This window comes from Massilia sp. HP4 (assembly GCF_005222695.1).
Taxonomy (GTDB): domain Bacteria; phylum Pseudomonadota; class Gammaproteobacteria; order Burkholderiales; family Burkholderiaceae_D; genus Telluria.
Map to the genome: position 1 here is coordinate 56,443 of NZ_STGG01000010.1, position 56,499 is coordinate 112,941.

The window sequence follows — 56,499 nt, forward strand, 5'->3', positions numbered from 1 at the left end:
TATTCGCTGCCATCGAACCTGCTCAACGGCGCCGTCAGCCAATTGCCGCTATTCCTGATCGGCATGCGCCACGGCGCCCTGGCCGCCGGCCTGTATGCGCTGACCCAGCGCGTGCTGTCGGCGCCGGTCTCGCTGCTGGCGGCCTCGGTGCTCGAAGTCTTCAAGCGCGAATCCGTGCTCGAGTTCCGCGAGCACGGCAATTGCAGCCGCACCTACCGCCACACCTTCAAGGCGCTGCTGGTGATGGGCATCGGCCCGGCGCTGCTCCTGATGGCGTTCGCGCCAACCCTGTTCGCGACCGTGTTCGGCGCCTCATGGCGCGAGGCCGGCGAGCTGGCCCAGCTGATGGCGCCGCTATTCCTGCTGAACTTCGTCGCCAGCCCGCTCAGCTATGTGTTCTTCGTCGCCGGCCGCCAGAAAGCCGACCTGCTGTGGCAAGTGACATTGTTCGCGACCACGCTCGGGGCCTTTTTATTGCCGGGCAGCGTGCACGAGAACGTGCTGTGGTACGTGATCGGTTATTCCTGCCTCTACCTGGTCTACCTGCACATGTCCTGGAACTGCTCGCGCAACGGGCTGGCGACCGCATGACGACCCTGTCCACGCCACCGCCGGAACGGCCGCCCGCGCCGTCTTCGGCGCCCATGTCCGCTCCTATGTCAACCCCCGGGCCCGACGCCTGGGCCCTGGCGCAGGCCAATCCCGGCCGCCCCCATGGCGCGGCGCGCGCCCGGCGCGAGCAATGGCTGATGATCGCCTGCTTCTTCATGCTGTTCCCGGGCTTTTTCTTCTATCACACGCTGCTCGGCACCGGCACCACGGGCGCCTTCCTGGGCGGCTACTTCGCGCCGGTGGCGCTGGCCTTCGCAGGCCCGATGTGCCTGGTCTATCTCGGGCGCATGCGGCGTGACGCTCGCCGCATGACCCTGGTCGACGTCCATTACGGCGTCTTCTTCGCCTATTTCGTCGGCGTGGTCGTGGTCAATGCCGCGGCCGGCGCCAACCGCGCCATCGTGGTCTACCACCTGCTCGCCATCCTGTTCATGGTGCTGGTCTACATCCAGTTCTGCTTCATCGACTTCGACAGCCGGCGCTTCCGTGCCGTCGGGCTGCTCAGCCTGGCCGGGATGTCGACCATCGTGTTTTCATACTCGGTCGACGGCGTGTTCTACCTCGGCGCGCTCGGCATCGCCAAGGATGCCAATGCGCTCGCCACCTACCAGGGCTTTTCGCGCTCCTACCTGTTTACCTACCTTGCGGTGGCGGCCTTCACGCGCAGCCTGCCGCTGCGCCTGGGGCTGCATGCGCTGGGCGCGGCCACCCTGTTCGTCAATACCGCGCGCAGCGAGTTCGTGGCCCTGCTGTTCGCCATTCCCCTGATCGAGTTCTATTACTCGCGCCATAAGCTGTACTTCGTGCTGGCCGGCGTCTGCATCGCCACCACCCTCGGCCTGTACCTCGACCAGATCCTGGCCTCCCTGCCCTCGAACCGCATCCTCGAGCTGTTCGACCTGTCGCACTCGACCTCGGCCAACAAGCGCCAGCAACTGACCGTGCACGCGATGCAATCGATCGCCGCCCATCCCATCCTGGGCGACTATGGCAGCTACAAGCCCGGCCACTACTCGCACAATGTCTTGTCGGCCTGGGTCGACCTGGGCCTGTTCGGCATGGCCTACGTGGCGGCGCTCGCCATCGTCCCGATCACGCCGATGTTCTTCCACGAATATTTTGCTGCACGCCAGCGTCCGCTCTTTTTGCTGGCCTTCGCCTTCGCCTGCGTCACCGTGTTGTTGCTGCTGTCTTCACATTACTTCACCGACATGCTGCTCAGCGCCACCCTCGGCGCCTGCAGCCGCTATGCCCATGAGAGGAAACATGCCGCGTATCGTCCACCTGACCTCGGCGCATCCGCGCTACGACACCAGGATCTTCGTCAAGCAGTGCCGCACCCTGGCCAGCCACGGTCATGAGGTATTCCTGGTGGTAGCCGACGGCCTCGGCGACGAACTGCGCGACGGCGTCCGGATCATTGACGCCAGTCCGCGCGGCGAACGCAAGCCCGGCGTCTTGCCCGGGCGGCTCGGGCGCATGCTGTGGACCACGCGCCGCGTCGCCGCGCAGGCGCTGTCGCTGGACGCCGACGCCTACCAGCTGCACGACCCCGAGCTGCTGCCCGCCGGCCTGCGCCTGCGGCGGGCCGGCATGCGGGTGGTATTCGATGCCCACGAAGACGTGCCGACCCAGCTGCTCGACAAGCCCTACCTGGCGCCGCGCGCCGCGCGCCTGCTGGCGCAGCTGTACGCGCGCTACGAGCGTCATGCATGTGCCCGCCTCGACGGCCTGCTGGCCGCCACCGCCCACATCCGCGAGCGGCTCGCGCACTGCAATCCGCGCGCGGTCGATGTCGCCAACTTTCCGCTGCCCGAGGAATTCTCGCCCGACAGCAGCTGGGCGGCACGCACCGAGGTGTGCTACGTGGGCAGCATCTCGGCGATCCGCGGCATCCGCGAGATGGTGCAAGCCTGCGCCCTGCTGCGCAGCCGGGCCGGGCTGGCCCTGGCCGGGGGCTTCGCCGACCCGGCGCTCGAACGCGAGGTAGCGCAGTTGGCGGGCTGGCCCCGCATCCGCGCGCTCGGCCACCTCGACCGGGCCGGCGTGAGCCGCGTGATGGGGAGTGCCTTTGCCGGCCTGGTTACCCTGCTGCCGACCGCGAGCTACCGCGATGCCTTGCCGGTCAAGATGTTCGAATACATGGCGGCCGGCATCCCCGTGATCGCCTCGGATTTTCCGCGCTGGCGCGCCATCGTCGAGGCCAGCGACTGTGGCCTGTGCGTCGACCCGCAAGACCCGGCGGCCATCGCCGCCGCCATCGACCGCCTGGCCCAGGACGCCGCGCTCGCGCAGCGCATGGGCGCCAATGGCCGGCGCGCGATCGAGCAGACCTATAACTGGAACAACGAAGCGCAAAAACTGCTGCGGTTTTATGCCGACATTACCCGTCATCCATTGGCGCACCGGCTGGCACTGACCTAGCAAATGAAAACAAATCAAATTGCAAAAATGAATTCACGCACCGAGTGCGCACATCATTTAACCGAGTTCAAGGAATCGCATGCCGATCCACTCTATCGTGGTTCGCAGACTGACAGGTGAGAATATGCTCTTACAACACTACAATACATTTATTCAAGCCATTAATTTGCCGGTAGCAAAACTCTGCTTTCACGAGTATATCGATCCGGACGATATCCGCACCACGTATCGCGCCTTCACCCGCCCCCATCCGCGTTTTCGCTTCATTCGCGCCAAGACGGTCGGCGCGGCGCTGATCGACCTGTCGCGCTACGCCGACCGCCAGGCCTATCTCGAGCAGATCAAGGCCAAAAACCACGGCGGCCACCATGCGAAACGGGCGCGCAATCGCGGCTACCGATTCATCGATATCGACCGTAACGATTATATCGACGACATCCACGCAATTAATATCTCGCTGGATATGCGGCAAGGTCGCCCGATGGACCGGAAATATACCGAGAAATGCGAGGCATTCGACACCTTGCCGCATTTTCGCCACCACGGCATTCTCGACCCACAAGGGAAACTGGTCGCCTATGCAAGCCTCGCGATTTACGGCAATTTCGCCGCTTTCTCGCAAATGCTGGGCATCCGCAATAACGACGGCATCATGCACCTGCTGCTGGTGGAAGCCATCAGCCGCCTGATCGACGAAAAGCAGGTGCAATACGTCATGTACGACACCTTCTTCGGCGCCCAGGCCGGCCTGAAGACCTTCAAGACCATCCTGGGCTTCCAGCCCTACCGAGCGCAGTATTCTCTGCAATAAGTCCCTGCAATGAACACGTTCTTCAACCGGGTCTATGCCGATTACCTGATGCCCAGCCGCCTCGGCGAGTACGAGGACTTGCTGCGGGCCGCGAACGACGCCGGTTATGCGCAAGTCTCGGTGCGCAGCTTCTTCCGCGACCTGAATCGCCAGGCGCCGCCGCGCAAGACGCTGGTGCACCGTCACGATATCGACAGCGACCTGCGCACGGCAAGGAAGATGTTCGCGCTCGAAGCCCGCCACGGCGTGCGGGCCAGCTATTACTTCCGCCTGTGCACGCTCGACTATGGCTTCATGCGCGAGATCGAGGCGGCCGGCAGCGAAGCCAGCTACCACTACGAAGAAGTGGCCGATTTCGCCAAGCGCCACCGCATCCGCAAGGGCGACGAGCTGCGCCTGCGCTTCCCCGAGATCCGCGAACTGTTCGCACGCAATATCGACCAGATCGCCGCGCGCCTGGGCGCCCCGCTCGCCACCGTGGCCAGCCACGGCGACTTCGCCAACCGGCGCCTGAACGTGATCAACCACGAGCTGCTGCGCGACCGCGCGCTGCGCACCCGCTGCGGCATCGAATGCGAGTCCTACGACGCCGAACTGCTGCGCGGCTTCGACCTCTACATCAGCGACCGCAAGTATCCGGTCTACTACCTGCCGATATCGCCCTTCGCCGCCCTCGGCCACTACGAGTGCATCTGCATGCTGACCCACCCGGTGCAATGGGAAACCAACTGGATCGAAAGCACCCGCTGCAATTGGCGGCGCCTGGTCGAAGAGATGGTGTGGCGGATATGAACATCCTCTTGATCAATCATTACGCCGGCTCGGTCCACCACGGCATGGAATACCGCCCCTATTACCTCGCGCGCGAATGGGTGCGCGCCGGGCACCGGGTACACATCGTGGCTGCCTCGCACGCGCACCTGCGGCGCCAGGCGCCCGCCATCGCCGGCCACGACCGCCTCGACGAAGACATCGACGGCATCCACTATACCTGGCTGCGCACCCCCGCCTATGCCGGCAATGGCGCCGGCCGGGTGCGCAATATGCTGGCCTTCGTGGCACGCCTGTGGCGCGAGGGGCCGCGCCTGGCGCGCGATTTCGCCCCGCAGTCGGTGATCGCTTCCAGCACCTACCCGCTCGATATCTGGCCGGCGCACCGCATCGCGCGCCTGGCCCGGGCGCGCCTGCTGCACGAGGTGCACGACCTGTGGCCGCTGTCGCCGATGGAGCTGGGCGGCCACTCGCGCCACCACCCCTTCATCATGCTGCTGCAGGCGGCCGAGAACCACGCCTGCCGCCACGCCGACGCCATCGTCTCGATCCTGCCCCGGGTGCGTGAACACCTGGAGGCGCGCGGCATGGCGCCGCACAAGCTGCACCTGATCCCGAACGGCGTCGACCCGGACGAATGGCCCGACACCGCCAGCCGCGGGCAGTGCGCAGATACGCCGGCGCGGGGCGCACAAGCACTGCCGCCCGCCCTTGCCGCCATGTTGTCGGGCCTGCGCGCCGAAGGGCGCACGATCGTCGGCTATGCCGGCAGCCACGGCCTGGCCAATGCGCTCGATACCCTGCTCGACGCTGCCCACCTGCTGCGCCAGCGACCGATTGCCTTCGTGCTGGTCGGCGCCGGCCCCGAGAAAGAATCGCTGCGCCGGCAGGCGCATGCGCTGGGGCTCGACCACGTCCATTTTGTCGATCCCGTCCCCAAGCGCGCCATCCCGGCCCTGCTGGCGCGCTTCGACGTCGCCTTCCTCGGCTGGCGGCGCCAGCCGCTGTACCGCTTCGGCATCGCCCCCAACAAGCTGCTCGACTACATGATGGCGGCCTGTCCGGTGCTGCATGCAGTGGAGGCCGGCAACGACCCGGTGGCGGAAACCGGTTGCGGCGTCAGCGTCGCGCCGGACGATCCATCCGCCCTGGCCAAAGGCCTGGCGCGCCTGCTGGCGCTCGATCCGCGCACGCGCCAGGCGCTGGGCGAGCGTGGCCGGCGCCATGTGCTGGACCACCTGAGCTACCCGGTCCTGGCGCGCCGCTTCCTGACCGTACTCGCACCGGAGACCCACCATGCCTGACGCCGACACCTTCCTGCCGTTCGCCCTGCCCGACATCGGCGAAGAAGAAATCCGCGCCGTCGAAGCCTGCCTGCGCTCCGGCTGGGTCACGACCGGCCCCGTCACGCGGCGCTTCGAAGCCGCCTTCCGCGACTATCTCGGCGCCGAGGTCGAGGCGATCGCGGTCAACTCCGCCACCGCCGGCCTGCACCTGGCGCTGGAGGCGGCCGGGATCGAGCCCGACGACGAAGTGATCGTGCCGACCCTGACCTTCACCGCCAGCGCCGAAGTCGTGCGCTACCTGGGCGCCAGGCCGGTATTCGTCGATAGCGACCCGCACACCCTCAACCTCGACCCGGCCGCGGTGGCCGCCGCGATCACGGCGCGCACGCGCGCCATCGTCCCGGTCCACTTCGGCGGCATGGCGGCCGACATGGACACCATCGTCCGGCTTGCGCGGCGCCACGGCCTGCGCGTGATCGAGGACGCGGCGCACGCTTTTCCCACCCGCCACCATGGCCGGCTGGTGGGCACGCTCGACAGCGACGTGACGGTATTCAGCTTCTATGCCAACAAGACCATGACCACCGGCGAAGGCGGCATGGTCGTCACGCGCGACCCGCGCCTGGCCGAGCGCATCCGCTGCATGCGCCTGCACGGCATCAGCCGCGACGCCTTCGACCGCTACGTCTCGCGCACCCCGTCCTGGTACTACGAAGTGGTTGCCGCCGGCTTCAAGTACAACCTGACCGATATCGCGTCCGCGATCGGCATCGAGCAGCTGCGCAAGATCGACCGCTTCCAGCAGCGCCGCGCAGAACTGGCTCGCCGCTACGACGACGCCCTGGCCGACCTGCCCCTGGTGCTGCCGGCCCGCCCGGCGCCTGGTTCCGGCTCGACCCACGCCTGGCACCTGTACGTGGTGCGCCTGGACCGCGCGGCGCGCGGCCCCGGTGGCGCGCGCCGCACGGGCGTCGACCGCATCGGCCGCGATGCCCTGATCGCGCGGCTGGCCGAACGCGGCATCGGCACCAGCGTGCACTTCATTCCGCTGCACCGCCAGCCCTACTGGCGCGACAGCTGCGGCTTGCACGCCGCCGACTTCCCGGTCGCCGAGGCTGCCTTCGAGGCGATGCTCACGCTCCCCCTGTACACCCGCATGACCGACGCCGACCAGGAGCGGGTGATCGCGGCATTGCACGAGCTGCTGCCATGAGCAAGCGCGTGTTCGACCTGGTGACGGCGTTGGCCGGCGTGCTGCTGCTGTCGCCGCTGCTGCTCACGATCGCGCTGTGGATCAAGTGGGATTCGGCGGGCACGGTGCTGTACCGCCAGCAGCGGGTCGGGCGCGGCGGCGCGCTGTTTACAATCTATAAATTCCGCACCATGCATCAGCGGCAAGACAGCGGGCCCGAACTCACGGTCGGCGCCGATCCGCGCGTGACGCATGCCGGCGCCCTGCTGCGCCGCTACAAGCTGGATGAGCTGCCGCAGCTGTTCAACGTCATCAACGGGAGCATGAGCCTGGTAGGGCCGCGGCCCGAAGTGCCGCGCTACGTGGCCCTCTATCCGGAACCATTGCGCCGCATCGTGCTGTCGGTGGCGCCCGGCATCACCGACTGGGCCTCGATCATGTACAAGGACGAGAACGCGGTACTGGCGCGCGCCGGCGACCCGGAACGCGCCTATATCGATACCGTGCTGCCGGCCAAGCTCCATTACTACGTGCGCTACGTGCGCGAGCGGACGTTCTGGATCGACGTGAAGATCATCGTGCGCACGCTGGCCGCGATCGTCCGCTAAGCAATGGGCGGCCGGACGATGCTGCGCGTGCTGCACCTGGGCGACCTCGAAGTCGCGCTGCCGCTGGGCGCGGCCTTGTGCGCCTGGCTGATGGCCGCCGGCGCATGGCGCACGGCGCTGCGCTGGGGCGCCTGCTTCGGCGCCGCGGTGGTGCTGGTGGGCGGCAGCAAGATCGCGCACCTGGGCTGGGGCACCGATGTCGGCCAGCTCGAGTTCAAGGCGCTCAGCGGCCACGCGACCCTGGTCGCCGCCCTCTATCCCTTCGCGGCCTGGGTCTTGCTGGCCGGCCAGGGCCAGGCGGCGAGGCGGGTAGGCCTGGCGCTGGGCCTGCTGCTGGGCGTGGCCGTCGCCATGCTGCTGGTGGCGACGGGCGAGCACACCGGCGCCGAGGCGTCCAGCGGCTGGCTGCTGGGCACGGGCGCCAGCCTGCTCGGGGTCGCCTGGTCGGGCGACCTGGAGCGGGCACGGCTGCTGCCGGCCATCTGGTGGTCGCTGCCGGTGTTCGCGATCGGCGCCTGGCTGATGGAATTCGCGCACGTCGGCTACTGGATGATCCGCCTGGCCCTGGCGCTGTCGGGCAACAGCCATCCCTATCCCTGGGATGCCTGCTAATGCTTTCATGCAGAAAGGAGTTTCACCATGCCTTCCCTCTCCCTTCCCACGATCCGCTGTCGGGCCCAATCGAACCTGCACGACCACCCCATGCAGTCGCTGGCGCTGTCGCTGCTGCGCGGCATCGCCGCACTCGAAGTCGCCGCCGGCCACCTGCGCTCCGAAATCTATCCCGGCCTGCGCTCGCTGCAAGATCCAACCTTGGCTTACCAGGTGTTCGCCTTCGTGACCGGCTTCGCCCACCAGGCGGTGGTGGTGTTCTTCCTGATCAGCGGCTGGCTGGTCGGCGGCAGCCTGATGAACCGCCTGCACCAGCCGCGCGCCCTCGCCAACTACGCGATCGACCGCGTCACGCGGCTGTGGACGGTCCTGGTGCCGACCCTGGTGCTGATCCTCCTGGTCGGGCTGGCCATGGGGGTGGCGCAACCCGGGGCGGTCGACCTGTCGCCGACCAACGATTATTCGGCGCTGAGCTTCGCCGGCAACCTGCTCGGCCTGCAGACCTTCCTGGTTCCCAATTTCGGCGGCAACTATGCCTTGTGGAGCCTGACCTATGAAACCTGGTACTACGTCCAGTTTCCCTTGCTGGCCCTGGTACTGTTCGGCCATGGCCGCTTCAAGCGCGCCGCCTGCGCAGCCGCCTTCGTGGTACTGGTGATCGTGCTGCCGAAGATGATCTCGATGTACTTCATGCTGTGGCTGCTGGGGGCGGCGTTCTCGCGCATCGAGCTGCACTGCGGGAACGGCCTGCGCCTGGTGCTGGGCCTGCTGACGATGGGACTGTTCAGCTATTACCGCCTGACCGGCAGCAATAATGAACTGGTGCCCGAATCCTTCGTGCAAGACATGATCTGCAGCGTGCCCCTGCTGCTGTTGCTGTCGTCGCTGCACCAGCCGGTCGATCCGTCGTCGCCGCGCTTCCTGCGCATCAATGACGTTGCGACTTTCTTCTCGGAATTCTCGTTCACCCTGTACGTCACCCACTTGCCATTGATCTTTTTGGCGATCCACATCGGCGGCAAGACCGTCGGACGCGAACAGCTCAATCCCTTCGTCGCAGCAGACTACATCTGGTACGGCGCGATCCTGCTGGCGCTGATCGGTTTCGCCTATGTGTTCTACCTGGCGTTCGAGCGCAATACCTTCCGCCTGCGCCGGGCCGTGAAAGACTGGCTGCTTGCGCCACGCGCAGAACGCCCGGCCGTCACCGCCCTGTCGCCGGATTGAATGGATGTCGCTGGCCGGTTGCGATGCCGGCCAGCCTGCGATTCAGGCCTCCGGTCCGGTGTCGGCAATGCCGCGCCGAAGCTGGATGTCTTCATTCTCGGCCCGATGTTTATCACGGCCAGCCGTGCATGCGCCATAGTCGTCTTGTACGGCGTCCGACAAGCATATTCGCCGCCCGGGTACAGGCCGACACGCGAATCAGGCGAAAAGTGGCGGCCGGCCCTCTCAGGCAGGAAGACGTCGCCCTCCAGAGAGCAGCGGCAACCCAGTCTGTTGCCATGATTGGCGCCATTGAAAACATACCAGGACCTGCCACGCGCTACGACAGCAAACACGTGCTTTCGCGTAGTGTTCACCGAGGCGCTCGACACCGCCCCGGCTGAACCTATGCTTGCTTACGACAGGTAGCGCCAACGCACTCAGGCAGCGTAGCCAAGTTGGGCCGTTCCGTACTGAGAACGGTATTCCCCAAGACGCAAGGCCATATCGTTAAATAGCACGCCGCGCGGCGAGATGCCGGCATGGTTGAGCCGCTTGATCGACTCGTTGATGTGGTTCTCGGTCGTCACACCGGAACGGGTAACGATGAACACGGCGCCGGCATGGGCGCCGATGATGAGCGCATCGGCCACCGCCAGCAGGGGCGGCGGGTCGAGCAGCACCAGGTCGTAGCGCTCACTGACCAGCTCGAGCAGATTGCCCAGGTTCAGCTGCAGCAGGAATTCGGAGCGGTTGGTCGGCAATTCGCCGGTCGGGATGAAATCGAGGTTGTCCATCACGCTCCGGTGGATGACCTCGTCGACCGGCATCGCGCCCGCGATCGCCCGCGACAAGCCACGCGCGCGGTCGACGCCGAAATAGCGGTGCAGGTGGCCGTTGCGCAAGTCGGCGTCGATCAGCAGCACCCGCATGCCGCTGGCCGCCATCACCGCCGCAAAATTGGCGGTGACGAAGGACTTGCCCAGCCCGCGCGTCGGTCCGGCGATCATGACCACGTTATTCTTAAAGTGCGGCATCGAAAAACGCAGGGCGGCGCGGAAGCTGCGCAGGCTCTCGATCGCCGGATCTTCGGGCAGGATCTGGGCCAGCAGCGGCAAGCCGCCGTCCGGCTTGACCTTGCGCATCAGCTTGTCCTCATTGCCGCTGTGGGGGATGGAGGCATACACCACCCGCGCGCACAGCAGACGCTCGATCTTGGCCGGATCGTCGATCCCGCCGCGCATGGCCTTGCGGGTGAACGCGATCAGGGTGCCCAGGAACAGGCCGGTAACCACCGCCAGCGCCACGATCAGCGGTCGGTTCGGCTTGATGGGCCGCTCGGGTTCGATCGGCGCATCGACCAGCCGCACATTGCTGACCCGGCCGACCGAGATCAGGCGTAATTGCTGGGCCGTGTTCGACAGCGCCGTGTAGAGGTCGGTATTGACCTTGATGTCGCGGGTCAGCCGCGCTTCGTCCTGTTCCATTACCGGCAAGGTGCGGATGCGAGCGGCGATTGCCTCGATCTCGGTCTCGACTTCGCGCCGCTGGCGATTGATGGCCGCCACCACCGGGTGGTCTTCGGTGAAGCGGGCCAGCAGCTCGGTCTTTTTCTGCGACAGTTCCATGCGGCGCGCGCGTGCCGCCGCCGCTTGCGCCAGGCTCATGCGCGCCTCTTCACGCAGGTCGACCGTGCCATGGGCGTTGCGGAACTGGTTGTAGCGGTCTTCGGATTGTTCGAGCTGGCGTTTCAGGATGGGCAGTTGCTGGTTGAGGAAGGCCAGCGACTTCTCGGCCTCCTCGGTCTTGCGCGCCAGGTTCTGGCGCATGTATTCGCGTCCGATCTCGCTCAGCAGGCCATTGATGCGGTCGGCGTCCTGGCCCTGCAGCTTGACTTCGATCACGCCCGACTGCTTGCCCTGCTCGGTGATCACCATCGAGCGCTGGATCCCCTGGATCGTGCCCAGGCGCGACTTGCGCTTGATCTTGAAGCGCGCTCCCGGATTGGCGACCAGGCGGTCGACCTTGATCTCGACCAGCCCGTCCGGCGTCTGCACCCGGTAGCGCTGGCCGACGCTGGCATCAAAGGCGATGCGCTGGCCGCCGCCCGAAAAGCGATAACGGTTGTTGGCGCGCGCGGTGATCACGAACTCGCGGTTGAGCCAGCTATCGGGCACCTCGAACACCGACACCGCGGCCCGTTCGCCGCCCCATACGAAGCCGCCGTAGCCGAACAACCCGGGCTTCGACAGGGCCGCGCCGTTCTGGTTCGCGAACCAGGAGCCCAGCACCGGGAAGTACTTGGGCTGCACCTCGACATACAGCTGCAGGTTGTCGACCGCGCGCGAGACGACCATGCGCGAGCGCAGCAGTTCCATCTCGGCGATCGCGGCCTTCTTGGTCTCGAACAGCGACGAGGCTTCGCTCAGGATGTTCTTGGAGGCGTTCGGGCTTTCTTCCTCGACGTGGATCATCAGGTTCGCTTCGTAGACCGGATTGGCCACCAGGGCATACAGCACCGCCACGATCGTGATGATCGCGGTGATGCTGCCGATCAGCCAACGGCTGTCGTACAGGGTGTTGAGATAGGCTTTCAGGTCGACCGTGGGCTCTTCGGGCAAGGGCTCGGGTGGGCGCGGATCGAACGGCACCGACAGCACCGGCGGGCTGTGCGGGACTTGTTTGAGCGAATGCGCGTCGTGCGGGCTGGTCATGGCGAGACCCCTTGCTCAGGGACGATTCGTGACGCCGACGGCATTCGTCAGCGCACCGGGGAACAACAGGCTCAGGTGACGGTTCCAGTTCGCCAGCGGCGAAGCGGCGACGTACACCACGTCCTTGGGCCGCAGCTCGAAGGACTCGGCCATCGCCAGCGCCCCGGAATCGCGCGCGTCGAGCCGGAACACGCGGGTGCGGTCAGGCGCCTTGCGCACCACGTACACCTGGCGCGCATCGCCGCTCAGGGGACTGATGCCGCCCGTCTCGCCCAGCGCCTCGTTGAGCGTGAGCCGGCCGTCGTGCATGGTCAGCGCCTTGGGACTGATGACCTCGCCCGAGACGAATACCTTGCTCTCGTCGCGCGAGTGCACGCGCACCAGGTCGCCATGCTCCAGCAGGATGGTGCCGGGGTTGACGCCCTTTTGCACCAGCTCGCGCAAGTTGACGTGGTAGCGGCCCTCGCCACGCTCGATCACGATGCGGCTCTGGTCGGCGTTCGGCTGCATGCCGCCGGCGCGATTGAGCGCCTCGACCAGCGTCATCGGGATATCGTCGATCGCCTGCAGGCCGGGTGTGCGCACCTCGCCGTCGACGTACACGCGGCGGCTGCGGTAGGCCTGCACGCGCAGGGTGACGTTCGGATTGGCGATGTAGCGCGCCAGTTTGCCGGTGAGCAGCGCGCGCGCATCTTCCTCGGTCTTGCCGTCGACACCGAGCAGGCCGATCAGCGGAAACTGGATGCGGCCCAGGTGGTCGACCGCGAAACCGGGCGGCGTCGCGTTGGGCTGGACGACGCCGCTGTCGGCGGCCGAAGCGGCCATGGTCATGCCGCCGGCGGCCAGTTCGGGGTGGTCCCAGACCACGATCGACAGGATGTCGCCGCGCCCGATCGTATAGGGTGGCGGCGTGGAATCGAACAGCGGCGTGAGGTCTTGCCGGGCCACTCCGGCCAGGGCCGCCCGCTCTTTCTCGATGAGGGTCTCGGTGATGAGCTCGGTGGAGGGCGCCGAGGCGTCGCCTGGGCCGCCCGAGCGCGCCGCCTCGCCGAAGCCGATGCCGGTCGCGCAGGCGGACAGCGCGAGGCCGACCGCGAAGAGAAGGGAAAGGCGCGGTACGACGGATCGCGATAAATCCCTTATTGCAACTGGACAAAACCAAGCCATGATTCTTGCCTATCAAAAATAGTCGCAGTACGTGGGCGTTTCAGTCCAGAGTACGGCGTCCATCGGGCTTGGCTTTGCAGCGCATCAAACCGCGAACAGCGGCGTCGGCCACGTCGGGCGCGACGAGCAACCTCGTGGCGGCGTTCGCACACACCGGTTCAGCGCATCTCTTCGATCAGCTTGAGTCCATCGGTAAAGCGCCAGATGCGGCGGATCTCGATGATGTCGAAACGCGCCGCGACATTCGGCGGAAACGCGGAATAGCGCGCGTTCAGGCGCACGAAGCGGCGCACCGCCTCATCCATCTCGGCCCGCCCGCTGGAGCGCACGATGGTCACCTCGTCGATGCTGCCGTCGCTGCGCAACGACAGGCTGACCAGGGGATCGATGCGCACGTCCTGCAGCGACAGGCGGGCGCCGCCCATGACGGCATTGCGTTCCAGTTTCTGGCGCACGCTGTCGACGTACAGGCGCAGCGGCGCATCGCGCTCGCCGCCGTCGGCCAGCACCCGGCGTCCACCCGTGGCTTGCTCGGCCGGCGCGATCGGAGCTTGCACATTGGGGATCGTCACGCCGCGCAGCAAGTCGCGCGCGCGATTGCCGGGCAGGCCGGCCAGCGCGCCGGCGCCTGGCTGGCTGCCGCTGCCCGCGCCGCGCCCTGCTCCCTGGCCGACGCCCGGCCCCACCGGCATGGATTCCAAGCCGGCTCCGGCGCCGGCGGCAGGCGCCTGTGCCTGCACCCGCTGCGCCGCCTGGCGCTCCGCCTCCGCCTGCTGCCGGGCCAGTTCCTGCGCCAGCTTCTGCGCGCGCTCTTGCGCCAGTTGCCGCTCTGCCAGCTCTTCGAGACGCCGGCGCTCGGCCGCCTCCTGCGCGAGGCGCTGCGCTTCCAGGCGTTGCCGTTCGGCCAGTTCGCGTTCCTGCTCTTGCTGGCGCGCCAGGCGCGATGCGTCGTCCTCGGCGCGCTGGCGCGCGGCCAGTTCCTGCCGGCGCAGCACGTCGGCCTGGTCGCGCTCGGCCTGGGCTTGCGCCCGCAGGCGCTCGGCTTCACGCTGCTGCGCAATGCGCGCGTCTTCCTCAGCCGCGCGCTGCTGGTGCGCGCTACGTTCCTGCTCGATCCTTTCCCGATCCAGGCGCTCCTGCGCCAGGCGCGCCTCGGCGGCCTCGCGTTCGGCCTGCGCCAGGCGTTCCTGTTCCAGCTCCTGTTCCGCCAACTGGCGCTGGCGCTCTTCCTCGGCCTCTTGCGCGGCGAGGTCCGGCCCGGTGTCCACGATCTCGTCCGGCGGGGCCGGCGCTTCGCTCTCGGCGGTGTCGGCCAACGCAGGCGCGTCTAGCGCCAGCTCGGGCAGGAAATCAGGCAGGGGAACCGGGACGGTGAATTCGGATTCCAGTTGCGGCGCCGCGGCGATGACCGGCGTCGGCACTTCGCGCAGCGTGCGCTTCGGCGCCGGCGGCTTGGGGCGCTTCGGCCGCCGGGCTTGCGCCGGGGGACGGGCCTCGGCCTGCACGACGGGTGGCGGTGGTCGATCGAACAGGCGCAAGCCGCGCGTGGGCGTGGGCGCGGCCGGCGGCGTCGGGGTCGGGGTCGGGGTCGGGGTCGGAAACGGCGGCACGGCGGCGATCGGCGTTTCGGGCAACGGTGGCGGCAGTGGTAGCGGCTGCGCTGGCGCAGGGGGAATCGAAGGCGCCAGGGTGACGCTGATCGGTCCACCTCCACCCAGGTCGAGGCCCGGCACGCCGAACTGCAGCGACAACAACAGGCCGTGCAGCGCCACCGAAATGGCGATGCCCACGCCCAGGCGCCGGTCGCTGCGGGCCTGGTCATGCGGTCGCCCGCCAGCGGTCGCCTGGGTCATGTCATCGCTTGTGCAATATTAGCAAGCTGGCATCTTAGCGTTTACTCGGCAGTTAGGCGAGGCGCGCACGATTCAAGGCCAGGCGATCCGGCTTGCTCACTTATTGGACGTGCCCGGCATCGCCCCGACCAGCGCCTTCAGGCCAAGCTGTACCTGGGCCCACTGGGTACCGGCCAGCTGCTGCGTGCAGCTCGGACAGGCTTGCATCGGATCGCAATCGTGGTCCAGCTCGATGTAGTTGATGCCGACGACGGTCTTGCCCTGGTAGCTGTCGACCCGGCCCGACTTCGCGGGCGCGGCATCCGCACCCGGCGCACCGTCCAGCCACTTGGCAAAGGGCTCGGTGGCCACGCCGTCCGGCACATACCAGCGGCGGCGGGTCGGGTTCCAGCGGGCGCCGAGCGCCTTGGCGGCGTCTTTCTCGGCATAGGGGACGGTGAGGAAAACCATGGACGAACGTGCTCCGGAATCGATGTCAATGCGGACCGCTATTCTACAGGCACGCCCGGCGGCGATGGGCGTCGGCGTCCATTCACTTCTCATCCTGGCGCCGGGCCCACGCCGCATCGCTCTCGCGCTGTTCGCGGCGGTCCTTGCGCCAGGTGTAGACCAGGTTGACGAGCGCACCCAGCACGCCGGTCAGCATGCCGACCAGGATGCCAAGGTCGGACAAGGTCAGTGAGGTAGCCAGGTCGGCGCCTGCAAGGCGCAAGTAGGTGTCAATAATCATCGTGTCTCCTCCGTGCTTCGCCTTGAAGCGGCGCGAAGGGAACGAAGCAAAACCCTGAGCCATCTCAACGCGGTGAATGAAAGTATAGGAAAACTATACCACATCAGTAAATAAAAACTATACTATTCTGTATAGTTTTCCTATACCATATCGATATGGATCTTCAGACGATGATTGCGGGTTGGGTGAGAGACGCGCGCACCGCCGCCGGCCTCTCGGGCACGGCGCTCGGCGCGCGGCTGGCGCTCGAGCTCGGCACTGAACGCGGCAATACCAAGGCCAATATCTCGCACTGGGAAAACGAAAAGCACAGCCCGAACCTCAAGCAGTTGCTGGCCATTTCCCGGGTCACGGGCAGGAGCTTGCCGCCGGAAATCCTGGCGCCGATGTCGGGCGCGAACGACTTCCCCCATCCCGCCGGCCTGAGCAATGCGCTGCGGGTGGTGGCGGCCGAGGGCGAAGACGACGGCTTTATCCAGATCCCGATGGTCAAGCTGCGGCTGTCGGCCGGCATCACCGGCTACCAGGCCGAGCCGGAAAGGCGCGACGGCGGCACGCTCGGCATGCGCCGCACCTGGCTCGAGCGCAACCAATACAATCCAACGCACCTGATCGCGATCTACGTCAAGGGCGAGAGCATGGAGCCCTCGCTGTACGCGGGCGACATCGTGGTCATCAATACGCTCGACACCAAGCTGGTCGACGGCGCCGTGTATGCTTTCAACTACGAGGGCGAAGCCGTGGTCAAGCGCCTGGCGCGCGACGCCGGCCAGTGGTGGCTCACCTCCGACAATGTCGACCAGCGCAAATACCACCGCAAGCTGTGCCAGGGCGGCGAGTGCATTGTCATCGGTCGCGTGGTGCGCAAGGAAAGCGACCGCATTTGAGGCTCACCGGCGGCATCGTCACCGCGCGCGGCATCCGGATCGCGCTCGCGTTCGTCGAGCCCGGCATGCTGCGGGCCGGCGCGGGCGATGCGCTGCTGGCCCGGCTCGGCTCGTGGTTCCCGCGCCTGCCGATCATGCTGGTTGCGCCCCGGGCGAACCCGGTGCTCGCGTATGCGCAGTTCGATACGCGCGCGCTGCTACCCGAACTCGACCTGGCCGGCATGGTCGAACTGTACATCGACCTCGATCGCCCATCCCCCGACGACACGGCGCCGCCCTTCTAGTAAAGCGGGCTCACGCGCCGAAGGCGCTCCCGGCCCGCTCCAGAATACGCCGCAGCGCCGGATGGTGCACGCGCCGCTCGACCGTCACCGCATAGATCTGCTCGACGATCGCATCGATCACGCCTACCTGTTCCAATCCGTACTGCGTGCACAGCGCCTCCGCCAGCACCGTCGGCGCCGCCATGAAACCGGCGCCCGCGCCGGCGAAGGAACCGAGCAAGGCGCCATCGTCGAACTCGCCGACGACGATCGGCCGCAGCCCGTGCGCCTCGAGCCAGGCCTTGAGCTGGCTGTGCAGGGCTGCGCCGTCGCCCGGCATCAGGAACGGCGCATCCTTCAGGCGTTGCGGGAAAGGGCCGGCCCAGCGCCGGCAGACCTCGGGATGGGCGACCACCGTCACCGTGCTCGATCCCAGCAGATGGCTGTGGCCGCGCACCGCGCCGCCGGGCGGCAAGCCCTGGTCCGAGATCAAGAGATCGAGCCGGTGCGCGCTCAGGTCTTCCATCAGGTCGGCGAAGCGCCCTTCCCTGCACACCAGGTGCATGGCCAGGCCGGCGTCGCGCGCTGGCTGCAAGAGGCGAAACGCCATCGTCTTGGCGATCACGTCGCACAGGCCGACGCGCAAGGTCTCGGTCTCGGTGAACACGCCGCGCCGCACCGCCTGTTCCAGCTCGTTGCCAAGGCTGAAGATCTGGTCGGCATAGCGCAGCACCGTCTTGCCGGCCTCGGTCAATTCCAGCCCGCGGCCCTTCTTGCGCAACAGTTCCTCGCCAAGCTGGTCTTCCAGCACCTGCAACTGGGTGCTGATTGCCTGCGGAGACACGTGCAATTGCTCCGCAGCGCGGGCCACGCTGCCGACGGTCGCGACGGCGTGAAAGTAATGGAGGTGCTTGTAGTTGATCATGCAATACCACCAGAAAATGGGATGATTCCTAAAGATTATTCGATTTTACTTTCGAATTCCAGCGCCGTATATTGGTGGCTCACCGTTCTTGATAAGCGAGGAAGCAATGAGAAGTTACCCCACCAACAGCCCGAAAGCCATGTGCCGCCTGCTGGCGCTGGCCATGATTGTCGACGGCCGCATCGCGCCGCAGGAACTGAAAAGCCTGCACCGCAGCGGCGTGCTCGGGGCGCTGCGGGTGAGCGAGGACACCTTCGACGACACGGCAGGCGAACTGACCCAGGACTTGCTGGCGTCCAGCACCGACCGCGATGCCGGCATGGTCGAGATCCAACCAGCGACGATCGACCGCCTGCTGCAGGAAGTGCACGACCCGGCGCTGCGCGCCACCGTCCTGAAAGGCATGCTGGAAATCGTGCGCGCCGACAGCGTGATCGACCACCGCGAGCGCAGGCTGCTGCGCCGTGCGATGCATGCCTGGGCTGACGCGCCTGCCGAAGCGGGCAGCGCAATGTAAGGGCACGGGGCGGGCAGCATGCCGCCCGCCCCCCTCCCCCTTCGCGGCCATTGCAGCGCCTGGACGTGCATACTTTGAAAGACATGCTTGCAATTGAAGCGTCGCCGTTACAAAGCGACACCAATTCAACATATTGCCGCCGTAACCCAGCCATACAATGAAGACCTCACATCGCGAGGTCCATCATGTCGAATGACTACTCCACCCGGGATTACCGCCTGACGCCGTCCGAGATGGACTGGGCCTGGCAACTCGACCTGCGGCCGGTCCACGATCCGGACCTCGGCCAGTACTACGGCCGCACCGCACACTACGCGACCTACGATCCCTATGCGGGCCAGGACGATATCTTCGTCTTCCACGCCACCCGGGGCATGGCCTACACGATCCAGAGCGGCAGCTACTTCGATCCCCTCGACCTGCGCATCTACGACGACGACGGTCGCGAAATCGCCAGCGACGACGGCAGCGGCGCCTACGGCTACGATTACGCCGCCTTCGTTGCCCCCTACACCGGCTGGTACTATATCGACGCATCGTGGAGCCAGGATTACTACGGTAGCTACGCCAGCCTGAACGTGTACGAAGACCGGATTCCCGCCTACCCGCCGACCAATACCATCGTCGGCACCGGCGGCCACGACATGCTGTACGGCACGCGCTCGGACGACGTCGTCGACGGCGGCGCCGGTGTCGACACCTTCGTGCTGGAGGGCTATCGCGATGAGTACGGGGTCAGCGTGCGTGGCGGCACGATCACCGTCACCGACCTGCTGGGCCTGGACGGCATCGACACCCTGCGCAACGTCGAGCGGCTTTCCTTCGAGGACGGCGTTTATATCTCCTACGAGACTACGGGCTTTGCCGCGGAGGCTTACCGCCTGTACCAGGCCGCCTTCGACCGCACCCCTGACAAGGTCGGCCTCGGATTCTGGATCGGCAAGATGGGAGAAGGATTGAGCCTGCACGCCGCGGCGGACGCGTTTGCCGGCTCGGCCGAGTTCAAGAAGCTGTACGGTCACGCCGCCAGCAACGCCGACATCATCACCGCGATCTATGCGAACGTGCTCGACCGCGCGCCGGATGCGGGTGGCTTTGCGCACTGGAAAAATGCCCTGGACAGCAAGACACTGGATGTGGCCGACCTGCTGGTGGCGTTCAGCGAAAGCACGGAGAACCAGCTCAAGGTCATCGGCTCGCTGGAGGCAGGCTATGAGTTCATCATCAGTTGAGCGGGAATGACAACAGGAAGTGGCCCGCCCTACACGAATCGAACGTGTGACCCACAGCTTAGAAGGCTGTTGCTCTATCCAACTGAGCTAAGGGCGGTCCTGGAAGAGGCGCTACTATAAACCGCAAGTCACGATGCTTGCAATATGGCCGGGCAGTAACCCAAACCACGATAGCGACGCTGAAAACAAAACAGGCCGACCAAAACAAAACAGGCCGTCTAGGACGGCCTGCCTTGATGAATCTCTTGGTCGGAGTACAAGGATTCGAACCTTGGACCCCCTGGTCCCAAACCAGGTGCGCTACCGGGCTGCGCTACACTCCGCCGTGTGAGAGGTATTATAAGCGATGGCGGCGCGAAGTGCCAGCCCCCGCTGACATCTTGATGGCAACTCTTTACGCCGCCAGCTTGTCCGCGATGCGGCGCGCCATGCTGTCGGCCACCGCCGCCTCTTTCGCCTCGACCATCACGCGGATCAGGGGTTCGGTGCCGGAAGCGCGGATCAGCACGCGGCCATTGTCGCCCAGCTCGCGCTCGACGGCTTCCTTCTCGGCCACCAGCGCCTGGTCCGTGGTCCAGTCGAAGCCCGGCGTGACTTTCTTGTTGATCAGGGTCTGCGGGAACAGCTGCAGCTCGCTGCAGCATTCCGCCAGCGACTTATTGCCGCGCACCAGGGCCGACAGCACTTGCAGCGCCGAGACGATGCCGTCGCCGGTGCTGTGCTTGTCCAGCGCCAGCAGGTGGCCCGAACCTTCGCCGCCGAACAGCCAGCCGCGCTCTTTCATGACCTCGAGCACATAGCGGTCGCCGACCTTGGCGCGCGCAAAACCGATGCCCATCTGCTTGAACGCTACTTCAAGCGCCATATTCGTCATCAGGGTGCCGACGGCGCCCGCTACCGGGCCGGTGCTCATGCGGTCGCGCACCATCACATACAGCAACTCGTCGCCGTTGTAGACGCGGCCATTGGCGTCGACCATGATCAGGCGGTCGGCGTCGCCATCGAGCGCAATGCCGAGGTCGGCCTTGTTGGCCACCACCGCCTCGGACAAGGCCTTGGGCGCGGTGGCGCCGAAGCCGGCATTGATATTGAAGCCGTCCGGCTGGGCGCCGATCGAGATGACTTCGGCGCCGAGCTCGTGGAACACGTGCGGCGCGATGTTGTAGGCGGCGCCGTGGGCGCTGTCGACCACGATCTTCAGGCCACGCAGGTCGAGCTCGTTCGGGAAGGTGCCCTTGCAGAATTCGATATAGCGGCCCTGGGCGTCGCGCAGGCGTGTCGCCCGGCCCAACTTGTCGGACGAGACGCAGCCCATCGGCTGGTCGATCGCTTCTTCGATTTCGAGTTCGACGGAATCCGGCAACTTGGTGCCGTGTTCCGAGAAGAACTTGATGCCGTTATCCTGGAAGGGATTGTGCGAGGCCGAGATCACCACGCCGGCCTGCAGGCGCAGCGCGCGGGTCAGGTAGGCGATGGCCGGGGTCGGCATCGGGCCGGCCAGCATCGAATCGACGCCGGCGGCCGACAGGCCCGCCTCGAGCGCGGCCTCGAGCATATAGCCCGAGATGCGGGTGTCCTTGCCGATCAGCACGACCGGGCGGCCGCTGCTCGACTTGCGGCCCTTGGCCAGGACGGTGCCGGCCGCGTAGCCGAGACGCATCACGAATTCAGGCGTAATTGGCGCCACGCCCACCAGGCCACGCACGCCGTCGGTGCCGAAATATTTCCGTGCCATCTAGTTCTCTTTTCTCTGGTTGAAACGATTTTTATGCGACCGAGGATGGATGCATCGCGGCATGCCACACCTTGAGGGCGTCGACGGTCTCTGCCACATCATGCACACGCACGATTCTAGCGCCATGCGCTACCGCAGCCAATGCCGCGCCGATGCTGCCGACCACGCGCTGCTCGACCGGGCGTCCGGTCACGGCGCCGATCATCGACTTGCGCGACATGCCGGCCAGCACCGGCAAGCCGAGCTCGTCGCGCATGCGCTGCAGTCCGCCCAGCAAGGCATAGTTATGCTCCACGGTCTTGCCGAAGCCGAAGCCGGGGTCGACACAGATGCGCTCGCGCTCGACGCCGGCAGCCGTCATCGCATCGACTCGCTCGCGCAAGAAGCCGATCACCTCCCCCACCACGTCGTCGTACCGCGGCGCCTGCTGCATGGTTTCGGGCGTGGCCTGCATGTGCATGACGCACAGGCCGCAATCGCTGTCCAGCACCGCCTCGATGGCGCCCGGCGCGCGAAAGGCATTAATGTCATTGATCATGTCGGCGCCGGCGATCAGGGCCTCGCGCATGACTTGCGGCTTGCAGGTGTCGACCGACAGTGCGACGTCGAGCGTGCGCAGCGCATACAGGGTTGGCATCACGCGCCGCAGTTCTTCGTCGGGCGGCACGCTGGGCGAGCCGGGACGGGTCGATTCGCCGCCGATGTCGATCATCGCGGCGCCGTCCCGGATCATGGCCTCGGCATGGGTCAGCGCGAATTCGAGGCCCTGGTAACGGCCGCCATCGGAAAAGGAATCGGGGGTGATGTTGAGGATGCCCATCACCACCGGATACAGGGATTCCGGCCCCTCCAGCGCAAAGCTGAAGTGGCCGCATTGCAGTTTCTTGGTCATAAGGAAGATGGTACGAGCTAAGGCAAACAAAAAAGGCACCCTGACGGGTGCCTTTGATGGTCGGGACAGCGTCAGGCCGGTGCGGTGGCATTCGGCGCTACCCCACCCGAGCCGCTGTCGCCCGGCGGCGGACGCTTGGTCAGCACGGTCTTCGGCTGGCGCGGCTCGCGGCCGGCCATGATGTCGTTGATCTGCTCGTTGTCGATGGTTTCCCAGTCGAGCAGCGCCTTGGTCATCATCTCGACTTTTTCGCGGTTCTCTTCCAGCAGGCGACGCGCCAGCGCGTACTGCCGATCGAGGATGGCGCGGATCTCGGCGTCGACCTTTTGCTGGGTCGCCTCGGAGATGGTCTTGGTGGCGCCGCCGAAGAAGCCTTCGTTCTCGCTGTCTTCGTAGACCATCACGCCCATGCTGTCGGACATGCCGAAGCGGGTCACCATCGAGCGTGCCAGCTTGGTGGCGCGCGAGAAGTCGTTCGAGGCGCCGGTGGACATCTGGCCGACGAAGATCTCCTCGGCGATACGGCCGCCGAACAGGATCGAGATTTCCTCGAGCATCTTGTCTTTGTAACCGGACAGTGCATCGTGCTCAGGCAGCTGCCAGGTCAGGCCCAGCGCATAGCCGCGCGGCATGATCGTGACCTTGTGCACCGGATCGGCTTTCGGCAGCAGCTTGGCGACCACCGCGTGGCCCGACTCATGGTAGGCAGTGTTGCGGCGTTCTTCTTCGCGGATGACCATCGACTTGCGCTCCGGACCCATATAGATCTTGTCCTTGGCGTCTTCGAAATCGATCATCTCGACCAGGCGCTTGCTGCGGCGTGCGGCGAACAGCGCGGCTTCGTTGACCAGGTTGGCCAGGTCGGCGCCCGAGAAGCCCGGGGTGCCGCGCGCCAGGATGTCGGCCTTCACGTCAGTGCCGATAGGCACTTTACGCATGTGCACGTTCAGGATCTGTTCGCGGCCGCGGATGTCCGGCAGGCCCACCATCACCTGGCGGTCGAAACGGCCCGGACGCAGCAGCGCTTTATCCAGCACGTCGGCACGGTTGGTGGCGGCGATCACGATCACGCCCGATTGCGCTTCGAAGCCGTCCATCTCGACCAGCAGCTGGTTGAGGGTCTGTTCGCGCTCGTCGTTGCCGCCGCCCATGCCGGCGCCGCGGTGACGGCCGACCGCGTCGATCTCGTCGATGAAGATGATGCAAGGCGAATGCTTCTTGGCGTTCTCGAACATGTCGCGGACACGGCTGGCGCCGACGCCGACGAACATCTCGACGAAGTCGGAACCCGAGATCGAGAAGAACGGCACCTTGGCTTCGCCGGCGATGGCGCGCGCCAGCAGGGTTTTACCGGTGCCCGGAGGACCGACCATCAGCACGCCACGTGGGATGCGGCCGCCCAGTTTCTGGAACTTGGTCGGATCCTTGAGGAAGTCGACGATTTCGGACACTTCTTCTTTCGCTTCGTCGCAACCGGCGACGTCGGCGAAGGTGACGGTGTTATTGGTTTCGTCGAGCATGCGCGCCTTCGACTTGCCGAAGGAGAAAGCGCCGCCCTTGCCGCCGCCCTGCATCTGGCGCATGAAGAACACCCACACGCCGATCAGCAGCAGCATCGGGAACCACGAAATGAACACCTGCTGCAGGAACGATGGTTCTTCGGGTGGCTTCACGTCGAAGCGCACGCCGTTTTCGCGCAGGTCGCCGATCAGGCCGCGGTCGAGGATGGTCGCGGTGGCGCGGACCTTGGAATCGTCGCTGCGGGTGGCGGTGATATTCGAGCCTTCGATCGTCACATCCTTGATGCGACGTTGTTTGATTTCATCGAGCAGCTCGGAATAAGCAATGGTCTTGCTGCCGCCGGCAACGCTATGGGTGTCGAACTGCTTGAACAGCATGAACAACAGCAGCGCGACGACCACCCAGATGGCGGATTTGGAAAACATATTATTCACGAGCACTCCTCCGATGCAACAGCATCTTTACCGATTTCAGTATTCCGATTTTACCTGCAATAAGCCGACACCGCCACGCAGCACCGGCAACATTGATGAAATACTATGTTTTACCCTCCTACAGACAGACAGCATGCACGCTATGCACGCAGCATCTGAAGGATCACGCGGCTGATGTATGGCCGCGCACGGGGATTTCAAGGGGCAATTCTCCCCGGATTGCAAGTTTTAAGCAGCCGGATTCTTCAGGCCCCGGCCCAACAGGAAAATCTCGGACGACTTATCGCGGCTTGCTTTCGGCTTGACCTGTTTCACCGTTTTGAATTCGGTCCGGAATTTCTCCAGGATCTGGGTGAAACCCATGTCTTTAAAACACTTTACCAGCAGAGCGCCCTCGGGCTTCAGGTGAACTTGTGAAAATTCGATCGCCAGATCGATCAGATGTTCCATGCGCGCCGCATCGGCATGGCTGATGCCGGACAAATTGGGCGCCATATCAGACAGCACGACATCGACCTTGCGGCCGGACAGCAGGTCGTCGAGCTGGGACAAGACCTCTTCTTCGCGGAAGTCGCCCTGGATGGTTTGCACATCTGCGACAGGCTCCATCGGCAGGATGTCCAGGCCGATGATGGTGCCGTTGATGCCGCCGCCATCCTTGCCCGCCAGCTTGCGCCGGGTGTACTGGGCCCAGCTGCCTGGCGTACAACCGAGGTCGACAATCGTCTGGCCAGACTTGATGAGCTTTTCCGCTTCGTCGATTTCCTTGAGCTTGTAGGCAGCGCGAGCGCGATAACCCTCTTTCTGTGCAAGTTTGACGTACGGGTCGTTAATGTGGTCGTGCAACCAGTTTTTGTTTAATTTGTTCTTGGCCATTCGCGTAGAATACTGCTTTTATAGGTACATCAAAAAAAATTGTTATGATCAAACTTACACCGGCCGAGCGCAGCGCCCTGCGCGCAGAAGCCCACGGGCTCAATCCAGTCGTCATGATCGGCGAAGCCGGACTTACCGAAAACGTGGTCAAGGAAATCGCGGCCAGCCTCGACGCACACGGCCTGATCAAGGTGCGCGTGTTCGGCGACGACCGCGAAGCGCGCGTTGCCATGTACGACCAGATCGCCACCGACCTCGATGCGGCGCAAGTCCAGCACATCGGCAAGCTGCTGGTCCTGTACCGCCCCAAGAAAGAAGCGGTCAAGGAACGCAGCGGCAAATCTGGTCCGGGCATGCGCGAAGTCACCATCGTCAAGGCCAGCGCCAGCGGCACCAAGAAGCCGAGCGTCACCAAGGTCATGTTGAAGGGGAACGAGCGCGTCACCGCCGGCGGCAACATCAAGCGCGCCAAGCCGCGTCAGACCAGTTCCAAGAAAAATTCGCTGAATAAGTGAACTAAGTGAACAAAAAAACCGGGGCAACCCGGTTTTTTTACGCCGGTATATTCGTCACGCTCAACGCAGCCGAACGATCAGCCAAGCCCCCAGCAGGCTCTCCACCAGATAGAACAGCTGCGACACGCCGTGCATCACGGCGAACTGCGTCCAGTATTCCGACGCCCTCACCCCGCCCGGCCCCGCCAGCTCGCGCAACTGCGCCATCGCCGGCTGCAGGCCGACAAAGATCACCAGCGTACAAGCGAGCATCGCCAGCACCAGCAGCTTGAGAAAACGCCGCCGCGGCGGCGCCAGGTCGGTCGACACCCTCAACAGCACCAGCAGCACGACAGCACAGGCAATCGACAACCATGCCTGGCGCGTCAGCAGCACTGCCACCAGGTCGCCGGCCTGCACGCTGCCCAGGACGCCGAACGCCGCCGGCGCCGCGATATAACCGAGCGCCCACAGGGTGCCGGCCCACAGCGCAGCCACCAGCAGCCGCGCCGCAGGCAAGCGCCCGGCCCCCATGCCGCCAGCTGCCGCGCTCTCCATCAGACGTAACGGACTTCGAGGATTTCGTATTCGCGCGGACCCGACGGAGCCTGCACTTCAACCACGTCTTCGGCGAATTTACCGATCAGCGCGCGCGCGATCGGCGAGGTCACCGAGACCTTGTTCAGTTTAAGGTCGGCTTCATCGAGGCCGACGATCTGGTAGGTGACCTTCTGGCCCGATTCCAGGTCTTCGAGGTCGACGGTGGCGCCAAACACCACGCGGCCTTCGGCGTCGAGGGTGGATGGATCGATAACCTGGGCAGTGGAGAGCTTGCCTTCGAGCTCGGCGATGCGGCCTTCGACGAAGGCCTGGCGCTCCTTGGCGGCATCGTACTCTGCGTTTTCGGACAGGTCGCCATGCGAACGCGCCTCGGCGATCGCGTCGATCACGATGCGGCGCTCCTTGGTCTTGAGCTGGTGCAGCTCTTCTTTCAGGAGTTCTGCGCCGTATTTGGTCAGTGGAGTGTTCATGGTTCTCTGCAAATGGTGTTTTTACGGGTGTAGCCGTAGCGTCTCAAAGCGAAAACCACAGAGGCACGCGGCGCCAAGGCCGCGCGAGCTCTGTGGTTTTTACTGTACTACGGGTACTGCGTCTGCTTAGTGTAAGGTTTTATGCAGGCCTTGTAAATCGTACACGCGCAGTTCGTCGATGTGACGCATGCCCTCGATCGCCGCCTCGGCGCCGAAGATCGTGGTGTAGGTCACCACGTGCGCCGCCAGCGCCGAGGTACGGATCGCGCGCGAATCGTTGATCGCGCTGCGCTTTTCCTCGACCGTGTTGACGACCATGACGATCTCGCGGTTCTTGATCATGTCGACCACGTGCGGACGGCCTTCCAGCACCTTGTTCACCGAGCGCACCGGGATGCCGGCAGCCGAGATCACGGCCGCGGTGCCCTTGGTCGCCACCAGGTCGAAGCCCAGCGCCACCAGGTCGCGCGCCACGGCGACAGTACGCGGCTTGTCGGACGACTTCACCGACAGGAACACGGTGCCCGACTTCGGCAGCTTGATGCCGGCCGCCAGCTGCGACTTGACGAACGCTTCGCCGAAGGTGGTGCCCACGCCCATCACTTCGCCGGTCGATTTCATCTCTGGTCCGAGGATGGTATCGACGCCAGGGAACTTCACGAACGGGAACACGACTTCTTTCACACTGTAGAACGGCGGGATCACCTCTTTCGTGATGCCCTGCTGCTCGAGGGTCTGGCCGACCATGCAGCGCGCCGCTATCTTTGCAAGTTGCAGGCCGGTCGCCTTCGACACGAACGGCACGGTACGCGAGGCACGCGGGTTCACTTCCAGCACATAGACAGTATCAACCGTTTGGCCGTTTTCCTCGGACTGCTTGATTGCGAACTGCACGTTCATCAGGCCGACCACGTTCAGGGCCTTGGCCATCAGCGAGGTCTGGCGCTTGAGTTCATCGATGGTCGCCTGCGACAGCGAGTATGGCGGCAGCGAGCAGGCCGAGTCGCCCGAGTGCACGCCGGCCTGTTCGATGTGTTCCATCACGCCGCCGATGAAGGTGGCTTGTCCATCCGAGATGCAGTCGACGTCGACTTCGATCGCGTCGTTCAGGAAGCGGTCGAGCAGCACCGGAGAATCGTGCGAGACCTTGACCGCTTCGCGCATATAGCGCTCCAGGTCGCGCTGCTCGTGCACGATTTCCATCGCGCGCCCGCCCAGCACGTACGATGGACGTACCACCAGCGGGTAGCCGATTTCCTCGGCCAGCGCCAGGGCATCGGCTTCGGTGCGCGCGGTGCGGTTCGGCGGCTGGCGCAGATCCAGCTTTTGCAGCAGCTGCTGGAAACGCTCGCGGTCTTCGGCGGCGTCGATCATGTCCGGCGAGGTGCCGATGATCGGCACGCCATTGGCTTCCAGGTCCAGCGCGAGCTTCAACGGGGTCTGGCCGCCGTACTGCACGATCACGCCGACCGGCTTTTCCAGTTCGACGATCTCGAGCACGTCTTCCAGGGTCAGCGATTCGAAGTACAGGCGGTCCGAGGTATCGTAGTCGGTCGACACGGTCTCGGGGTTGCAGTTGACCATGATGGTCTCGTAGCCGTCTTCGCGCATCGCGAGGGCGGCGTGCACGCAGCAGTAGTCGAACTCGATGCCCTGGCCGATACGGTTCGGGCCACCGCCCAGCACCATGATCTTCTTCTTGTCGGTCGGATTCGATTCGCACTCTTCGTCGTACGTCGAGTACATATACGCGGTATTGGTCGCGAACTCGGCGGCGCAGGTGTCGACGCGCTTGTAGACCGGACGGATCTCCAGTTCATGGCGGCGTGCGCGCACGGCTGCCGGTTCGACCTTCAGCAGGAAGGCCAGGCGGCGGTCGGCGAAGCCCTTCTGCTTCAATTTGTAGAGCGTGGCCTTGTCCAGCGACTCGAGGGTCTGCTTCTCGAGCCACAGCTCGATGTCGACGATCTCCTTGATCTGCACCAGGAACCACGGATCGATCTTGGTCAGGTTGTGCACCTCTTCCAGCGTGAAGCCCTGGGCGAAGGCGTCGCCCACATACCAGATGCGGTCCGGGCCAGGCTCGCCCAGCTCTTCCTCGATCTTTTCGCGGTCGCGGGTCTTTTCGTTCAGGCCGTCGACGCCGACTTCCAGGCCGCGCAGGGCTTTCTGGAACGATTCCTGGAAGGTGCGGCCCATCGCCATGACTTCGCCGACCGATTTCATCTGGGTGGTCAGGTGCTTGTCGGCGGTCGGGAATTTCTCGAACGTGAAGCGCGGGATCTTGGTGACGACGTAGTCGATCGACGGCTCGAACGAGGCCGGGGTCGCGCCGCCGGTGATCTCGTTGCGCAGCTCGTCGAGCGTGAAACCAACCGCCAGCTTGGCCGCTACTTTCGCGATCGGGAAGCCGGTCGCTTTCGAGGCCAACGCCGACGAACGCGACACGCGCGGGTTCATCTCGATGACGATCATGCGGCCGTCTTTCGGATTGATCGAGAACTGCACGTTCGAGCCGCCGGTGTCGACGCCGATTTCGCGCAGCACGTCGATCGACGCGTTACGCATGATCTGGTACTCCTTGTCGGTCAGCGTCTGCGCCGGCGCCACGGTGATCGAGTCGCCGGTGTGCACGCCCATCGGATCCAGGTTCTCGATCGAGCAGATGATGATGCAGTTGTCGTTCTTGTCCCGAACGACTTCCATCTCGTACTCTTTCCAGCCCAGCAGCGACTCTTCGATCAACAGCTCATTGGTCGGCGATGCTTCCAGGCCGCGCTTGCAGATCGCCTCGAACTCTTCTTCGTTGTAGGCGATGCCGCCACCGCTGCCGCCCATGGTGAACGAGGGACGGATGATGGTCGGGAAGCCCAGCTCGCGCTGCACGCTCCAGGCTTCGTCCATCGAATGGGCCACACCCGAACGCGCCGAACCCAGGCCGATCTTGGTCATCGCGTCCTTGAACTTGGAGCGGTCCTCGGCCTTGTCGATCGCTTCCGGGGTCGCGCCGATCAGCTCGACCTTGTATTTGTCCAGCACGCCGTGGCGGTGCAGGTCGAGCGCGCAGTTCAGCGCGGTCTGGCCGCCCATGGTCGGCAGGATCGCGTCGGGACGCTCCTTGTCGATGATGCGCTCGACGACCTTCCAGGTGATCGGCTCGATATAGGTCACGTCCGCCGTTTCCGGGTCTGTCATGATGGTCGCCGGGTTCGAGTTGACCAGGATGACCTTGTAGCCTTCTTCACGCAGGGCCTTGCAGGCCTGGGCGCCGGAGTAGTCGAATTCGACTGCCTGGCCGATGACGATCGGGCCGGCGCCGATGATCAGGATGCTTTTAATATCACTACGTTTTGGCATATTATTTTTTCTCCGCTGCTTGCATCAGGCCGATGAAGCGGTCAAACAGGTAGGCGACGTCGGTCGGACCGGGCGAGGCTTCCGGGTGGCCCTGGAAGCAAAACGCCGGTTTGTCCGTGCGGGCGAAGCCCTGCAGCGAACCGTCGAACAGCGAGACGTGGGTCACGCGGCAGTTGTCCGGCAAGGTATCCGGGTCGACCGCGAAGCCGTGGTTCTGCGAGGTGATCAAGACCTTCTTGCTGTCGAGGTCCTGCACGGGGTGGTTGGCGCCGTGGTGGCCGAACTTCATCTTCATGGTCTTGGCGCCGGATGCCAGCGCCATGATCTGGTGGCCGAGGCAGATGCCGAAGGTCGGAATGCCCTTCTCGATCAGCTCGCGCGATGCGCGGATTGCGTAGTCGCACGGTTCCGGATCGCCCGGGCCGTTGGCCAGGAAGATACCGTCAGGGTTCAAGGCCAGGGCATCGGCGGCGGTCGATTGCGCCGGCAGCACCGTCACCTTGCAGCCGCGTTCGGCCAGCATGCGCAAGATATTGCGCTTGACGCCGTAGTCGAAAGCGACCACGTGGTATTTAGGATCGGTTTGCTTGCCGAAGCCTTCGCCCAGCTTCCACTCGGTCTCGGTGAACTCGTACGGCTCGGTTACCGACACGACCTTCGCCAGGTCCATGCCCGCCAGGCCCGGGAACGAGCGCGCCAGTTCCAGCGCCTGGGCTGGCGATGGCTCGGCCCCTTGCGCGGCGGTGAGGATCGCGCCGGCCTGGGCGCCTTTTTCGCGCAGGATGCGGGTGAGCTTGCGGGTGTCGATGCCGGCGATGGCAACCACGTTCTCTTGCTTGAGGTAGTCGCCCAGCGACTGGGTCGACCGGAAGTTCGAGGCCAGCAGCGGCAAATCACGGATGATGAGGCCGGCGGCGTGTACCTTGCCCGCTTCGACGTCGGCGCTGTTGACGCCGTAGTTGCCGATGTGCGGATAGGTCAGGGTAACGATCTGGCGCGAATAGCTCGGATCGGTGAGGATTTCCTGGTAGCCGGTGATCGCGGTGTTGAACACCACTTCGCCCGTCGTATGACCGACGGCACCGATGGAATATCCTTTGAAAATGGTCCCGTCAGCAAGTGCCAGGATGGCTGGAACGGAGGGGCCAGAAAAAAATGGCGGCAAGGGCAACTCCCGAAAAAGTTGCCGTAGCTTCGCCACGTCAGACCGACATCCAACTGTCCTGGGCGTGGTAAGTCCGCCCGGTGTTGGAGGTCATGTTGAATGAGGGATGGTGGGTATGCGCTACGGCTAAGTTTGAATTAGATAAACTTCCGAATTATAGCGCGTAGTCTGGCATTCGGCAATGCGGCGCTACCACATACCGGCTACCAAATTGTCCGAAGATGACACGCCATGCCGCCATCCCTGCCCTGCTGAAACTTATATTGCGGGTGCAACATGGCACCCGCGCACCGCCTTGAATCAGGCAGCACCCAGGGCGGCGATGCCCGCGCGGGCGATCTGCACATCCTGTTCCGACTTGACGCCCGAGACGCCGACGGCGCCGATGACATGGCCATCGACGATCACCGGCACGCCACCCTCGAGCATGCCTTCGAGCTTCGGCGCACTCAGGAAGGACATGCGGCCGTTATTGATCACGTCCTCATAGATCTTCGATTCGCGGCGGCCGAGGGCGGCGGTATTCGCCTTGGCCGGGGCGATGTACGACGACACCGGCGGCGCGCCGTCCAGGCGCTGCTGCCACAGCAGGTGGCCGCCATCGTCGACGATCGCGATCGACACGGCCCAGCCGTTTTGAACGGCCTCGGCTTCAGCGGCAGCGCCGATCTTTTTCGCATCAAGCAGGGTCAGGTACGGTTTGGTGTTCATGGTTTTCCTTGGGTTGGTGCCTGTGGTGAGGCTTGCTGCTTGAGCTTCAGTTTGGCCTTGATTTGCGGCATGACCGCAGCCGCGGCCTGCTCGCCGGCCAGGATGGCGAGATTGCGGCCGCCGAAATCGCTCGATCCCATATTGCCGAGCGCCGGCGTGACGACGATGTCGGCATCCTTCAGTTCGAAATGGTTCAGGCGTTGGCCCATGATGCTGAAGGTCTGCATCAGCACGTCGAGCGAGCTGGCCGTGGCCGCGCCTTCCGTCGCGCTGGAGATATTGACCGCAATAATGAAATCGGCGCCCATCTCGCGCACAAAGCGCACCGGCACCGGCGCCACCAGGCCGCCGTCGACGTATTCCTTGTTGCCGATCCGGACCGGCTGGAACACGCTCGGCACGCTTGAGGAGGCGCGCACCGCCATCCCGGTATTGCCGCGGTTGAACAGGATCGGCTGGCCGGTCTTGAGGTCGGTGGCCACTGCGCCGAAGCGCAGCTTCAGCTTTTCCATCGGCACATTGCCGACCGCCTTGTTGACATAGTTCTGCAGCGCCTCGCCCTTGAGCAGGCCGCTGGATTTGCCCAGCCACGGCAAGGCCCAGTCCGAGATGGTCGCCTCGTCCATGGCCAACGCCGTCTTTTGCAGGGCGAAGCCGTTCAGGCCCGATGCATACAGCGAACCGACCACCGAGCCGGCGCTGGTGCCGACCACGATCTCCGGATAGATGCCCTGGGCCTCGAGCGCCTTGATCACGCCGATATGGGCGAAGCCGCGCGCGGCGCCGCCGCCGAGGGCCAGGCCGATGCGGATTTTCTTGGGCGGTAAGGGGGCGGCGGCCGGGGCGACGGCGGGAGCGGCCGGGGCCGGCGCCTGGACCGGCGTGCTGCCGCAGGCGGCCAGCAGCAGTGCGGCGCAGGCCGCGAGGGAGGTACGACGAGAGAGCATGGATTGTGCCGAAAAGAACAAGGCAGGGATTGTACCCCGGCTTGTTCTCGCCGACAGCAAGAGCCCGGTCCGCCTCGATGGCGGACCGGTCAATGGGCTTACAGACTGCCGCGCAGGGTCACCGAGACATTGCGTGGATCGCCGTAATACCAGGCCAGGCCGGTCGGACCGAACTTCTTGTAGTAGACCTTGTCGAACAGATTATTGACGTTCGCTTGCAGCGACAGCTTGTCGGTAAAGCGATAGGCAACCATCGCATTGGCGACACTGTAGCCGCCCTGGGTCGCGGTCAGGCCGCCGCCGCGCACATACGAATCGCTTTGGACGTTCACGCCGCCGCCAATGGTCCAGCCTGGGCCGGAACGGTTGAGGCTGTAGCTGGTAAACAGGTTCAGCTCGTGTTTCGGATCGATGCTGCGCAATGGCTGGCCGGTATTGGCGGCCGTGTCCCGCACGAACTTGGTGCGGGTATTAGTGTAGCCCGCCATCAACTGCCAGCCAGGCAATATCTCGCCAGACACCTCGGCTTCCAGGCCTTCGCTGCGCTGCTTGCCGCCGGCGATGCGGCAGTAGCCGGCCGGGTAGACTGGTGGGCAGGGATTGGGCGACGAAACGTCGTCGATTGGGCGGCCGATGTTTTCGATCTGGAACAGGCCGGCCGATGCGTTGAGGCGGCCACCGAAGAACTCCCCTTTCAGGCCGACTTCGATGTCTTCGCCGGTCACGGGCTTGAACACATTGCCGTCGGCCCCACGCCCGCTCTGCGGCAAGAAAATCTCGGTATAGCTGGCGTAGGCGCTGATCTCGTTCGTCACGTCATACACGATGCCCAGGTACGGCGTGGCTTCGCGGGTTACCTTGAAGCCGCTGCCATTGGCGCGGTTCTCGTTTTCGTACCAGCTCAGGCGGGCGCCGACCAGGAGGGCCAGCGGGTCGGCCAGCGACAAGCGCGCCGTCGCGAAGACGCCATTATTGATGTTCACGTTCGGCGGCATGCCGCCGGCCGGCATCGTCGTCACCTCGCGCTCACGGTAAGTAGCGTATGGATCGAAATTGCGGATGTCGATGGTTTCCTTGAACAGATTGCCCACGCCATAGGTGCCGATCGCCCGGTAGTAGGTGCGTTCGGCGCCGACCACCAGCGTATGCTTGCGTCCGAACAGGGTCAGCGGACCGTCGGCGACGATGCTCATTGCCTGCTGGCGGACATCGTCGCCGGTGTACTGCGACGTCGTGATGTCCATCAGATAGGGATTCGTGGTGCTGGTGCGCGTGATGTAGCTTTGCTTGAAGCCATTGGTCTTGATGCGCATCCCGAGATAGCCGGCACTCGCGCGCACATTCCAGCCATTGTCGAAGCGGTGCTCGATGCCGATCTGGGCCTGGTCGTTGTAGCGGTTCCAGCGGTTCCAGCTGGCGCCCAGGAAGGTATCGATCGGCATGTTCAACGAAGATCCGTCGAAGTTGCCCGGGATGCCGCCCCAGGCGCCGGTGGCGTCGAGGTCGGTGCGCTGCAGCCAGGCGCTGACCGTGGTGCGCGGCGTCAGGTCGGCCTGGACCACGCCATACAGCACTTCGCGGTCTTCTTCGCGCCCATCCTGGAACAGGTCTTTCTTGTCCTTGACCGCCACCACCCGGCCACGCACCGAGCCGCTCGCATTGAGCGGGCTCGACACATCGACCTCGACCCGGCGGCGATCCCACGAGCCGACCGTCAGGCCGCCCGACGCCTGGAACGCGCGCGTCGGGAGTTTACGTGCCATGTTCACGGTGGCCGACGGGTTGCCCGAGCCGCGCAGCATGCCTGCCGCCCCGCGCAGCAATTCGACCCGGTCGAGGATGGCCGTGTCGGGCTGGATGAAAGTCGAGCCGGATTGGTTGTAGTTCAGGCCATCGAGCTGCATCGAGTCGATCGAAAAGCCGCGCGAGTTGTAATTGATGCGCTCGCTGTCGGTGTAGTCGATCGTGATGCCCGCGGTATTGTTGAGCACATCGGTGAGGTCGAGCATATTGCGCTCTTCCATGTACTGGCTGGTGATGACGGTGACCGGTTGCGGCGTGTCGCGGATATCCATCTCGCCCTTGAACAGGGTCGAGGACCGGGTAGTGAAGGACTTCGTTTTCTCGGTCGTGGCGTCGTACTTGCCGGTGACGTTGACGGTCGGGATCGCATCCGCCGACACGTCGTCGGGAGCGGCCGGGGCGGCATCGGCGGAGGCCATGGCGGCCAGCGGCGACAGCAAGGCGGCGCTTGCGCACAGTGCGGCGGCCTGGCGCGCAAGGCGCGCAACAGGCGTTGGGTTCGATACAACGGAGGGCACTGGGCGCAACATGATAACTCCTTGAAATTGTTTTGAAATGAGAATGATTCGCATTATAATTCTTGTTCAGATGTTGACGCAATGCACATATTTGCCGCCTCTACCAAAAGAGACATGCTTTATTTTGTGCAAGTACTAGCATCGACGCACTGGACAATCCTAATAAAGAGAATGAAGACCATGAATAAATCGCTGCTCGCTTCCCTCGTCGCCCTTGCTGCGCTTGCACCCGCGGCCCAGGCCCACCACGTCTGGCTGGAGCAGGACGGCAAGACCGTTACACTGCAGTTCGGCGAGTTCGGCCTCAACCAGCGCGAGACCACGCCCGGCCTGCTGGACAAGTTCGTGGCGCCGCGCGCGACCCTGCTCAAGGCATCGGGCGAGACCGAGCTCAAGCTCGAGAAAACCGCCAAGGGCTACGTGGTCGGCGGCGCCAGCATGGCAGCGGGCGATGCGATCGTGGCTCAAGACAATGCCTATCCGGGCTGGGAGACCACCAAGGACGGCACAACCCGCCAGCACATCTGGATCCCGGCGGCGCGCCTGGCGACCAGCTTCGCTGCGCAGCAGCCAAAGCTGGCGCTGGACATCGTCCCGACCGGCACGGCCGGCGAATTCAAGGTGTTCTACAAGGGCCAGCCGCTGCCCAAGGCGAAGGTGGCGATCACCGTGCCAAGCGGCTGGTCGAAAGAGGCGGTGGCCGACGCCAACGGCGCGGTCAGGTTCGACCTGCCATGGAAAGGGACGAATGTGCTCGAGACGGCCCATACCGACCAGACCGGCGGCGAGCGCGCCGGCGTGCAGTACGCGAGCGCCAGCCATACGTCGTCGCTGACCGTGGTGCAGCCCAAGGGCATTGCCGCCCTTGCCGCGGGCCCGGCGCTGGCGCCGGGCGCCGAGCATTGATCCCGGTCCGCCACCCGCTTCCTTAAAAGGCCTCGCAGCCCATGACTACCTCCATGACATCCATAACCTGGCGCTACCGCGGCGGCGTGGTCGCGCGTACGGTCGCGGCAATCGCCGGCGGCTATGTGCTGACCTCGATCGCCAGCTCCCTGATCGCCATTGCCCTGCCGCTGCCGCGCGCGGACGCTGTCTCCATCGCCACCCTGCTCTCCTTCGTCGTCTACACCTGCGTGATCCTGTGGGTGTTCGCCACCACCAGCGCGCTGCGCGCCTGGACCGGGGTCGTGGCAGCCAGCGCCGTGCTGGGCGCTGCATTGTGGATCGCCGGGAGGATGGCATGAAAGAAGGCTTGCGCCAATCGATGGCCTGGGTGCACACCTGGTCCGGCCTGCTAGTGTGCTGGCTGCTGCTGCTGGTATTCATGGGCGGCACCGCCGCCTATTACAAGCACGAGATCACGTTCTGGATGAAGCCCGAGCTGCACAAGGCGGCCGATGCGCCATCGCGGGTCACGCCCGCAGAATCGGCCACGCTGGCGGTGCGCGAGCTGCAGCAGCGCGCGCCAACGGCCAACGCCTGGTTCCTCAGCCTGCCGCACGAGCGCAATCCGCTGATCTACGCCAGCTGGACCAATCCACCCAGGAAAGGCATGACGCGCGAAGAGCGGCGCGCCGCCTTCCGCACCCAGAATTTCACGCTCGATCCGATGACCGGCGAGAAGACCGCCGCGGCGCGCGACACCCGCGGCGGCGAGTTCCTGTACCGCCTGCACTTCGACCTGTACTACATGTCGGCGATCTGGGGGCGCTGGATCGTGGGCATCGCCTCGATGTTCATGCTGGTCGCAATCGTCAGCGGCGTGATCACGCACAAGCGCATCTTCAAGGATTTCTTTACCTTCCGGCCCAGGAAGGGCCAGCGCTCATGGCTGGACGCGCACAACGCCACCGCGGTGCTGGCGCTGCCATTCCACCTGATGATCACCTATACCGGCCTGGTGACCCTGATGTTCATGTACATGCCCGCGCCCACCAAGACGCTGTACGGCGCCGAACAGAACACCATGTTCGCGGAAGTGTTCCCGAATGCCGAGCGGGTCAAGCCGGCCAGGCAGCTGGCGCTACTGGCCGACATCGCGCCGATGCTGCAGCATGCCGAGCGCGCGTGGGGCCAGGCGCCGAGCCGGGTGGTGGTCATCAACCCGAACGACGCCAATGCCAGGGTCCAGCTGCATCGTCCCTCGGGCCAGCAGTTGTCGAACATCGAGCCCTCGATGACCTTCGACGGCGCCAGCGGTGCACTGCTGTCCGAAGCCAAGCCGATGAGCACGGCCCTGGATGCGCGCGCCGCGATTTACGGCCTGCACGTGGCCGATTTCGCCGACTCGCTGCTGCGCGCGCTGTTCTTCGTGTGCGGCCTGGCCGGCACCGCGATGGTGGCCACCGGTGCGCTGCTGTGGGGCGTGAAGGAGCGCCAGAAGTACGCCAAGGTCATCGCGCAAGGTGGCAAGGTCGGCTTTGGCGTACGCCTGGTCGACGCCCTGAACATCGGCGCCATCGCCGGCCTGCCGATCGCCTTCGCGGCCTATTTCTGGGCCAACCGCCTGCTGCCGGTGGAGCTGGCCGAGCGCAGCAATGCCGAGGCCAATGTCTTCTTCATCGCCTGGGGCCTGGCCGCGCTGCTGGCGCAGATCCGTCCGACGCGCGCCATGTGGCGCTTCCAGCTGACGGTGGGCGCGGCGATGCTGGCCGGGATTCCGGTGCTGAACGCGATCACGACCGACACGCACCTGGGCGTGACGCTGTTCGGCGGGCCGGGCCTGCGTCCGGTGGCTGCCTTCGACATCGTCGTCATGCTGCTAGGCTTGCTGCTCGGCTGGGCCGCCTGGTGGCTGGGCCGCAAGGCAAAGCAACAGGCTGCCGCCAGGCACCCGTCGAATCCCGCATCAACCACGCCCCTGGAGGCAGCATGACCCTCTTGTTCCTGAGCGGCCTGGCCCTCGCCTTCAGCGGCTTCGCCGCGACCAGCATCACGATGGACCGCCACCACGCCGACATCCACGGCCGCGGCAAGGAAGCCTCCCCTGCCGTCCGGATGCGGCTGCGGACCCTGGGCTGGATCGGCCTGGCGCTGTCGTTCATGGCCTGCATCGGCGCCAGCGGCTGGCACATCGGCCCGGTGCTGTGGTGCGGCGTCCTGTCATTAGCCGCCTGGAGCGTCACCCTGCTGCTGCAATACCATCCGCGCAAGGTGATGCAAGGCGCCTGGATCGGCATCCCCGCCGCCGTGATCACCACCGCCCTCCTCCTCCGCTAACCCATCAATGAGGGTCAGAGTAGAATTGTTGAGCAATTTCCCATCTCCGCTCACGCGCCTCCCCTGACCACCATTACCCCGGCCAAAGTTTTCCAAAAAGACAATTAGGGTCGGAGTCGAATTGTTTGACAACTTTTAGAGTTGCTCGACAATTCGACTCCGACCCTCATGGGTTTTGCAACAAAAAATGCTAATTCAATTAATTGAGGACACGTTTTGCCAACCGTTCTTTCGCTAGTGCATCTCAGCATCCCGAGCAATTTCCAGGCAGGTCGAAACGGCGTCAAAATTAGATAGGGTCGGAGTCGATTTACTGGGAAATTTCTCAAAATTGCCGTTAATTCGACTCCGACCCTAGTTATCCTTCCAGCAAGCTACTGTGCGTCAGGTGGCTCAAGGATACTGCACCTCAGTATTTCACAAAGTTGTCAAACAATTCGACGCTGACCCTCATTGGCTTGGGGATCAGGCGGGCAGTGAGGTGTTGGGGAGGGAGGCGGCGAAGGTGCTGCCTTTGCCGGACTGCGAGGTGATCGACAGCTTGCCGCCGTGGCGCAGCAGGACGTGCTTGACGATCGCCAGGCCCAGGCCAGTGCCCTGCGTCTCGCGCGAACGGCTCTTGTCGACGCGGTAGAAACGCTCGGTCAGGCGCGGGATGTGTTCGGGGTCGATGCCGATGCCGCAATCCGTCACCGCGAAACTCAAGGCGTCGGCGCCGCGGGTCCAGGCCAGGCGGATCGTGCCGCCGTTCGGCGAGTAACGCACCGCATTCGAGGCCAGGTTGGCGAAGGCGCTGCGCAGTTCTTCCATGCTGCCCATCACGTCGGGGCCGTCCACCACCACGTCGATCGTGTGACGGCCGCCGGACAGCGCCCGTGCCTCGGCCGCGATCGACTCGATCAGGCTGTGCACATCCACCCGCTCGCGCTTGAGCGGATATTCGTCCGACTCCAGCCGCGACAGGGTCAGCATGTCCTGGATCAGCCGCTGCATCCGGTGTGCCTGCTCCGTCATCAGGGTCAGGTGCGACATGCGCGTGCTGACGTCGATGCCGGGATCCGACATCGCGATTTCCAGGAAGCCCACGATCACCGTCAGCGGCGTGCGCAATTCGTGCGAGGCGTTGGCGATGAAGTCGCGCCGCATCGCTTCGATCCGCTCGGTGTCGGTGGCGTCGTGCGTCACCAGGATCTGGCGCCGGTTCTCGAACGGGATGATGCGGCACTCCAGCTTGCGGCCGCGGAACGACAGCGTCAGCGGCTGCTCGTAGCGCCCCAGGATGATGTAGTCGATGAAGTCCGGATGCCGCACCAGATTGGTCACGCGCAGCCCCTTGTCGCGCTCCATCGTCAGCCCCAGGTGACGCTCGACCGCCGGATTGCACCATTCCAGGAACAGTACGTCATCCATGATGGCCACGCCTTCCGGCAGAAGGTGCATCGCCTGGCGGAAGCGCGCCAGCCATTCGGTCAGTTCGGCCTGGTGGCGCTCGTCGTCGCGCCGCAGGCGATATAGACGGGCGAAGGCGTCGGTCCAGGCGCCCCAGCCATCCGGCAGGCGCGTGCTGTGGGGCTCGTTCAGCCACTCGCCCAGCTTGTACAGGTACGACAGTTGGGTGAACACGGCGACCGCCATGCCGGCCAGCGCCAGCGTCAGCCCGGCCACCGGGCCGAACCACCACCACACGCCGCCGGCCACCACAAATAACAGCGCCATGCGCAACAGCGCCGGCACCCAGAACAGCAACTTGGGATTCATCGCGCCCTTCGACACCGCGTTATTTCTCGGACAGCATGTAGCCGACGCTGCGCACCGTGCGGATCAGGCCATCGGCCGATTTCAGCGCCTTGCGCAGGCGCAGCACGTGCACGTCGACCGTGCGTTCCTCGATCACGGCGTGGTCGCCCCACACCTTGTCGAGCAGCTGGGCGCGCGAGAACACGCGCTCGCGGTGGGCCATCAGGTACTTCAGCAGTTTGTACTCGGCATTGCCGATGTCGATCTGCTGGTTCTCGACCGTCACGGTGCAGCTGTTCGGATCGAGCGTCACCGTGCCGGCACGCAGCGGCGCCTCGGCCAGGTGCGGCGATTTGCGGCGCAGCAGCGCGCGCGAACGCGCCAGCAATTCGCGCGGCGAGAACGGCTTGGTGATGTAGTCGTCGGCGCCGTTGTTCAGGCCCGCCAGCTTGTCTTCCTCCATGCTTTTTGCCGTCAGCATGATGACCGGCAGGTCCTGGAAGTCGCGGTCGGCGCGCAGGCGCGACAAGAGGCGCAGGCCGCTCTGGTCGGGCAGCATCCAGTCCAGCAGCAGCAGGTCGGGCTTGCCCCGGCTGATGCTGTCCCAGGCGCCGGCGGTGGTATCGGCGGTGCGGATGTCCCACCCCGCTTCGCGCAGGGAATAGGTCACCAGCTCGACGATCGCCGGCTCGTCTTCGACAACCAGGACGGAGGTGTTGTCCGCCATCGTCAAGCCGCCGGCTGGTCGTCGAGGACAACCTTGCTGTGACGGATATCGCGTCCTTCGACCACGTAGATCACGTACTCGGCGATGTTCTTCGCGTGGTCGCCGATGCGCTCGATCGCCTTCGCCACCCACAGGGTGTCCAGCGCCGACGAGATCGTGCGCGGATCTTCCATCATATAGGTGACCATGGTGCGCAGGATGGTGCGGAACTCGTGGTCGACCACCTCGTCGCCGGCGATGATCTGCAAGGCCTGCTTGCCGTCCAGGCGCGCGAAGGCGTCCAGCGAATCGTGCAGCAGTTCCGAGGTCGCCTTGGCGATCGTGCGGATCATGTCGTAGTGACCGAAACCGGTGGTGCCGCGTTCGTGCAGCAGCTTCGCGGTGCGCGCGATCTTGGTCGCTTCGTCGCCGATGCGCTCCAGGTCGGTGATCACCTTGATGGTAGCCATCACGGTGCGCAAGTCGTTCGCGGTCGGCTGGCGCTTGACGATCAGGTGGCTGCAGGCGTCGTCGAGCGAGACTTCGAGCTGGTTGACGGCCTGGTCTTCGGCCATCACGCGCTCGGCGCGCGGGATGTCGCCGATGCGGAAGCACTCGAGCGCTTCCTCGAACTGGGTTTCCACCATGCCGCCCATCAGCAAGACCTGGGAACGGATACCTTCGAGTTCCTGGTCGTACTGCTTGGATGAATGCTCGCCTGTCATAACTTCTCCGTCAAATATTCTTGTGAAGCCGGCGGGGCCGGCAAAATGGTTGCAGCCGGACCGATCAGCCGAAGCGGCCGGTAATATAGTCTTGCGTTTCCTTGCGCGCCGGGTTCATGAAGATCTGGTCGGTTTCGCCGAATTCGACCAGCTCGCCAAGATACATGTAGGCAGTGTAATCCGAACAACGAGCGGCCTGTTGCATATTGTGGGTCACGATGGTGATCGTGTAGTCCTGCTTGAGCTCGCTGATCAGTTCCTCGATCTTGGCGGTCGAGATCGGGTCCAGCGCCGAGGTCGGCTCGTCCAGCAGCAGTACGTCCGGTTTCACCGCCACGCCGCGCGCGATGCACAGGCGCTGCTGCTGGCCGCCCGACAGCGACAGGCCGCTCTTGTTCAGCTTATCCTTGGCTTCTTCCCACAGCGCCGCCTTCTTCAGCGCCCATTCGACGCGCTCGTCCATCTCGCCCTTGGAGAGGTTTTCGTACAGGCGCACGCCGAAGGCGATATTGTCGTAGATCGACATCGGGAACGGGGTCGGCTTCTGGAACACCATGCCGACCTTGGCGCGCAGCATATTGACGTCGACGCCAGGCTCCAGGATGTTGCGGCCGCGGTACATGATCGAGCCCTCGGCGCGCTGGCCCGGGTACAGGTCGTACATCCGGTTCAGGGTACGCAGCAGGGTCGACTTGCCGCAGCCCGACGGGCCGATGAAGGCCGTCACCTGCTTGGCGTGGATGTCGAGCGACACGTCCTTCAGGCTCTGCGCTTTACCGTAATAAAAGTTCAGGCCCTGGATTTCGATCGTCTTGGCCTTGGCAGCGGCCGGAGCTGGAGTCGTATTGAGCATGGCTTGGTTCATCACTTTGTCTTTTATCAGGGTAGATTAACGCGGAGTTTTTTGGCTGAACAGGGTTCGCGAAAGGATGTTCAGCAGCAGCACGGTCGCAGTCACCAGCAATGCGCCAGCCCAGGCCAGCGAGCGCCAGTCGTCATACGGGCTCATGGCGTAGGTGTAGATCACCACCGGCAGGTTGGCCAGCGGCGCATTCATGTCACTGCTGTAGAACTGGTTGTTGAGCGCGGTGAACAGCAGCGGCGCGGTTTCACCGGTGACGCGCGCGACGGCCAGCAGCACGCCGGTCACGACGCCGGCCTTGACGGCGCGCAGGCGCACCGTGATCGCCACTTTCCAGTGCGGCGCGCCCAGGGCGTAGGCCGCTTCGAGCAGGCTGGGCGGCACCAGGCGCAGCATATTGTCGGTAGTGCGCACCACCACCGGAACTGCGATCAGGGACAGCGCGATGGAACCCGCGTAGCCCGAGAAGTGCTGCACATTGGCCACGTAAATCGCGTACACGAACAGGCCGATCACGATCGACGGCGCCGACAGCATGATGTCGGTCACGAAGCGCGTGATTTGTGCGAACTTGTTGTTCTCGCCGTACTCTGCCAAATAGATGCCGGCCAGGATGCCGATCGGGGTCGAGACCAGTGTCGACAAGCCGACCATCATCAAGCTGCCGACGATCGCATTGCGCAAGCCGCCTCCCGGGGTGCCAGGGGCTGGCGTATCAGCCGTCAGCAGGGTCGAGCTCAAGCCGCCCAGGCCGTTGTACAGCAGGGTGAACAGGATCCAGGCCAGGACGGCCAGGCCGATACCCATGGCGCACACCGACAGGGTGATGCCGATGCGGTGCGCCAGCAGGCGCTTGCGATAAACGGGGTTCTTGACAGCGGTATTCATTATTTGGTGCCTTCGTTACGCGACATACTTACCAGCATCAGCTTGGCGGCCGACAGCACGATGAAGGTGATGCCGAACAGGATCAGGGCCAGCGCAAACAGCGACGACGAATGCAGCGCGGTGGCTGCTTCGGCGAACTCGTTGGCCAGAGTGGACGATATCGAATTACCCGGCGAGAACAGCGACGCCGACAGCGAGTGCGCATTCCCGATCACGAAAGTGACCGCCATGGTCTCGCCCAGCGCGCGACCCAGGCCCAGCATCACGCCGCCCACCACACCGTTGCGGGTGTACGGCAGCACCACCTTGCGCACCACTTCCCACCTGGTGCAACCGAGGCCGTAGGCCGATTCCTTGAGCACGGTCGGCACGATCTCGAACACGTCGCGCATCACCGAAGCGATGAATGGAATGATCATGATCGCCAGGATCAGGCCGGCCGTCATGATGCCGATACCCATGGTCGGCCCCTGGAAGATGGCGCCGATAATCGGCAGCTGGCCGATGGTTTCCTTCAGCGCCGGCTGCACGTATTCGGCGAACAGCGGCGCGAACACGAACAGGCCCCACATGCCGTAGATGATCGACGGCACGCCGGCCAGCAGTTCTACCGCGGTGCCCAGCGGGCGGCGCAGCCAGGTCGGGCATATCTCGGTCAGGAACAAGGCGATGCCGAAGCTGATCGGGAACGCCACGGCGAGCGCGATGATCGAGGTCGCCAGCGTGCCCCAGATCGCGATCATGGCGCCATACTGGTCGTTCACCGGATCCCACTCGACGCGGGTGATGAAGCCGGCGCCGAACTCCTTGAAAGCCGGCGCGGCGCCGATCGCCAGCGAGATGATGATCCCGACCAGCACGAGCAGCACCGAGGCCGCGAACAGCCAGGTGACTTTATGGAAGAAAAAATCCTGCAGGCGCTGGTTGCGCATGGTGTTGCGCAGGGCGGGAGTCTCGAAGGTGTCGGCCTGGGCCGCTGTCTTGGCGGGCAGGTCGTTCATGGACACGGATGGATGGACGCTCATGGTGTGGTCGACTTTGCTATTAATATCGTTTTGTCAATATCGCTGGCATGCGGAAAGACCGGTCGCACCGGCCCTTCCGGGTTCAGGAAAAGAGGATTACCACAGCGCCTTGCCGGCCGCATCCTTCAGATTGGCGCGCCAGGCATCCTGCACCAGCTTGGTGACTTCGGCCGGCATCGGCACGTAGTCGAGGTCGGCGGCGGCAGGTGCGCCGTTCTTGTAGGCCCAGTCGAAGAACTTCAGCACTTGCTGGCCCTTGGCGGCGGCCTGGGTCTTGTGCACCAGGATGTACGAGGCGCCGGTGACCGGCCAGGCGCCCTTGCCTGGCTGGTTGGTCAATACCACCGCGAAGCCCGGGGTGCCTTTCCAGTCGGCGCCGGCAGCGGCGGCCTTGAAGGCGTCGTCCGAAGGTTGCAGCCAGGTGCCGTCGGCGCCTTGCAGCTGGGTGTGCGCCATCTTGTTCTTCTTGGCATAGGCCCACTCGACGTAGCCGATGCCGCCCTTGATGCGCTGCACGTTGGCGGCCACGCCCTCGTTGCCCTTGCCGCCCACGCCGACCGCCCACTTGACGGTGGTGCCGGCGCCGATGGTCGACTTCCAGGTCGGGCTGACCTTGCTCAGGTAGTCGGTCCACAGGAACGAGGTGCCCGAGCTGTCGGCGCGGCGAATGACGGTGATGTCGTTGGCCGGCAGCTTGACACCCGGATTCAGCGCGGCGATCTGCGGCGCGTTCCACTTGGTGATCTTGCCCATGTAGATGTCGGCGATCAGGGCGCCGCTCAGTTTCAGCTGGCCCGGGGCGATGCCGTCCAGGTTCACGATCGGCACCACGCCGCCCATGATGGCCGGGAACTGGAACAGGCCCGCGGCATTCAATTCATTCGCTGCCAGCGGCATGTCGGAAGCGCCAAAGTCGACGGTCTTGGCCTTGATCTGCTTGATGCCGGCGCCCGAACCCACCGACTGGTAGTTCAGGCCAACGCCCGAGGCCGCCTTGTACAGCTCGGCCCATTTGGCATAGATCGGGTACGGGAAGGTCGCGCCGGCGCCGGTGATGTTGACGTTCTGGGCGCTGGCGGATACCGCCGTTGCGGCCAGGGCGATCGAAACGAAGAAATGCTTCATGCGCATATCGGATCCTTTGGAAGTGACACCACGGGACGGTCCCGCTGACGATGAGGCGCAGTCTAACGGGCGAATATGACAGGTTCATGACATATTTGGCGTATGTGACATGAACATGACACGCGCGCAAGGATGTCATCCCTGCTCGCGGCGTGGCGCGCGGATGGACATCGGCGTCAGCCGAATATTGTCATGTTCCGATTGTTCACGCTTGTAAATACGCTATTGCCTGCTACCCTGAGAAGGTAGTCATGACATGGAGGGGATGCCGAGAGGCGTTTGGTTTGATATGCTAGATCTGATGGTGATAGGAATCCTGAGCGGACTTGCTGCCCTGGTGGCGTTCGAGATCTACCAGGAGGTACGAGGAAGTTCCGACAGTTTGCATGACCGCTATCACGAATAGCGAATAGCCCGCTCAGCGGGCCAAGACAGCAAGCGGCGAGGCCCATGGCACTCGCCGCTTGGCGCATACAGCGTCGCGTCGATTACCGCATGAAGCGCGCCAGCGCCGTCACCGCCGCCAGCTCAGGGCCCAGGAACTGCAGGCCGACCTTGAACTCACCGCTGCTGAAGATGCAATACGACACCTTGACCCGCGTATTGATGGTGACGAAGCTGCCTTCCACCAGCAAGTCGAAGGCGAGCTGGCCGCCCTGCCCGACCGCCAGCGGATCGGCGACGCTGACGCTGGCGCCATTGGTGCCGACGTCGCTGGTCTTGCCGATTACCGGCGCTTGGCCGTCGATGGCCAGCATGGCCTTGCTGCGGTATACCTTGCGCGGCGTTTTCCGTTGGTCTTGAAACACGTGTTTACCCGAATGCAGTGAACAAGACACAATTATAGAAGCTTCCTGCAATTCCGGCAGGCAAGGGTCCACTTGCCCTGCCGCTTCAGTCGATCTCGCGCAGCTTGTTGAATGCTTCGTCGATGCGTTCGACCGCAATGATCTTCATGCCCTCGATCGCCTGCTTGGGCATATTCGATTTCGGGATCACGGCCAGCGAAAAGCCCAGCTTGGCTGCTTCGCGCAAGCGCTCCTGGCCGCGCGGCGCCGGCCGGATCTCGCCAGCCAGGCCGACCTCGCCGAACACCACCAGGCCGCGCGGCAGCGGCTTGTTGCGCATCGACGAATTGATCGCCAACAGGACGGCCAGGTCGGCCGCCGGCTCGGTGATCTTGACGCCGCCGACGGCGTTGATGAACACGTCCTGGTCGAAGGCCGCGATGCCGGCATGACGGTGCAAGACCGCCAGCAGCATCGCCAGGCGATTCTGCTCGAGGCCGACCGACAGGCGGCGCGCATTGGGCAGGTGGCTGGTGTCGACCAGCGCCTGGATCTCGACCAACAACGGCCTGGTTCCCTCCTGGGTCACCATCACGCAGGAGCCCGGCACCTGGCTGTCGTGCTGCGACAGGAACAGCGCCGACGGATTCGACACCCCTTTCAGGCCTTTCTCGGTCATCGCGAACACGCCCAGTTCGTTCACCGCGCCGAAGCGGTTCTTGATGGCCCGCACCAGGCGATAACTCGATTGCGTATCGCCTTCGAAATACAGCACGGTGTCGACGATGTGTTCCAGCACGCGCGGGCCGGCCAGCGCGCCCTCCTTGGTGACATGGCCGACCAGGATGATGGTGACGCCGGTCTGCTTGGCCACGCGCGTGAGCTGGGCCGCGCATTCGCGCACCTGGGCCACCGAGCCGGGGGCAGACGTCAGTGCATCCGAGTACATGGTCTGGATCGAATCGATCACCACCACATCGGGCTTGAGGTCGGCGATGGTGCCGAGGATTTTCTCGAGCTGGATCTCGGCCTGCAATTTGAGGTCTTTCGCGTCCACCGCCAGGCGCCGCGCGCGCAGCGCGATCTGGGCGCCGGACTCCTCGCCACTGACATACAAGGTGCTGCGCACCGTGGACAGGCTCGACAGCGCCTGCAGCAGCAGGGTCGACTTGCCGATGCCGGGATCGCCGCCGATCAGGACCACGCCGCCGGCCACCAGGCCGCCGCCCAGCACACGGTCGAATTCCTCGATGCCGGTGCCGAAGCGCGGCACGTCGATCGCCTCGATGTCGGCCAGGGACAAGACCGGCGCGGTCTGCGCCAGGCTGCGGTGCGGGGTCTGCGACATGCGGTTCACGCCGGGCGTATCGACGACGGTCTCGACCATCGTGTTCCAGGCCTTGCAATCGGCGCACTGGCCGGTCCAGCGGTTGGCGATCGCGCCGCACTCGCTGCAGGTGTAGTTGGTTTTTGCTTTTGCCATCGTTCTAATATGGGGATAGTCCCGTTATGCTTCAACCGTCGGTGCCGAGGCGGCCTTCGGTCACGCGCACGCGCGGCGCCAGCGCGCACATCAGCTCATAGCCGATGGTGCCGGCGGCGTGGGCCACGTCGTCGATCGGCAGCCCGTCGCCCCACAGGGTGACCTTGCTGCCGATGCGGGCATTGGCCACCGGGGTCAGGTCGACGGTCATCATGTCCATCGACACCCGGCCGACCAGCGTGGTGCGCACGCCGTCGACGATGACTGGCGTGCCGTGCGGCGCACTGCGCGGATAGCCGTCGGCATAGCCGCAGGCCACCACGCCGATCGTCATCGGGCCTTCGGCCTCGAAGCGGCTGCCGTAGCCGACGGTGTCGCCCTGCTCGATGTGCTGGATGCCGATGATCTCGGAGCGCAGGGTCATGGTCGGGCGCAGGCCGAATTCGTGGGCGCTGCGCCCGCCCGGCGTGCCGCCGTACAGCATGATGCCGGGGCGGACCCAGTCGTTCGACAACTGGTCGGCCAGCTCGGCCTGGTGCAGCACGCCGCCCGAGTTGGACAGGCTGCGCTCGCCGGCCAGGTCGCCCGCGCCGGCGCGGAAGCGGCGCACCTGCTCGGCGATCGTCAGGCGCGGGTGCTCGAGTTCGTCGGCATTGGCGAAGTGGGTCATGTGGGTGATCGAGCGCACGTCGCGGATCGCGCAGAGGCGTTGATGGGCGGCGGCGTAGTCGTCGGGGCGGAAACCCAGGCGGTTCATCCCGGTGTTCATTTTCAGATAGACATCGATCGGGCGGTACAGCTGCGTGTATTCGAGCAGCTTGACCTGCTCGATGCTGTGCACGGCGGTGGCGATATTGTGCTCGGCGAGCATGGGCACGTCGGCCGCTTCGAAGAATCCCTCTAATAAAAGAATCGGCTTGATCCAGCCGAGTTCGCGCAGGCGGATCGCGCTTTCCAGCTCGACCAGCGCCAGGCCGTCGGCGGTGGCGAAGCCGCGCATGGCGCGCTCCAGGCCGTGGCCATAGGCATCGGCTTTCACGACGGCCCAGATCCTGGCCAGCGGCGCGCAGCTGCGCGCCTGGGCCAGGTTGTGCTGCATGGAATCGAGGTGGATGGTGGCGAAAAGCGGGCGCGGCATGACAATCTTTTAAGAAAGACGGAGGGAATCCCGTATGGAACGTCAAGTGCCTATTTTACCGGAGCGGGCCGCGCGGCGGCGCTGCGCCAGCGTTTCCCGTTTCGCCGCCCTACCCATTCATGGTATAAAGCAACCCGGACCAGATTTGTGAATTCTCGAATGAACCGTGGTTTCTATACCATCATGGCGGCGCAGTTCTTCTCGTCGCTGGCGGATAACGCGCTCCTCTTTGTCGCGATCAGCCTGCTCGTCGCAATGGACGCCCCGGCATCGCTGACTCCGTTGCTGAAGCTGTCATTCGTGCTGTTCTATGTCTTGCTGGCCGCTTTCGTGGGCGCCTTCGCCGATGCGCTGCCCAAGGGACGCGTGATGTTCATCGCGAACATCATCAAGGTCGTCGGCTGCGCGCTGATGTTCTTTACCATCCACCCCCTGTTGTCGTACGCCGTGGTCGGCTTTGGCGCGGCCGTGTATTCGCCCGCCAAGTACGGCATCCTGACCGAATTGCTGCCGCCCGAGAAACTGGTGCCCGCCAATGGCTGGATCGAGGGACTGACCGTGATGTCGATCATCCTCGGCACCGTCCTGGGCGGCACGCTGGTGAGCGAGCGCGGCACGAACTTCCTGCTGTCGTTCGATGCCTTCGCCAGCCTGGGCATCACGACCGGCGCCGAAGCCGCGATGGCGGTAGTGGTCGGCATCTATATCCTGGCCGCCGTGTTCAACCTGCGCATCCCGGACACCGGCGCGCGCTACGAGCATCAGGAACGCAATCCGGCCAAGCTGATCGCCGATTTCGCGAACTGCTCGGCCACGCTGTGGCGCGACAAGCTGGGCCAGATTTCGCTGGCGGTGACGACCCTGTTCTGGGGCGCCGGCGCCACCTTGCAATTCATCGTGCTGAAATGGGCCGAGCGCTCGCTCGGCATGCCGCTGGACAAGGCGACCAACCTGATCGGCGTGGTTGCGATCGGCGTGGCGCTGGGTGCGGCGATGGCGGCGCGCATGATCCCGCTGCGCAAATCGCTGAGCGTGATCCCGATGGGCATCATCATGGGCCTGGTCGTGACCAGCATGGTATTCGTCAGTTCGGTGTCGGTAGCCTATCCGCTACTGGCCCTGATCGGCTTCCTGTCGGGCTTCTTCGTGGTACCGATGAACGCGCTGCTGCAGCACCGCGGTCACGTGTTGATGAGCGCAGGCCACTCGATCGCGGTGCAGAACTTCAACGAGAACCTGTCGATCCTGGTGATGCTGGCGGCCTACGCCATCATGATCACCATGAACCTGGACCTGGACATCATCATTGTCATCTTCGGCCTGTCAGTCGCCGGCATCATGCTCCTGATCCAGCGCCGCCACACGCTGAACCAGCGCGAGCACGATTCGCTCGGCCTGATCGGCGAAGGCAAACACTGATCCACCAGGGTCAGTGTCGAATTGTTTGACAACGTTTCGCGCTCACCATTTCTCGGCCGACGGGCCGAAGCCCCAGTGCTCATAGGCACTTGCTGAGACAGCGCACTCTGTCCCCGATTGCCGGTCGAGGCGAGAAATTGCTCAATAAATCGACTCTGACCCTCGTGGTTTTGCAATGAAATCCGTAGCTGCCGAGCAGCTTTTGGTCAGTGCATTCCGCCAGTCGTCAACATTTTCCGAATTGTTTGCCGAGCAGCCATTAATACCGATCCAACCGGCAAGAAAATAAATAGGGTCGGAGTCGATTTAGTGAGCAATTCCTCAAAATTGCCCGTAATTCGACTCTGACCCTCATTGGTCGTGGTTGAGTTCGCTTCTGAGAAACTTGGCACTCGGGGGTGCATTAACGAGCTTTTGCAAAAGTTGTCAAACAAATCGACTCTGACCCTACAGCCACCCTCCAACCACCTTCCGGCCGCCCCCTCCAGCCGGCGGAGCAAGCGCATAAAGGCGCATCAGAACAGGCGATAGGCCCCGTTCGCAGACAGTAGCTCGACCAGCGGGGTCTGCGGCACTCGGAAGGTCGAGTCCATGTAGGCAACGCCGAACACCGCGGTGTGCGGCAAGGCCAGATCGACCCGGTCCCCGCGCTGGAAGTACCCGTCCAGTGCGTTCGGGAGATGGTACATTGGCCGTTCCATCAACGGCCTCTGGGCGAGGAGCTGTACCGTTTCTTCCCTTGCCAGGTAACCCGCATCGTCGATATCGAAACTTGGGAACCATGGATCGCTGGCGAAGTCGACACTGCCAGGCGTTGCCATCGCCGCCATCACCGATGCGCACATGGCCAGCACCTCGTTTGCATGTCGCTCCGGGTCGCCCGGCGCGTCGGGCAGGCTGGCGGCGGCGCGCGCGACCATGTCTTGCAGGTCGTCGTGTTTCTCGGTCAGGATGCCCCTCCACACAGTGGCGTCGAGCGAATTATTGAATGCGAAGCGTGCAGTCGCCAGCACATCTTCAGGCGTCGGAGGATCCCCCGGCAAACCCATTTGCCGTCCATACCTCAAGATGACGCCGACTGCGGCGAAATAACGCCAGCACTCCAGTTGTTCGCTGAACGACAGATAGCGGGTGGAGCGGCTGGTGCCGGCCGCTTGCTCGACCTGGTCCAGCAGCCACGCGTTGCGGCCAGGCCGATGCACGGTCCGACGCCAGGAAGTGGTGGAGTTGCAGGAATCGGTTAGCGAACTGTTCAGTGATCAGGAAGATCGGGACGACACCGGTGGCCAGGCGCGTCGCCTTATCTATCCATGCGCCATCATCAAGCCGCACAAGCTGACTCGCCAGGCCCAGCTTCTCCAGACGGCCACGGATACCGGCGAGCGCCTGGGCCAGGCCTGAGTCTTGCAGGGAAACCAGCATGCCGCCGGATCCGACGGATTCGGCCGGCGCTTCACGAAATGGAATAGCGCCCGGGATAATGCTTTGGTTCTCGCCAAGGATCTGGCGTGCGAACTCATTGAAATCCTCGCTCAGGTTCAGGTCGTGATTGAGCCTGCTGACCGGCGCCACATGTTCGATAAATCTCTCCTGGAGCAGGCTAAAGCCATACTCGCCCGTGGCTCGAAGTTCGGCAGCACGGTTGAATACCCGGTCCAGCTCGTGCACCAGCGCATAGGTAGCGTCTAGCAGGCGCATCAGCTGGAGCCGCAAAGTCAGGTGAGAGCGCTGTGCGGGTGGCAAGGCAAGCGTGATACGGATCACCGACAGATCGTAATACAAGGACGATACCGCTTGTTCGACATATCGCTGCTCGGGTACCGATGGCATTTTCTGGGCCGCGGCTGAAGGGAACGGTCCCAGGTCGATCGTATCGGCCAGGGCGGCTGCGGTTGCCGGTACGCTGGACGACAAGAACGCGTCGAGTGCGGTACCCATCGTCTGCACGATCTGCCCGAGCAAGGCGATATTGCCGTGGTCATCGAACAGCCGGTCACGCTGGGCGCGACGCAGCATGATCGGCATCGTGAACAAGATGCTTTTGAACTGCTGGTATCGCGCGCTGCCGTCCACCGCCATCATCGATTCGGTCGACTGGCGTTCGGCAATCTTGTTCGCCTGATCGGAAAGCTTCGACTGCGCGTCCGCGATCTTGTTCGCGTGCTCGGCGAGCTCGGACTGCGCTTTCGCCGAGTCGAGTGCCCGGCTGGCCAGCATGATGGCGACCAGCGAACCCGCAAACGCAACGGCGGTTGCGAAGATGATGCCGAGGTAAGCCACCCATTCTTGCTGCCCAACCACTCCGTTTGGAATACCCTTCCAGCCCCAGAAGGCCAGCGACAGCAGGAAGATCGTGCCGATGGCGCACGCTAGAATCGTCCTGTAGAACCCACCGATGGCCTCCTTGTAGACGTTGGAACCCCCAGCCATACCTCGCTCGCTTCCTGCATTTTCCATTGCTGTCCCAGGATGGATAAAACGCAGGATTATCCCACCTCGCCCTCATGCAAAGTGGATATTTTGACAAGGAACATCGGCTAGTGGATGCGCGCGGCCTTGCTCAGGCCGATTTCACCATCCGTAGTTCGGCGGCGCGGGCGCGCCAGTCGTCGGGTACGATGAAACCGCGCTCGACTTCCACCAGCACGCCGTCATGCCATCGCACGATCGCCACCAGCACCGGTGTGCCCGACGTGGCGAAACCATCGGCCAGCGTGCGTCTCAGCTGCGTCCGGTCCATCGTCCCGCTTGCGGACTCTGCGCGCAGCGGCGCCAGCCACGCCAGCTTGGGCAGCACCGCGACATGCTCGTCGGACGCCAGGTCGACACCATCGAGTTCGTCCAGCGCGCACCAGAAGCCGCGGCAGTGGCCGGCCGTGATGCCCTGCATCGCCGGCCAGTTGCCGGAGGGGTAGAACAGCCAGCCCTTGACCAGGGCTTGCGCCTGCGTCACGGGCAGCGGCAGCAAGGCCTGCGCCGCGGGATGCGCGCCCAGCGCGAGCTGGCGCTCGAAGACCTTGCGCATCTTGAGGCCCAGGCTGTCGGCCAGGTTGGGGCCGACCAGGGCGTCGAATTCGCTCGACGCGCCGCCATCGAGCAGGTAGAACTTGGTGGCGAACTCGATGTGTGCAAGCGCATCCGGCCCGTGCTCGAGCAGGAAGTCGAACTCGCCTACCGTGTCGTAGCGGCTGGCGCGCACCTGCAAGCCGTGGCGCACCAGGCGGCCCTGCTCGGCAAAATAGAAGGCCATCAGCTTTTCGGCGTACAGCCCGAGCCGGGTATAGGTCTTGTCGCCGAGCGCGGCGTCGAGCCGCGCGGGATCCTGGTCGAGTTGCGCCAGCCAGTCCGCCACGCCTGGCGTGACCGGACCCAGCGTGGCGATGCGGCCGGCCCATGGCGGCGCGGCCGCGTCGAGCAGGTCGGGCGAATCGAGCAGCCAGGCCAGCGCGCGCACCCGGTCACGCCGCAGGTGCCCCCAGCGGCGGTGGAAACCGGCCTGGTAACTAGTCGCGCGGTCCAAGGGAACGCGCCCGGCACAGGTCGGCCCACGCCAGCGCCTTGTTCTCGCCACGCAGCAGCAGCTCGCCCGGATGCAGCGTCGCCACCAGCGGCGTCTCATTCAAGCGATGGACTTGGCCGCGAGCGCCGGCCAGCGGTTCCTGCAGTGCGCGGTCCAGCAGGCCGTTGGCCGCGACCTGGCCAAGGGTCAGCACGGTCGAGGCCTTGACCAGCGCCAGCTCGCGCTCGATGAAGGGACGGCAGGCGGCGATCTCGCCTGGCGTCGGCGCGCGGTCGCCGCCTTTCGCATTCAGCGGACGGCATTTCACCAGCGGCGTGACGTAGGCATCGCGCTCGCGCGACAGGCCGACCGCGTGCAGCATATTGTCGAGCAGCTTGCCGGGGTCACCCGCGAGCGGCTGGCCGGCTTGCTCGTCCATCGCGCTCGGCGTGCCGGCGACCACCAGCCAGCGCGCCTGGCGCGGACCGGCGCCATACACCGGCTTGCGGCCTTCGCCGCAGGCGCAATCCTTGCAGGCGGCGATCGCCTGGCGCAGGCCGGCCCAGTCCATGGTGGCGACATCGGGCCCCGCCGGCTCTGGCGCGGCGCTGTCGTCCCAGGCCGAATCTTCCTCGACCGGCGGCGGATTGCGGTAAGGCGGCGCGGATAGCGGCGTGTGGACACGCGCGGCCGGCGCCGGCTCGGGCGCAGGGATCGGGGCCGATGCAGGTTCGAATGCCGGCGCAGGCCCGACGACTTCCGGCGCGGCCTCGACCACAGCCGCTTCGGCAACGACATCACCCTCGGCCTGCGGCGCATGACGCAATTGCCATAGCGGGCCGATACCCATCTCGGCCAGGAACAGCGCATCGCGCCGGCTCGTGTTCTTCATAAGTCCAGCCTCATCACGATCGCATCCTCGCGGCCCGCAGCACCGGCCGGATAATAACCCTTGCGGCGGCCGATATGGACATAGCCATGGCGCCGATACACCTCCAGCGCGCGCTCGTTCGACGGCCGCACCTCGAGCAGGATCGAGGTCATGCCCTGGCTGCGCGCGCGCGCCGCGATCTCGTCGAGCAGGCGCCGGCCGAGGCCCTGGCCATGGAGCCTGCCGGCCAGCGCGACGTCGAGCAGGTGGGCCTCGTCGAGCGCATACATCAACAGGTAATACCCGGCCAGCTCGCCACCCGCATCGCGCAAGGTCCAGCAATCGTAGCCGCTGGCCACGGCGTCGGCGAAGTTACCGCGCGACCAGGGATAGGGAAAGACGCTGCGTTCGAGCGCCCACACCGCGTCCACGTCGGCCGCCGTCATCGGGGCCTGTCGCAGTCCGGTGCCTTGCAGCTCGCTCATGCGCCGGCCTTGGCGGCCGCATTGGGCTGCGCATTGGGCTGCGCATTGGCCTGCGCATTGGCATGATTAATGGCCTGCCGCTCGGCGCTCGTATAAGCGACCTTGTTGCGCAGGTAGACCGGCTGGGCCTGGGCCGCCGGCACGCCCTGCCCGGCCGCCAGCGCGGCGCTCCCCAGCAGCGCCAGCTCGCGCGCATGCGGCACGATGTCGACCAGCGCGCCTTGTGCGAACGGCTTGCCGGCGAAGGCCTCGGCATACTCCGCGAAGCCGTTGCCGCAAGCCTGCAGGCGGGCGGCCGCGAGCGGCGCGACGTCTTGCGGGGCCGACAGCGCCGGCGCCACCACGTCGATCCACTTGCCGTCGTCGAATCGGTACTGGGCCCAGTACACCTCGCCCATGCGCGCGTCGAGCACCGCCAGCACCTCGGCGGCGCCGGTCGCGGCGCGGCAGGCCTCGGCCATCGCCGCCAGGGTCACCAGCGGCAGCACGGGCAGCCTGGCGCCATAGGCCAGGCCCTGGGCCACGCCGCAGGCGGTGCGCACGCCGGTGAAGGAGCCGGGGCCGGCGCCGAAGGCGATGGCGTCGCAGTCGGCCAGCACGAGGCCGGCCTCGTTCAACAGCTCCTGCACCATTGGCAGGATCGATTGCGAATGGCTGCGCACGCCAGGCGTGGCGCGCACCAGCACGGTGTCCCCCGCCAGCAGCGCGCAAGACGCCAGCTCGGCCGAGGTTTCGATAGCAAGGATGGTAGACATGCCGCTATTTTAACCTCTCGGTCGGGCGGCTTCCATGGCGCGACCGCGAATCGCCATCGCAGTGCAACATGATCCGGAACTCGCTGTACAATGCCGCTCATGCAGAGCCTGACCCTCGATTCCACCACCCGCGCTGCGGTCGCCGCCGCCGTCAACGGCGGCGGCTGGACCGTTGCCTGCCTGTGCGCCGCCTGGTGCGGCACCTGCGCGACCTACCGCGCCACCTTCGAAGAGGTGGCGACGCGCCATCCGGACAAGCAGTTCGTCTGGATCGACATCGAAGACCAGGCCGACCTGGTGGGCGACCTGGACGTCGACAACTTCCCTACCCTGCTGCTGCAGCGCGGCGATACGGTCGCCTTCTTCGGCACCATGGTGCCGGACGGCGGCGTGGCCGACCGCCTGGTACAGGCCCAGGCCGAGCAGAGCGACGAAGAACTGGCGCGCCTGGCGCAATCGAGCCAGGAACGCCGCGAC

54 protein-coding genes and 2 tRNA genes (2 of these 56 cut by a window edge) are annotated in these 56,499 nt (G+C 64.8%); 21 read left to right on the plus strand and 35 right to left on the minus strand.

Going from position 1 to position 56,499, the window contains the following annotated elements:
- The 10 genes from E8M83_RS02900 to E8M83_RS02945 all read left to right on the plus strand — a co-directional run.
- Positions 1–591 carry the 3' portion of a lipopolysaccharide biosynthesis protein gene (locus E8M83_RS02900; RefSeq protein ID WP_137171888.1) on the plus strand. Its footprint begins 657 nt before the window's first position, so only the last 591 of its 1,248 coding nucleotides appear in the window; its start codon lies off the left edge, out of view; it ends in the stop codon at positions 589–591.
- Positions 588–1,973 carry a hypothetical protein gene (locus E8M83_RS02905; protein WP_206077421.1) on the plus strand — a complete coding sequence of 462 codons (1,386 nt, stop codon included), beginning with the start codon at positions 588–590 and terminating at the stop codon, positions 1,971–1,973. The genes E8M83_RS02900 and E8M83_RS02905 overlap by 4 nt, the downstream gene beginning before the upstream one ends.
- Positions 1,879–3,036 carry a glycosyltransferase family 4 protein gene (locus E8M83_RS02910; protein WP_137171889.1) on the plus strand — a complete coding sequence of 386 codons (1,158 nt, stop codon included), beginning with the start codon at positions 1,879–1,881 and terminating at the stop codon, positions 3,034–3,036. Before E8M83_RS02905 ends, E8M83_RS02910 begins: the two co-directional genes overlap by 95 nt.
- A 79-nt stretch (positions 3,037–3,115) precedes the next feature.
- Positions 3,116–3,847 carry a hypothetical protein gene (locus E8M83_RS02915; RefSeq protein WP_229491400.1) on the plus strand — a complete coding sequence of 244 codons (732 nt, stop codon included), beginning with the start codon at positions 3,116–3,118 and terminating at the stop codon, positions 3,845–3,847.
- 9 nt (positions 3,848–3,856) lie between these two features.
- The gene (locus E8M83_RS02920; protein WP_137171890.1) at positions 3,857–4,639 is read left to right on the plus strand and encodes a hypothetical protein; all 783 of its coding nucleotides are present in this window, start codon (positions 3,857–3,859) and stop codon (positions 4,637–4,639) included.
- Positions 4,636–5,922 (plus strand): glycosyltransferase family 4 protein, encoded by a 1,287-nt coding sequence (locus tag E8M83_RS02925; RefSeq protein WP_137171891.1) that lies wholly within the window; start codon positions 4,636–4,638, stop codon positions 5,920–5,922. The genes E8M83_RS02920 and E8M83_RS02925 overlap by 4 nt, the downstream gene beginning before the upstream one ends.
- Positions 5,915–7,117 (plus strand): DegT/DnrJ/EryC1/StrS aminotransferase family protein, encoded by a 1,203-nt coding sequence (locus tag E8M83_RS02930; RefSeq protein ID WP_137171892.1) that lies wholly within the window; start codon positions 5,915–5,917, stop codon positions 7,115–7,117. The genes E8M83_RS02925 and E8M83_RS02930 overlap by 8 nt, the downstream gene beginning before the upstream one ends.
- Positions 7,114–7,704 carry a sugar transferase gene (locus E8M83_RS02935; protein WP_137171893.1) on the plus strand — a complete coding sequence of 197 codons (591 nt, stop codon included), beginning with the start codon at positions 7,114–7,116 and terminating at the stop codon, positions 7,702–7,704. Before E8M83_RS02930 ends, E8M83_RS02935 begins: the two co-directional genes overlap by 4 nt.
- Before the next feature lie 3 nt (positions 7,705–7,707).
- Positions 7,708–8,316: a hypothetical protein gene (locus E8M83_RS02940; protein ID WP_137171894.1), complete on the plus strand. Its 609-nt coding sequence runs from the start codon at positions 7,708–7,710 to the stop codon at positions 8,314–8,316.
- Positions 8,317–8,343: 27 nt separating this feature from the next.
- Positions 8,344–9,543, plus strand: coding sequence for an acyltransferase (locus tag E8M83_RS02945; protein ID WP_137171895.1), 1,200 nt, complete (start codon positions 8,344–8,346; stop codon positions 9,541–9,543).
- A 419-nt stretch (positions 9,544–9,962) separates the two neighbouring features.
- Here E8M83_RS02945 and E8M83_RS02950 read toward each other — a convergent pair whose 3' ends face one another.
- The 5 genes from E8M83_RS02950 to E8M83_RS02970 all read right to left on the minus strand — a co-directional run bounded on the left by E8M83_RS02950 (position 9,963) and on the right by E8M83_RS02970 (position 15,986).
- Positions 9,963–12,236, minus strand: coding sequence for a polysaccharide biosynthesis tyrosine autokinase (locus tag E8M83_RS02950; protein ID WP_137171896.1), 2,274 nt, complete (start codon positions 12,234–12,236; stop codon positions 9,963–9,965).
- A 15-nt stretch (positions 12,237–12,251) separates the two neighbouring features.
- Positions 12,252–13,403, minus strand: a complete 1,152-nt coding sequence (locus tag E8M83_RS02955; protein WP_137171897.1) for a polysaccharide biosynthesis/export family protein — start codon at positions 13,401–13,403, stop codon at positions 12,252–12,254.
- A 158-nt stretch (positions 13,404–13,561) separates the two neighbouring features.
- Positions 13,562–15,256, minus strand: a complete 1,695-nt coding sequence (locus tag E8M83_RS02960; protein WP_137171898.1) for an energy transducer TonB — start codon at positions 15,254–15,256, stop codon at positions 13,562–13,564.
- A gap of 96 nt (positions 15,257–15,352) precedes the next feature.
- On the minus strand, positions 15,353–15,706 hold the full coding sequence (locus E8M83_RS02965; protein ID WP_137171899.1) for a DUF5710 domain-containing protein: 354 nt from the start codon (positions 15,704–15,706) through the stop codon (positions 15,353–15,355).
- 82 nt (positions 15,707–15,788) lie between these two features.
- Positions 15,789–15,986: a hypothetical protein gene (locus tag E8M83_RS02970; RefSeq protein WP_137171900.1), complete on the minus strand. Its 198-nt coding sequence runs from the start codon at positions 15,984–15,986 to the stop codon at positions 15,789–15,791.
- Between the two features lie 155 nt (positions 15,987–16,141).
- Here E8M83_RS02970 and E8M83_RS02975 point away from each other — a divergent pair, with 155 nt between their 5' ends.
- Together E8M83_RS02975 and E8M83_RS02980 are read left to right on the plus strand one after the other, a co-directional pair.
- Positions 16,142–16,873 (plus strand): XRE family transcriptional regulator, encoded by a 732-nt coding sequence (locus E8M83_RS02975; RefSeq protein ID WP_229491401.1) that lies wholly within the window; start codon positions 16,142–16,144, stop codon positions 16,871–16,873.
- Positions 16,870–17,157 (plus strand): hypothetical protein, encoded by a 288-nt coding sequence (locus tag E8M83_RS02980; RefSeq protein WP_137171902.1) that lies wholly within the window; start codon positions 16,870–16,872, stop codon positions 17,155–17,157. The genes E8M83_RS02975 and E8M83_RS02980 overlap by 4 nt, the downstream gene beginning before the upstream one ends.
- Positions 17,158–17,167: 10 nt before the next feature.
- Here the strand turns inward: E8M83_RS02980 and E8M83_RS02985 are convergent, their stop codons facing one another.
- Positions 17,168–18,061 (minus strand): LysR family transcriptional regulator, encoded by an 894-nt coding sequence (locus E8M83_RS02985; RefSeq protein ID WP_137171903.1) that lies wholly within the window; start codon positions 18,059–18,061, stop codon positions 17,168–17,170.
- Positions 18,062–18,167: 106 nt separating this feature from the next.
- Between E8M83_RS02985 and E8M83_RS02990 the strand changes: the two genes are divergently transcribed.
- On the plus strand, positions 18,168–18,578 hold the full coding sequence (locus tag E8M83_RS02990; RefSeq protein ID WP_137171904.1) for a TerB family tellurite resistance protein: 411 nt from the start codon (positions 18,168–18,170) through the stop codon (positions 18,576–18,578).
- Positions 18,579–18,763: 185 nt separating this feature from the next.
- On the plus strand, positions 18,764–19,810 hold the full coding sequence (locus tag E8M83_RS02995) for a DUF4214 domain-containing protein (RefSeq protein ID WP_137171905.1): 1,047 nt from the start codon (positions 18,764–18,766) through the stop codon (positions 19,808–19,810).
- A 20-nt stretch (positions 19,811–19,830) separates the two neighbouring features.
- Here the strand turns inward: E8M83_RS02995 and E8M83_RS03000 are convergent.
- The 6 genes from E8M83_RS03000 to E8M83_RS03025 form a co-directional block, all read right to left on the minus strand.
- Positions 19,831–19,907, minus strand: a tRNA-Arg gene (locus E8M83_RS03000).
- A gap of 149 nt (positions 19,908–20,056) precedes the next feature.
- Positions 20,057–20,133 (minus strand) — tRNA-Pro (locus tag E8M83_RS03005).
- 71 nt (positions 20,134–20,204) lie between these two features.
- On the minus strand, positions 20,205–21,545 hold the full coding sequence (gene glmM / locus E8M83_RS03010) for a phosphoglucosamine mutase (protein ID WP_137171906.1): 1,341 nt from the start codon (positions 21,543–21,545) through the stop codon (positions 20,205–20,207).
- A gap of 31 nt (positions 21,546–21,576) precedes the next feature.
- Positions 21,577–22,437 (minus strand): dihydropteroate synthase, encoded by an 861-nt coding sequence (gene folP / locus E8M83_RS03015; RefSeq protein WP_137171907.1) that lies wholly within the window; start codon positions 22,435–22,437, stop codon positions 21,577–21,579.
- Positions 22,438–22,508: 71 nt separating this feature from the next.
- Positions 22,509–24,392 carry an ATP-dependent zinc metalloprotease FtsH gene (gene ftsH, locus E8M83_RS03020; protein WP_137171908.1) on the minus strand — a complete coding sequence of 628 codons (1,884 nt, stop codon included), beginning with the start codon at positions 24,390–24,392 and terminating at the stop codon, positions 22,509–22,511.
- Between the two features lie 228 nt (positions 24,393–24,620).
- On the minus strand, positions 24,621–25,268 hold the full coding sequence (locus E8M83_RS03025) for an RlmE family RNA methyltransferase (protein ID WP_137171909.1): 648 nt from the start codon (positions 25,266–25,268) through the stop codon (positions 24,621–24,623).
- 44 nt (positions 25,269–25,312) lie between these two features.
- Between E8M83_RS03025 and yhbY the strand changes: the two genes are divergently transcribed.
- Positions 25,313–25,783 (plus strand): ribosome assembly RNA-binding protein YhbY, encoded by a 471-nt coding sequence (gene yhbY, locus E8M83_RS03030; protein WP_137171910.1) that lies wholly within the window; start codon positions 25,313–25,315, stop codon positions 25,781–25,783.
- A gap of 60 nt (positions 25,784–25,843) precedes the next feature.
- Here yhbY and E8M83_RS03035 read toward each other — a convergent pair whose 3' ends face one another.
- The 7 genes from E8M83_RS03035 to E8M83_RS03065 form a co-directional block, all read right to left on the minus strand.
- Positions 25,844–26,320 (minus strand): DUF4149 domain-containing protein, encoded by a 477-nt coding sequence (locus E8M83_RS03035; protein ID WP_137171911.1) that lies wholly within the window; start codon positions 26,318–26,320, stop codon positions 25,844–25,846.
- Positions 26,320–26,793: a transcription elongation factor GreA gene (greA, locus tag E8M83_RS03040; protein ID WP_137171912.1), complete on the minus strand. Its 474-nt coding sequence runs from the start codon at positions 26,791–26,793 to the stop codon at positions 26,320–26,322. Before greA ends, E8M83_RS03035 begins: the two co-directional genes overlap by 1 nt.
- Positions 26,794–26,919: 126 nt before the next feature.
- Positions 26,920–30,150, minus strand: coding sequence for a carbamoyl-phosphate synthase large subunit (gene carB / locus E8M83_RS03045; protein WP_137171913.1), 3,231 nt, complete (start codon positions 30,148–30,150; stop codon positions 26,920–26,922).
- A 1-nt stretch (position 30,151) separates the two neighbouring features.
- A complete protein-coding gene (gene carA / locus E8M83_RS03050) occupies positions 30,152–31,315 on the minus strand; it encodes a glutamine-hydrolyzing carbamoyl-phosphate synthase small subunit (RefSeq protein ID WP_137171914.1) in 1,164 nt (387 codons plus the stop codon).
- A 300-nt stretch (positions 31,316–31,615) separates the two neighbouring features.
- Complete coding sequence (locus tag E8M83_RS03055; protein WP_137171915.1) at positions 31,616–32,026, minus strand: heme-binding protein; 411 nt, start codon at positions 32,024–32,026, stop codon at positions 31,616–31,618.
- A complete protein-coding gene (locus E8M83_RS03060; protein WP_137171916.1) occupies positions 32,023–32,973 on the minus strand; it encodes a patatin-like phospholipase family protein in 951 nt (316 codons plus the stop codon). The genes E8M83_RS03055 and E8M83_RS03060 overlap by 4 nt, the downstream gene beginning before the upstream one ends.
- Positions 32,974–33,071: 98 nt before the next feature.
- On the minus strand, positions 33,072–35,306 hold the full coding sequence (locus E8M83_RS03065) for a TonB-dependent siderophore receptor (RefSeq protein WP_137171917.1): 2,235 nt from the start codon (positions 35,304–35,306) through the stop codon (positions 33,072–33,074).
- A gap of 168 nt (positions 35,307–35,474) precedes the next feature.
- Here E8M83_RS03065 and E8M83_RS03070 point away from each other — a divergent pair, with 168 nt between their 5' ends.
- From E8M83_RS03070 to E8M83_RS03085, 4 genes are read left to right on the plus strand one after another with little or no spacing between them, the layout of a single operon-like run.
- Positions 35,475–36,200, plus strand: a complete 726-nt coding sequence (locus tag E8M83_RS03070; protein WP_137171918.1) for a DUF4198 domain-containing protein — start codon at positions 35,475–35,477, stop codon at positions 36,198–36,200.
- A gap of 53 nt (positions 36,201–36,253) precedes the next feature.
- Complete coding sequence (locus E8M83_RS03075) at positions 36,254–36,541, plus strand: DUF3649 domain-containing protein (RefSeq protein ID WP_137171919.1); 288 nt, start codon at positions 36,254–36,256, stop codon at positions 36,539–36,541.
- Positions 36,538–38,172 (plus strand): PepSY domain-containing protein, encoded by a 1,635-nt coding sequence (locus E8M83_RS03080; protein ID WP_137171920.1) that lies wholly within the window; start codon positions 36,538–36,540, stop codon positions 38,170–38,172. Before E8M83_RS03075 ends, E8M83_RS03080 begins: the two co-directional genes overlap by 4 nt.
- A complete protein-coding gene (locus E8M83_RS03085) occupies positions 38,169–38,516 on the plus strand; it encodes a DUF3325 domain-containing protein (protein WP_137171921.1) in 348 nt (115 codons plus the stop codon). The genes E8M83_RS03080 and E8M83_RS03085 overlap by 4 nt, the downstream gene beginning before the upstream one ends.
- A gap of 465 nt (positions 38,517–38,981) precedes the next feature.
- Here the strand turns inward: E8M83_RS03085 and phoR are convergent, their stop codons facing one another.
- From phoR to alr, 10 genes are all read right to left on the minus strand, one after another.
- Entirely contained in the window at positions 38,982–40,274 is a 1,293-nt protein-coding gene (gene phoR, locus E8M83_RS03090) for a phosphate regulon sensor histidine kinase PhoR (RefSeq protein ID WP_137171922.1), read from the minus strand.
- Positions 40,275–40,293: 19 nt separating this feature from the next.
- Entirely contained in the window at positions 40,294–40,980 is a 687-nt protein-coding gene (locus E8M83_RS03095; RefSeq protein WP_137171923.1) for a response regulator, read from the minus strand.
- Positions 40,981–40,982: 2 nt separating this feature from the next.
- A complete protein-coding gene (phoU, locus tag E8M83_RS03100; RefSeq protein WP_137171924.1) occupies positions 40,983–41,684 on the minus strand; it encodes a phosphate signaling complex protein PhoU in 702 nt (233 codons plus the stop codon).
- A 64-nt stretch (positions 41,685–41,748) separates the two neighbouring features.
- The gene (pstB, locus tag E8M83_RS03105; RefSeq protein ID WP_137171925.1) at positions 41,749–42,549 is read right to left on the minus strand and encodes a phosphate ABC transporter ATP-binding protein PstB; all 801 of its coding nucleotides are present in this window, start codon (positions 42,547–42,549) and stop codon (positions 41,749–41,751) included.
- A gap of 24 nt (positions 42,550–42,573) precedes the next feature.
- Positions 42,574–43,434, minus strand: a complete 861-nt coding sequence (gene pstA / locus E8M83_RS03110) for a phosphate ABC transporter permease PstA (RefSeq protein ID WP_137171926.1) — start codon at positions 43,432–43,434, stop codon at positions 42,574–42,576.
- The gene (pstC, locus tag E8M83_RS03115; protein WP_170976685.1) at positions 43,434–44,435 is read right to left on the minus strand and encodes a phosphate ABC transporter permease subunit PstC; all 1,002 of its coding nucleotides are present in this window, start codon (positions 44,433–44,435) and stop codon (positions 43,434–43,436) included. Before pstC ends, pstA begins: the two co-directional genes overlap by 1 nt.
- Before the next feature lie 120 nt (positions 44,436–44,555).
- On the minus strand, positions 44,556–45,590 hold the full coding sequence (pstS, locus tag E8M83_RS03120) for a phosphate ABC transporter substrate-binding protein PstS (RefSeq protein WP_137171928.1): 1,035 nt from the start codon (positions 45,588–45,590) through the stop codon (positions 44,556–44,558).
- Positions 45,591–46,072: 482 nt separating this feature from the next.
- Positions 46,073–46,423, minus strand: coding sequence for a PilZ domain-containing protein (locus tag E8M83_RS03125; protein WP_307721848.1), 351 nt, complete (start codon positions 46,421–46,423; stop codon positions 46,073–46,075).
- 55 nt (positions 46,424–46,478) lie between these two features.
- Positions 46,479–47,855 (minus strand): DNA repair protein RadA, encoded by a 1,377-nt coding sequence (gene radA, locus E8M83_RS03130; protein WP_137171930.1) that lies wholly within the window; start codon positions 47,853–47,855, stop codon positions 46,479–46,481.
- Positions 47,856–47,886: 31 nt separating this feature from the next.
- Positions 47,887–48,993 (minus strand): alanine racemase, encoded by a 1,107-nt coding sequence (gene alr, locus E8M83_RS03135; RefSeq protein WP_137171931.1) that lies wholly within the window; start codon positions 48,991–48,993, stop codon positions 47,887–47,889.
- 159 nt (positions 48,994–49,152) lie between these two features.
- On the opposite strand from alr, the gene lplT reads away from it, so the two are divergent.
- On the plus strand, positions 49,153–50,412 hold the full coding sequence (gene lplT / locus E8M83_RS03140) for a lysophospholipid transporter LplT (RefSeq protein WP_137171932.1): 1,260 nt from the start codon (positions 49,153–49,155) through the stop codon (positions 50,410–50,412).
- 515 nt (positions 50,413–50,927) lie between these two features.
- Here lplT and E8M83_RS03145 read toward each other — a convergent pair.
- The 6 genes from E8M83_RS03145 to tsaB form a co-directional block, all read right to left on the minus strand.
- Positions 50,928–51,425, minus strand: a complete 498-nt coding sequence (locus E8M83_RS03145) for a hypothetical protein (RefSeq protein ID WP_137171933.1) — start codon at positions 51,423–51,425, stop codon at positions 50,928–50,930.
- Positions 51,426–51,429: 4 nt separating this feature from the next.
- Positions 51,430–52,869: a hypothetical protein gene (locus E8M83_RS03150; protein WP_170976671.1), complete on the minus strand. Its 1,440-nt coding sequence runs from the start codon at positions 52,867–52,869 to the stop codon at positions 51,430–51,432.
- Between the two features lie 103 nt (positions 52,870–52,972).
- The gene (locus tag E8M83_RS03155; RefSeq protein WP_137171935.1) at positions 52,973–53,932 is read right to left on the minus strand and encodes a DUF1853 family protein; all 960 of its coding nucleotides are present in this window, start codon (positions 53,930–53,932) and stop codon (positions 52,973–52,975) included.
- Positions 53,916–54,803, minus strand: a complete 888-nt coding sequence (locus E8M83_RS03160; protein ID WP_137171936.1) for a uracil-DNA glycosylase — start codon at positions 54,801–54,803, stop codon at positions 53,916–53,918. Before E8M83_RS03160 ends, E8M83_RS03155 begins: the two co-directional genes overlap by 17 nt.
- A complete protein-coding gene (rimI, locus tag E8M83_RS03165; RefSeq protein ID WP_137171937.1) occupies positions 54,800–55,267 on the minus strand; it encodes a ribosomal protein S18-alanine N-acetyltransferase in 468 nt (155 codons plus the stop codon). The genes E8M83_RS03160 and rimI overlap by 4 nt, the downstream gene beginning before the upstream one ends.
- Positions 55,264–56,022, minus strand: a complete 759-nt coding sequence (gene tsaB / locus E8M83_RS03170) for a tRNA (adenosine(37)-N6)-threonylcarbamoyltransferase complex dimerization subunit type 1 TsaB (RefSeq protein ID WP_137171938.1) — start codon at positions 56,020–56,022, stop codon at positions 55,264–55,266. Before tsaB ends, rimI begins: the two co-directional genes overlap by 4 nt.
- A gap of 99 nt (positions 56,023–56,121) precedes the next feature.
- Between tsaB and E8M83_RS03175 the strand changes: the two genes are divergently transcribed.
- Positions 56,122–56,499 carry the 5' portion of a thioredoxin family protein gene (locus E8M83_RS03175; protein WP_137171939.1) on the plus strand. It continues 48 nt past the right edge of the window, so 378 of the gene's 426 nt are visible here — the first part of the coding sequence; the start codon lies at positions 56,122–56,124; its stop codon lies beyond the right edge, outside the window.

Coding starts and splice junctions, on each gene's coding strand:
- E8M83_RS03075 (WP_137171919.1), top strand. CDS start 36,254: ATGACATCCATAACCTGGCGCTACCGCGGCGGCGTGGTCGCGCGTACG.
- E8M83_RS02940 (WP_137171894.1), top strand. CDS start 7,708: ATGGGCGGCCGGACGATGCTGCGCGTGCTGCACCTGGGCGACCTCGAA.
- tsaB (WP_137171938.1), bottom strand. CDS start 56,022: ATGTCTACCATCCTTGCTATCGAAACCTCGGCCGAGCTGGCGTCTTGC.
- E8M83_RS02975 (WP_229491401.1), top strand. CDS start 16,142: ATGGATCTTCAGACGATGATTGCGGGTTGGGTGAGAGACGCGCGCACC.
- alr (WP_137171931.1), bottom strand. CDS start 48,993: ATGCCGCGCCCGCTTTTCGCCACCATCCACCTCGATTCCATGCAGCAC.
- E8M83_RS02970 (WP_137171900.1), bottom strand. CDS start 15,986: ATGATTATTGACACCTACTTGCGCCTTGCAGGCGCCGACCTGGCTACC.
- E8M83_RS03085 (WP_137171921.1), top strand. CDS start 38,169: ATGACCCTCTTGTTCCTGAGCGGCCTGGCCCTCGCCTTCAGCGGCTTC.
- phoR (WP_137171922.1), bottom strand. CDS start 40,274: ATGAATCCCAAGTTGCTGTTCTGGGTGCCGGCGCTGTTGCGCATGGCG.
- pstS (WP_137171928.1), bottom strand. CDS start 45,590: ATGCGCATGAAGCATTTCTTCGTTTCGATCGCCCTGGCCGCAACGGCG.
- E8M83_RS02945 (WP_137171895.1), top strand. CDS start 8,344: ATGCCTTCCCTCTCCCTTCCCACGATCCGCTGTCGGGCCCAATCGAAC.
- E8M83_RS03070 (WP_137171918.1), top strand. CDS start 35,475: ATGAATAAATCGCTGCTCGCTTCCCTCGTCGCCCTTGCTGCGCTTGCA.
- E8M83_RS02955 (WP_137171897.1), bottom strand. CDS start 13,403: ATGGCTTGGTTTTGTCCAGTTGCAATAAGGGATTTATCGCGATCCGTC.
- E8M83_RS02915 (WP_229491400.1), top strand. CDS start 3,116: ATGCCGATCCACTCTATCGTGGTTCGCAGACTGACAGGTGAGAATATG.
- E8M83_RS03055 (WP_137171915.1), bottom strand. CDS start 32,026: ATGAACACCAAACCGTACCTGACCCTGCTTGATGCGAAAAAGATCGGC.
- E8M83_RS02910 (WP_137171889.1), top strand. CDS start 1,879: ATGCCGCGTATCGTCCACCTGACCTCGGCGCATCCGCGCTACGACACC.
- pstB (WP_137171925.1), bottom strand. CDS start 42,549: ATGAACCAAGCCATGCTCAATACGACTCCAGCTCCGGCCGCTGCCAAG.
- E8M83_RS03150 (WP_170976671.1), bottom strand. CDS start 52,869: ATGGAAAATGCAGGAAGCGAGCGAGGTATGGCTGGGGGTTCCAACGTC.
- E8M83_RS02920 (WP_137171890.1), top strand. CDS start 3,857: ATGAACACGTTCTTCAACCGGGTCTATGCCGATTACCTGATGCCCAGC.
- E8M83_RS03160 (WP_137171936.1), bottom strand. CDS start 54,803: ATGAAGAACACGAGCCGGCGCGATGCGCTGTTCCTGGCCGAGATGGGT.
- radA (WP_137171930.1), bottom strand. CDS start 47,855: ATGGCAAAAGCAAAAACCAACTACACCTGCAGCGAGTGCGGCGCGATC.
- E8M83_RS02965 (WP_137171899.1), bottom strand. CDS start 15,706: ATGGTTTTCCTCACCGTCCCCTATGCCGAGAAAGACGCCGCCAAGGCG.
- E8M83_RS03035 (WP_137171911.1), bottom strand. CDS start 26,320: ATGGAGAGCGCGGCAGCTGGCGGCATGGGGGCCGGGCGCTTGCCTGCG.
- E8M83_RS02925 (WP_137171891.1), top strand. CDS start 4,636: ATGAACATCCTCTTGATCAATCATTACGCCGGCTCGGTCCACCACGGC.
- E8M83_RS02985 (WP_137171903.1), bottom strand. CDS start 18,061: ATGATCAACTACAAGCACCTCCATTACTTTCACGCCGTCGCGACCGTC.
- E8M83_RS02935 (WP_137171893.1), top strand. CDS start 7,114: ATGAGCAAGCGCGTGTTCGACCTGGTGACGGCGTTGGCCGGCGTGCTG.
- rimI (WP_137171937.1), bottom strand. CDS start 55,267: ATGAGCGAGCTGCAAGGCACCGGACTGCGACAGGCCCCGATGACGGCG.
- phoU (WP_137171924.1), bottom strand. CDS start 41,684: ATGACAGGCGAGCATTCATCCAAGCAGTACGACCAGGAACTCGAAGGT.
- pstA (WP_137171926.1), bottom strand. CDS start 43,434: ATGAATACCGCTGTCAAGAACCCCGTTTATCGCAAGCGCCTGCTGGCG.
- E8M83_RS02930 (WP_137171892.1), top strand. CDS start 5,915: ATGCCTGACGCCGACACCTTCCTGCCGTTCGCCCTGCCCGACATCGGC.
- glmM (WP_137171906.1), bottom strand. CDS start 21,545: ATGGCACGGAAATATTTCGGCACCGACGGCGTGCGTGGCCTGGTGGGC.
- E8M83_RS02960 (WP_137171898.1), bottom strand. CDS start 15,256: ATGACCCAGGCGACCGCTGGCGGGCGACCGCATGACCAGGCCCGCAGC.
- carB (WP_137171913.1), bottom strand. CDS start 30,150: ATGCCAAAACGTAGTGATATTAAAAGCATCCTGATCATCGGCGCCGGC.
- lplT (WP_137171932.1), top strand. CDS start 49,153: ATGAACCGTGGTTTCTATACCATCATGGCGGCGCAGTTCTTCTCGTCG.
- folP (WP_137171907.1), bottom strand. CDS start 22,437: ATGACCAAGAAACTGCAATGCGGCCACTTCAGCTTTGCGCTGGAGGGG.
- E8M83_RS03025 (WP_137171909.1), bottom strand. CDS start 25,268: ATGGCCAAGAACAAATTAAACAAAAACTGGTTGCACGACCACATTAAC.
- pstC (WP_170976685.1), bottom strand. CDS start 44,435: ATGAACGACCTGCCCGCCAAGACAGCGGCCCAGGCCGACACCTTCGAG.
- E8M83_RS03080 (WP_137171920.1), top strand. CDS start 36,538: ATGAAAGAAGGCTTGCGCCAATCGATGGCCTGGGTGCACACCTGGTCC.
- E8M83_RS03060 (WP_137171916.1), bottom strand. CDS start 32,973: ATGCTCTCTCGTCGTACCTCCCTCGCGGCCTGCGCCGCACTGCTGCTG.
- E8M83_RS02950 (WP_137171896.1), bottom strand. CDS start 12,236: ATGACCAGCCCGCACGACGCGCATTCGCTCAAACAAGTCCCGCACAGC.
- E8M83_RS03065 (WP_137171917.1), bottom strand. CDS start 35,306: ATGTTGCGCCCAGTGCCCTCCGTTGTATCGAACCCAACGCCTGTTGCG.
- greA (WP_137171912.1), bottom strand. CDS start 26,793: ATGAACACTCCACTGACCAAATACGGCGCAGAACTCCTGAAAGAAGAG.
- E8M83_RS03095 (WP_137171923.1), bottom strand. CDS start 40,980: ATGGCGGACAACACCTCCGTCCTGGTTGTCGAAGACGAGCCGGCGATC.
- E8M83_RS02995 (WP_137171905.1), top strand. CDS start 18,764: ATGTCGAATGACTACTCCACCCGGGATTACCGCCTGACGCCGTCCGAG.
- E8M83_RS02990 (WP_137171904.1), top strand. CDS start 18,168: ATGAGAAGTTACCCCACCAACAGCCCGAAAGCCATGTGCCGCCTGCTG.
- yhbY (WP_137171910.1), top strand. CDS start 25,313: ATGATCAAACTTACACCGGCCGAGCGCAGCGCCCTGCGCGCAGAAGCC.
- E8M83_RS02905 (WP_206077421.1), top strand. CDS start 588: ATGACGACCCTGTCCACGCCACCGCCGGAACGGCCGCCCGCGCCGTCT.